The organism is Puia dinghuensis (genome assembly GCF_014642875.1).
GTDB classification, from domain to species: domain Bacteria; phylum Bacteroidota; class Bacteroidia; order Chitinophagales; family Chitinophagaceae; genus Puia; species Puia dinghuensis.
On record NZ_BMJC01000007.1, the window covers coordinates 1 to 57,671 of the forward strand.

Here is a 57,671-nt window from a genome sequence, read left to right on the forward strand (position 1 = left end):
GAGATCATGAACATTGCCATGGGGGTCGCGATCTTTATCTCCTGTATGGGGTTGTTCGGGCTGGCGGCCTTTGTTGCCGAGCAACGGAGAAAAGAGATCGGCATCCGCAAAGTGATGGGGGCAACGGTGGCGGATATTGTAACGATGTTGTCAAAGGACTTTGTGCGGCTTGTCGTGATGGCCATTCTGATCGCCTCGCCGATCGCGTGGTATTTTATGCATCGATGGCTGCAGGATTTTGCCTATCGCATCCCAATATCGTGGTCGATTTATGCGATAGCAGGTGCTTGCGCGATTGGTGTTGCACTGCTGACTGTGAGCTACCAGGCTTTTCAAGCAGCGACCACCAATCCGGTGGAAAGTCTGCGGGCAGAATGATTTTGAACTTGTTGGGCCAAGTCGTGACTAATACAACTTATTTGTCAAACCAATAAGCATCAAATAAATCATTGCCTGTTTCATTCATTTCCGCAATGTCTGCTATATCACTGATTGTAAGAAATTTGTATTGATTATCTCGGCACCATCTTTTTTCTTGCTCGTAGTTTTTCCTACAATCATCACACGTAATAAATAAATTTACAACTTGATAATCGGGAAAAGTACTCTCAACATGTGTCTTTCCCTTTTCAAGTTGGTGTTCCTTTAATGGAGAATACCATTTATTTTCAATATTCAGTGCGAATTTTTTGGGTTGCAGATTATTATCATCAATTGTAATCAGTGCGATTAAGTCAACACCTCCGTTTTGTCGTTTTGTTTCTACTCTGGTTACTTTAAAGTTTTCTGAAATTTTCTTGTCAAGAGCAAAACTGTCTTTTCTGTTATGTCCGTATAGAAGCAGGAATACCGCCTTCTTCGCATATTCATGTACGCGTACATTTGCATTACGGTATTTATCTTCTGCGCATCGCAATGTCCAACTTAAAAAGAAATCTTGCATGGCTTCGTAGCCATTGTCAGTTGGACCTTCTTCATCATAGTTGAAAAAAATGGGTAATTTATTCATATAGTTAAAGTATTCTGTTATTTAAATGTTTCTCTAAAAATTGAGAATTTATTTTGATTCTCCATTTGAATGGGGATGAAATTTGTGGGGCAGCGGATGAATCAACAAGCGGTCGAATTTGCCGGAATGCGTTAGGGATCGCAGCGGCAGCCCGGAGGCCGAGTCGTTAGGCGAGGGCGAGGACTAGAGTGGAGAGCCCGACCCGCCGCTTCGCATTGGTTTGCGGCGGCGGGGAACGCCCGGATGAAACCAGGTTGGACCCTGCCTAAAAAAATATCCGGCGTTAGACAACGCCGGACCGCTTGATCCCAGAGGCCATGGTAGGTGCCCGCAGCGGGGCTACCATAGTTAGTTTTTAAGAAGTTTGAAGGTGACCCCATCGATGGTTAAATAATAGAGCCCCTGGGGCAGACCCGAGACCGGGATCTGCGTGTTGGTTATACCGCCCGGATATTCCTTCGCCCACAGAGCCACGCCCTGCTCGCTCGTCAGGATGAGATGAGTGAAGGTCTCCGCGGCGGATACACTGATCGTATTATAAAAGGGATTCGGATAAACAGTCACCACAGGGCGTACGATCGACTTTGCCGAAAGGACCTGGACGTCAGACCAGCTGTCGGCTTGCCCATCGCTATGTAACCGCAACAGGTAGTAGGTGGGCCCATTAGCAAAGGGTCAGGGCCGATTGGAATGAGGCCGGCCGAAGGCCAATCATTAGCGCCATCGGTGTCGGTGCCGAAGGCGACGGTTTGAAGAAGAGGGATATTGGCAGGCATCAGCCGGAGGTGGGGGGGATGGTGTTTTTAGAAAAATTTTCCTTACTTACAAGTAAGTAAGTACCGTGGTGGATGCGTTAGGGATCGCAGCGGCAGCCCGGAGGCCGAGTCGTTAGGCGAGGGCGAGGACTATAGTGAAGAGCCCGACCCGCCGCCCCGGCCATTGGCCCGACGTTGTGAGCGGGGCGGCGGGGAACGCCCGGATGAAACCAGGTTGGACCCTGTATAAAAAAATATCCGGCGTTAGACAACGCCGGACCGCTTGATCCCAGAGGCCATGGTAGGTGCCCACAGAGGGGCTACCATAGTTAGTTTTTAAGAAGTTTGAAGGTGACCCCATCGATGGTTAAATAATAGAGCCCCTGGGGCAGACCCGAGACCGGGATCTGCGTGTTGGTTATACCGCCCGGATATTCCTTCGCCCACAGAGCCACGCCCTGCTCGCTCGTCAGGATGAGATGAGTGAAGGTCTCCGCAGCGGATACACTGATCGTGTTATAAAAGGGATTCGGATAAACAGTCACCACAGGGCGTACTATCGACTTTGCCGAAAGGACCTGAACCACAGACCATGTGTCGGCTTGCCCATCGCTATGTAACCTCAACCGGTAGTAGGTGGGCCCGCTAGCAAAGGGTTTTTCATCGGTGTAATTATATATCCATCGGCCGGAAACTGATATCGATGCGCCGGAACCGGAAATTGCTGCGCCTGAACCGGCAGGAACCCCTGAACCGGCGAGTACCGCCGCCAGATCTGACCAATCCTTACCATTGTGCGATCGCTCGACAACAAATTCCCCGGGCAGCCCGCCCTCAGCCGTTTCCCAGGTGAGTTGGTTAGCTCCCCCCTGCCGAACCACGGACCACTGCTCCAACCGGACGGGCAGCACGGCGGGAAGGCTATAGGTGATATTGAGGGTAACGAGATCGATGGATGCGCCAGGAACGAGATCGGTACCAAACAACACTCCACCATTTATGTTAGCCGACACTTCAACCCCAAAGCTGGCTGAGTTGACGATGACGGTTGACCATGTTGTGCCTCCCCAGAGATCAGCAGCCGAACCATAAGTGGCGGTCGCATAGCTGGTTGGCCACGCGAGGCCGCCTGCAGCACGGTTGACGCTGGTGACACCGGGACCGACAAGTTGGACGATGTTGTCTGTCACCGATCCGTCCAGGGTTACACCGGCGAGGGTAAGGCTAAGGTTCGACGACTCTTTTGTGACGCCGGCCTGGATGCCTAGTATGGTCGAGCCGGCGGGTATGCTGAATCCAAAATTGGTTAGCCGCAGGTAGTCGGTGTATCCGGTATAGGCCGAAAGAAGGGCAGAGCTGGTGGCGGCGGAGCCGCCGGCTGTCAAGGCTCCGTTGGGGTTATTCCAAATGAACGATGAGCCACCCAGCGAAACATCGGCGGCTGTCCCCGGATTAGTAGGCCCGGTGCTGCTGGACTGCGCCAGGCACGGGCTGACCTGTAGTATCCATAGGGTAAGGAAGAGAACAGGGTGTAGGAGACGGTTTTTTTTCATGAATGGCGGATTATAAGGGTAACTTCAGGCATATGCTGCCCGTTGTTATTAATGGTTGAATAACTTCAGGACGATAAGCAATCAGGCCGGTGTGTGCCGGTTGTTGTTAAGGGAGTGACGTTGCCCGGTCGATTCGGGACACCAAGAAAGTTGAGCCTTTGGGATGGTGCGATCTGGGATTAGCTGCTCTGGGGTATGCGGGCTACTAATGAAATGCTACTAATAAAGAATAGTGTACGAGAGGCTAAGTGATGCTTTGGAGGAAGGTCTAAAGGGATGCTTGCGAATTGTACTGCAAGGAAACGCTGATTTTTGCTGGAATCAAAACGGATGGTAATAGTAGAAATACGATTTAGGGGTTTGCACTTAGTTCGAACTAACTACATATAATTAAAATAAGGACTACATTTTATTAGAATAAAAACTACAAATCAATCTAAACTGCCTGAGTATGATACGAAACTGGTGGCGCACTGCGCTGCGTAATATGGCGCGAAATAAGACGGCTGCCGCGATCAATATTTTTGGACTGACGGTAGGTTTGTCGAGTTGCTTGCTGATCGCGCTGTTTATCCGGCACGAGCTGAGTTATGACGATTTTGAGGTGAAGGGTCCACGCATCGTTCGGGTGATAATGGAGTACCGCTTCGGCGGCGGCGGGGACATGACGCGGGGTAATTTCACGAGCACGAAGGTGGCGACGACGTTTAAGCGCGTTTTCCCCGAGGTGGAGTCGGCGGTGCGGATGACCAACCGGCCGAGGATCGTGAGTTATCGCGACAGGTTGTTCTCGGAAGAGAGGTTTATGTTCGCGGACTCGAGTTTTTTTGGCGTGTTCAGCATGCCGTTGTTGAAAGGGGATGCCCGATGGGCGTTGTCGGGGCCAAAGAAAGTGGTGGTGACGCAGTCGACGGCGCGGCGGTATTTTGGCGATGAGGAGCCGGTGGGGCAGTTGCTGCGGATCGGGACAGATAGTGCGATGTATGCGGTGACGGGGGTGATGGCGGACTGCCCTTCGAATTCACAATTCAAGTTCGATTTCCTGGCGTCCTTTTCTTCGCTGTATGCCAACCAGGATGATACGTATTGGGATGCTAATTACGGGACGTTTTTGTTGTTGCACTCCGGCGCTTCGCTGCCGGGGCTGCAGTCGAAGGTGACGGCCTTTATGAAGAAGGAGATGGCAGGCCAGGGGGCGGAGGTGAATTTCCTGCTGGAGCGGTTTATGCGGATCCACCTGTACTCGGAGTTTGTGGGCTTTGAACCGGGGACGAGTATCGTGTATATCTATATATTGGCGGGGGTGGCGCTGTTGATCCTGGTGATCGCTTGTTCGACGTATATCAATCTGAGCACGGCGCGTTCGGTTGACCGGGCCCGGGAGGTGGGCGTTCGTAAGGTGATCGGTGCGGGACGGGGACAGCTGTTCTGGCAGTTTATCGGCGAGTCGTTGCTGCTTTGCCTGATCGCAGTGGCGCTGAGCCTGGGGGTGGTGCTGCTGGTGTTGCCTGCTTTTAATCGCCTTGCCGACCGGCAGCTGCCCGTGGCGTCGCTCGGCTCGCTGCCCTTCCTGGGGGTGGCGCTGGGGACGGGGATAGTGGTGAGTGTGCTGGCGGGGAGCTATCCGGCGCTGGTGTTGTCGCGGTTTCATCCGGTGAAGGTGTTGAAAGGGGCGTTTAGGAATACGCGGAGCGGGCAGGGATTGCGGCAGTCGTTGATCGTGTTTCAGTTTGTGATCTCGGTATTTCTTATCGTTTCGACTTTTGTGATGGGGCGGCAGCTGAGTTATATCCGGCATAAGGCGTTGGGTTACGATCGGGATCATGTGTTGGAGCTGCCGATGAACCGGAGCCTGCTTTCGAGCATCGATTATCTCAAGACGGAGATGAAGCGGAATGCGGATGTGGTGAGTGTGAGCACCTGCGCGTCGTCGCCGGTGACTATTTATGGGGGGTATAATATGCGCAACAGTCAGATGCCGGCCGATCAGCAGTTGTCGGTGTATGGGGATCCGGTGGATGCGGATTTTATCCGGACGACGGGGTTGACGCTGGTGGCGGGGGAGGGGATAACGGAGCAGGATATAAGGGATGCGCATCCGGGGGAGGGGCCAGGGGCTGATACGATGAAACAGCCGGTGTTCCATTTTGTGTTGAATGAGACGGCGGCGCGGGAGTTGGGGTGGACGCCGCAGGAGGCGGTGGGGAAGCGGATGTTTATGGACGAGAGCCGGCCGGGTTTTGTAAAGGGGGTAGTGAAGGATTTTAATTTTCAGTCTTTGCATACGCCTATAAAGGGACTGGTGCTGTTTCCGCAGTTTCGGGCCGACCGCCTGTTGGTGCGTATCACCGGCGAGCATTTGCCGCAGACGCTGGATTTTTTGCAGGCGACCTGGAAGCGGGTGGCGCCGGGTGTACCTTATGAGATGCATTTCCTCGACGATAGTTATAACCGCATCTATGCTTCCGAGCAACGGCTGGGGACGGTGATGAATTTGTTCTCGGCGATAGCGATCGTGCTGGCCTGCCTGGGGCTTTTTGGGCTGTCGTCGTATGCGGCCCGGCAGCGGGTGAAGGAGATCGGGATACGCAAGGTGCTTGGTGCGTCGTTGGGCAGCCTGGCCTTTTTGCTGTCGGCGGGTTTTGTCAGGCTGGCGCTGGTGGCGATAGTGATCGCCTTTCCGCTGGCCTGGTGGGCGATGTCGCGCTGGCTGCAGGATTTCGTGTATAGGACGACGATAGATCCATGGGTGTTTGCGCTGGCGGGGGTGCTGGTGATGGCGGTGACGCTGGCGACGGTGAGTATCGAGGCGGTGAAGACGGCATTACTCAATCCGGTGAAGAATCTGAAGGTGGAGTGATTGATCATCAGTGTTTTGCGGTGGCATGATAATCGCATTGGTATATGGGTAATCCGATTGTTCATTAAACTTGTAATCATGAAAAAGCTGATTTTTTTAATGCTGTGTGCGGGCATCGGTTTTGTTGCCCGGGCACAGACGACCCAAGACGTGAAGGACGATCAGGCGAGGAAAAAAGAGATGAAAGACCTTCGGAGCGATGTGCGCGAGCGCAAGGCTGCCAAGGACAAGGAGAATAAAGACCTCGCCCATGTTAAGATCAGGAAGGCGATGAATGATCACAAGGTTGTCGCCAAGGAGAATAAGGACGAGCATGCCGACGCCAGGAAGTTAAAGGACCGGGGCGTGGATCATGCGATCGCGAAGGCGAAGAGACAGAATAAGGTCCAGGATGATAACCGTAAGGATCATACGCAATAGTGGAATAGCGTAACGCGGCCAGCGGAGGTTCGGATGCTGTGAGCGCCGGGCCGGGGTTTGGCGGCGGATCATGGTTTAGCACGGAGGCGCCAGGTGGCCTGCATTTTGGGCACCTGGCGCATTTTCTTTTGGAGATCGGGGCCGGCGGCAGCCATGAGGTGAGGAAGGGTGCTGAGTTGGGTGTAGTCGGGCCGGGCCTCTTCGTCGACGATGAAGCCCATGCGGGTGAAGAAGTCGGCTGCGGCTTCGAAGTCGCGGAATTTCTTTTCCTCTACTTTATGTTGTTGGAGAAACTGTGCCAGTTGGTCGCTGGTGTCGATGAGCGCGGGGTCGAGATCCTGTTGGATGTAAATATCGGCGGTGATCCAGTAGCCGCCGCGGCGTTGGAGGGCGCCCAGGATGTTACCGCAGAGTTGCACTTTTTCGGCGTCGTCGAGATAGACGAGGAGGCCTTCGTTGAGGATGAGCAGCGGGCCGGGTGGGAGCCGGTCGACGATGGTGTTGAAGGCGGCGGTGTCGAGGGCGTTGAGGGGTTGGATCTCGTAGTGGCCGGTGCGCTCGGGAGTGTTAGCGACCGCGGGTGATGCCTCGAAGGCGTCGACGAATTGTTGTTTGGTGGCGATGAGATCGGGGAGATCGGTATCGATGTAATAGACCGGTTGCTCGTGGCTGAGGGCCAGGCCGCGGAAGGAGAAGCCTGAGGACAGTTCGAGCATATTGGTGATGGGCAGACCGGTCATGAGCCGGTTGATGCTCCAGTAGCGGTGTTCGAAGTGGATGACGCGCGCCCAGAACATAGGCTGGCGATTTTCGATCTCGGGACTGAAGGGTTTTGGGGCAATGAGCAGTTCGGCCGCCTGCCGGGCGAAGGGGATGGAGGTGAGGCCCTTCAACAGCAGGAGGGAGTAGGCCGAGGGGCTGATGGTGGCGAAGTTGCGCTGCAGTTCGATAGGTAGTTATTTTTCTAAAATTACGCAATTGAGTGGAAGGGTCTGTGAACGGAGAATTAACTATTCCTTAAATGCGGGATCGACCTTATCGCCTTTACGCCCAGCTCGAATCCCAACGACCGCTATTGGCTCACAGACACCGGTAAAGAAGGTGTCTTTTATCTATCTCGGGGGCAACGGTGAGTATAAAGACGATTGTGAAGGGGGTGTAGGGGGGCGGGATGGGGTGGCCCTCACCGTTGAGGCCGTGGTGTAGAGGTCAGACGGCTTTCAGGAGCTGCAGTTCTCTTTCGACTTCAGCGGTTAGCTCTTCGGGGGTGGGCAGAACCAGGGTGTATTTTACCAGGGTCTGATCTTTTTCGGTGCATAGCACAATGCCGATGGTGGGATTATCGCCTCCTGATGCATGCAGGTGCTCCAGTTGTTATCGGCTGCTTCCCTGATATAGTATTGCCGGGCATCTGCATTTGCTACTGCCTGAAATTCCTCACATTCGCTTCTGTAAAGCCTTTACCGAATTCCTTGTGTCTGGCTTCAACTAATATTTTGCGGATATCTTCGTATAAGTGGGGAGTCGCGTCGACGAGTAAGATGGCCTTGAGCGGCGTCATCGACATTGTAGTTAACCTTTCTCCATGAGGCAGGATCGAGTAGGTGGCGCTCAACTTGACGGTATCCTCCAGCCAATCCTGGGGACGCACTTACCAAGCAAGTATTCATGTAAGAGAGATGAGGAAAAGTGTTCTTACCACGGCAGGGAGGGGTTGATTTTTTGAGTTTGGAAGTTTTGTATATACAAACCATAATTTTTGGGCATTAGGCATTGAAGGCTTGGCAGAAAAGGTTGAAAATGAAAAATTTCGAGAGAAGACCTCTGACTGGGGTATTGAATTTCTTGATTTGTATATACAAAACTTGAAATTTGCGCTTTGCAACCCCTATAAAAGAGAGGGTGAGGCCGAACGTCCGCCTCTGGCCTGACCGGGATGAGCCGCATTTCATTTTCCTGATGGATGAGATGAAGTGTAAGGGGAAGGACCAGTTTCTGCCTTACGCACCCGCCGCACTGCGGCCCAGCCGGATCGTCCATATTTCGAACATCCGAGCGCAAGCGATGGGGTCCGAGCGGTAGAGAAGGCATCCGAGTGAAGCGAAGGGGTCCGAGCGGTAGAGAAGGACCCGAACGAGACGGACCGTGACGAAGCAGGTCCGGCGAAGTTCTAAGCGAGAGGCCGCAACGGTGTTGCGGGCCGAAGCTCTAACGAGAAGGGCCGTGTCGAAGCAGTTCCGACGAAGGTCTAAGCGAGGGCTCGGAGCTTCGACGAAGTTCTCGTCCGGCCTGCGGAGAAGCCCGAACAAGGCTAAGGCAGAGCAATTCAAATTGCAATGAGCCAGGAAAGAAGCAAGGAACTGCCGCCCACAGGTCTTGCCGGAGCGCGTTAGGGATCGCAGCGGCAGCCCGGAGGTCGACGAGACAACCGAGCGGTAGCGAAGGTTGCGACCGAGGAGAACCGTGGCGAAGCAGGTTCGACGAAGGTCTGGGAGACCGAGGACTATAGCGAAGAGCCCGACCCGCCGCTTCGCTTTGGTTTGCGGCGGCGGGGAAAGCCCAATGAAAAATGGCATTTGCCGCAGCTTTTTTTAGTTTTGCAGGCAAACCATAAACCTTCCCATGGCAATTACTAACCTTTCCCCACGAGACAGGATCGAGCAGGTGGCCCTCACTTTTTCCGGCGGCGGTTTTCGGGCCGCAGGCTTTGCCTTGGGCTGCCTTTCCTATATGGAGGTGCTGCCGCTGGAGAATGGAGAAGTGGCGCCGGGAGGAGCAGCGGCGTCATCTATGGCGGAGGCGGGCGGGAGTGCGGGAGCGTCTGTGGGGGCACCGCGAGGGAAGGAGCAGCCTTTTGCGGCTTCGGTGGGGTTTATCGCGTCGGCCTCGGGCGGGACGATCACCAACCTGGTGTATACGGTGGCGCAGCGCAAGGGGCAGCCTTTTCTTACCGTGTACAAGATGATGCACGAAGAGATGCTGATGGGGACGAAGATCGTGGATGAAGTGTTCCGCATCATCGGCGAAAAAGACTGTTGGACCAACCGCGAGCAAAAGAGCCGTAACCTGATCAATGCTTTTTCGCTGGCGTATGACCGGTTGTTGTTCGATCATGAGACGTTTGGGGTTTTGATGCGGCCGGCGCCGGAGGACAGGAAGGTGGTGGAGGGGGTTTGTGTGAATACGACGGAGTTCAGGAATGGGATGCTCTTCCGGTTTCAGAATGAGGGAGTGGCGGGGAACGCTTTTCTGCGATTTCGGAAGAAGGCCGGGGCGCTGGATCATATCCGGCTGGGGGATATCCTGGCGGCATCTTCGTGCTTTCCGGTGGGCTTCGAGCCAATGATGTTTCCGCGGGATTTTACGCATGCCGGACTCAGCGCGGAGGTGCTGCAGGAGGCGATGCTGGTGCGGAACAGGCGGGGGCGCGGGAAGGCGGAGGATGGAGAGGCGGGGGATGCGGTGGCGGGCGCGGGCGTGAGGGGTGCGGCGGACGCGGCTCCTGGCGTGGCGGGCGCAGAAGATGATGCGGTTGGGGCGGGTGATGGAGATGGAGCGGATTCGGGGAAGGTGGGAGCGACTGCAGCGACGGATTCGGGGGCTGGGGCGGAGGCGGCAGATGCTGCGGGGGGCCTCTGCTTTGCCTTTATGGACGGGGGCATCGACGACAACCAGGGCATCGATTCGCTGATGCGGGCGGAAGAACGGATGCAGCGCCGCAACGGGTTTGGCTACGATCTCTTCCTCTGCTGCGACGTCAGCAGCAACTATACTGACGGATATGACTTCCCCCAGGAGAACATGAAGAGTTGGTGGCAGAAGGGTTCGATGGGCGGCTATGCGGCGGCGATGGTGTTGCTGCTTGTCTTGTCGCTGTTGGGCATCTTCTACCGCATCGTGCCGGGGTTGGCGTATGCGCTGCTGGGGATCAGCGGTCTGCTGACGGCGGCAATGGTCGCGGTGGTTGTAACGGCGCTGAGGGCACATGGCAAGGCGAAGGCACGGAGCAATACGTTTGGGATCATTTTGTTTCAGCATATCACGATCTTTTTGCGGCTGCGGCTGAGCGTGATCTTGCAGATGATCAATTCTCGGGCTTCTTCGGCCGGATACCTGGCGGCGGTGGTGTTTCTCAAAAAAATTCGCCGGATATCCTACGACCGGCTTTTCAATAACATCTCGGAGTTGAAGTTGGCGGGCGGCGACACGGGACTGAAGCATTGGTCGGACTTCGCGTTGCAGAATGCGATCTACCTGCTCAGCACGCGCAACGATAGCCAGCGACATACCGATCTGCGGAATGAACCCTGGTTTGCGGCAGACCCTACCATTATCCTTGGCGACAAGGCCATTGCACTGGACGATCTGATGGAGCCCGGCGCCGCGGTGCAGGAGGTGGCCGATATTGCGACGGAGATGGAGACGACGCTTTGGTTCGACAAGGATCAGATCGCGGCCGGCCGGCCGGCCGCACTTATTGCGACGGGACAGTTGACGACGTGTTATAACCTGCTGCGATGGGCTTTCCGCTTCGACAGGAAGGACGCTTATTGGCAGGCCTTACAGGACAGGCTGGTGGCGGACTGGATGAAATTCAAGGCGGATCCTTATTGGTTGTATGATCAGTATGGGGCGACGGCGTGCATCGAGGGTTTCAGGGAGATGCATGTGTGAGAGGGAGGGGATTTTTTTTGCTCAATATAACTAATATAATTAGTGTATTTAAACTAAAAATATTGGTTTTTTGTCTTGCTTGTGCTATGTAGTACGAACAGCAACTATTACAAATTACGAAAACCTTAAAAACCGATCTTATGACAAAGGCAATAGGACTCGCAGAAGAGACGATTATCAGTAAGATTTATCTGATCAGGGGACAGAAGGTGATGTTGGATAGAGACCTGGCAGAGCTATACGGAGTAGAGACGAAGGCATTAAAACAGGCCGTTCGAAGGAATATGAACCGCTTCCCTCCTGACTTCATGTTCGACATGACTGTCAAAGAGTTAGAAAATTGGAGGTCACAAAATGTGACCTCCAAAGAAGATAGGCAAGGCCTTCGATATGTCCCCTTTTGTTTTACAGAACAAGGAGTTACAATGTTATCCTGCATTTTGAACAGTGATAGAGCTATAGCGGTAAATATCCTGGTCATACGAGTGTTCACCAGGATGCGGGAGATGTTGATGACCCACAAGGATATCTTTGTAAAATTGGAGCAGATAGAGAAAACACTGCTAAAGCAGGACATCCGGATGAATAAGCACGAGGAAGATATCCAGATGATCTTCGAGGCAATAAAAGAGCTGTTCGATCCTCCGGTCGAACCACGGCCCCGCATTGGCTTCCGCCGGGCAGGGGAAGAAGATTAAATCCCAGGAAGGTTATAACCAGGAAAATAGGAGATAGCTTTGGCCGGCCACGGGACAAGGCCTGCGGTATACGCCGGGCCACGGTGCGTTTGGAGGGTTCAGAGAGATGCATGTGTGAGAGCACTGTAGAGTTGGCCACGGCCGAAGGTGGAGGGACGGGTGTTGCCTTTCTGGATCGGGGTCCAGCGGGGCGGGGAGAAGAGGCGGGGGGCGGCGGTGAAGCTGAGGGGGTAGGGAACCCAGAGAGGGACCGGGGTGTCGGAATCGTATTCGACGAGGAGGAAGATACCGCCGGGTCGTAAGGCGGAGTGGAGTGTTTGCAGGAGTGCAGGTTTGTCGCGGACAAAGTGCAGGGCATTGGCCATGAGGATGCCGTCGAGGTGTTGCAGGTGGAGATGGCCGGTGACGAAGTCGGCTTCGCGGGGATGGATGTGGACGCCATTGCTTGTTGTTTGGCGTTTGATGTCGGGATGGAGGTCGATGGCTTCGATGGCGCTGTCTTTGGGCAGGAAATGAGCGAGTGCGAGAGTGAAGGTGCCGGAGCCACAGCCGAGGTCGGCCCAGCGGGTGGGGCCCGGCTGTGGGGCTTGCGGGAGATTGCCCGGGCCGGTGGACGGTGGGTACGCCGTAAGGTTGCGTAGCCAGGCATTGTCGATGAGGGAGATTGCTTCGCGGTGCGTCATAGCAGCGAAGGTACGACCTTATATATAGTCAGGAAGCTTGATAAGGCCGGCATAACGCCGGCCTTATTGTGTTGCTGGGCTTAGCGGAAATAGATATCCACCTCACCGCCGGGGCTGGCATTGCTGACGACGACGGCTCTTTGGGCCGAACCGCTGACCTGTTGGACGGGTGTCCAGCTGATGCTGGCGTTGGTAGAGCCTTGCAGGATCTGGATGCTCTTCATGGCAATGTCGGTGTTGGGGGGGTACATGGTGCCGGGGCTGGTGACGCCATACGACTCGAGGGTCTCGGCGGCCCAAAACGCCTGGGGAACGTTGTTGACCTGGAGGGCCGACGCCGACGAATAACCGGTGAAGGAGGAGTTGTAGCTATAGTTACTGCCCGACACGGCGGTCTCTTTCATCACCCCGGTGAGGGAGGCGCCGGCACTGACTCTGACGAGGCTGCCGAAGAAGGCCTGGCTGCTCGATACATACCAGTTGGTGATGGCCCAATATTTACCGCCACCGGCCGCGGAGGGACCCCATTGCAGCACGGGTTGAATGATATACGATGACGCGGTAGTGCCATCCTGCATGCCATTGAACAGGAAAAGGGTCTGGCTGCCCCTGTTGGCCGGAAAGCTGGGAACTACCCAGTTGGTGGTGAAGCTGGTGATGGCGGCGCCGGTGTTGTTCCAGAAGGCATAGGCTATCCAACCCTGGGCTTCAGGTACGCGGCGGGTGGGTGTGATGGTGACGGGGCCGAAGTCCTCGATCGTGCGGCCGGTGCTGGTTTCCATTTTTTGCAGGCGGCCATTCTCGACGCTGAGGTGGTAGCCCGGGGCAATGTAGTGAACGCTGCTGCGGGGCATATAGCCGGCAGGAGTGATGACGAGGTCGCTGGTGGCGGATGAGGGTGGGGGTGCGGGCGTTGCGGTTTCTTTCCGGCAGGCGGCGAAGACGATAAGGGCGAGGCAGACCGGCGCCCATCGACGGAGAAGTAATGAGGCGAGTACCCATTGGCGGAGGGGCAGGGACAGGGATGCCTGTGGCCGCCCGCGGCGGTGCATGAGCTTTTTCATGTGATGTGGTTTGTATGAAGAAATAGAATTGTCTCTCGGGCTGCAAATGGTGACAGTGATGAGACCTTGGGTGTGTGGAAACAAATGTAATGGATAGACGAAGGGAGCGCAAGTTTGGGCGGAGGAATTTGACCGCGGTAAGTATTTATGGGGAGGCGGCTGCGCCGTATGGGCGGGGGCGGGCGCCGGAGGCGCTTGCAGAAAGGGGCCGGCGCGCGGTAGCGCGCCGGCCGGGCCGCGGCCGGGGTGGATGTGCCGGCCGAGGTGGATGTGCAGGTGATGGAGGTTCAGTATATCACCGGAAATAAATATCTACTTCCCCACCGGGGCTTGCATCACTGACGACGACGGCTCTTTGGGCCGAGCCGCTCACTGCCTGAACAGGCGTCCAGGAAATACTGGCATTGGCGGCGCCTTGCAGTATCTGGATACTATTCATAGCGATGTCGGCGTCGGGGGGATACATCGTGCCGGGACTGGTGACACCATAGGACTCGAGCGTCTCGGCGGCCCAGAAGGCCTGGGGAACATTGTTCACCTGCAGAGCTGACGCCGATGGATAACCGGTGAAGGACGAGTTGTAGCTATAGTTGCTACCCGAGACGGCGGTCTCCTTCATCACGCCCTGGAGGGAGGCGCCGGGGCTGACGGTGACGAGGCTGCCGAAGAAGGCCTGGCTGCTCGAGACATACCAGTTGGTGACGGCCCAGAATTTTCCGCCACCGGCGGCAGAGGGACCCCATTGCAGCACGGGTTGAATGATATAGGAGGTACGGGTGGTGCCATCCTGCATTCCGTTGAAGAGGAAAAGGGTCTGACTGCCCTGGTTGGCCGGAGTGCTGGGGACGACCCAGTCGGTGGTGAAACTGGTAATGGCCGTGCCGGTGTTGTTCCAGAAAGCATAGGCTATCCATCCCTGAACTTCCCGTGAATGATGAGCAGGGGTGATGGTTACCGGGCCGAAGTCTTCGATCATCCGGCCGGTGCGGCTTTCCATTTTCTGCAGCCGGCCCTTCTCGACGCTGAGGTGGTAGCCGGGGCCGATGTAGTGAACGCTGCTGCGGGGCATATAGCCGGCAGGGGTGAGGACGAGATCGGTGGACGGAGGAGCGGTGGGTGTCGACGTTTCTTTGCGGCAGGCGGCCAAAAGGAGAAGTGCAAGAGAGGCGAGGGCCCATTGACGGAGGCGCGAAAGCGTAAATGTGTTCATGAAGGTTGGTTTTGATGAAGAGATACAATGGTGATTGCGGAGGGTGCGGAAGTGGATGGGATCTACAGGAGGGTCTATTTAAAAATAATAGGAAAATGGAAGAGATGCAAGAGGCGACGCGGAAAAGAGTGAGAAAGCGTCGCGGGGGGCGATGCAGGTATGACTGGCCTGCATCGCGGACCATGCTGCAACCGATTGCATTTTTTGATATAAATGTTTTATATTTGGTAGCCCAATACATTAATTCTACTCAAAAGTCATTGTATGCTAACGATTTATGCTAAGCAGACCTTATTTGTTCTTCTCCTTGCCGTGGTTGCGGCGGCACCGGCGCAGGCCTCCATCAAATCGTGGACGAAGGACGGCGACGCCGTAAATTTTACGCTTGACATCGGATCGATGATCATCCGCGTTTGCCAGTCCGATCTCATCGAGGTGAAGTATACCATGCTTCCAAGAATGATGCAGAAGCAGTCGCTCGTCGTGAACAACCGGTGGGGGGCGGAGACCGGCTTCACGGTGACGGAGGACGGGAATACGGTGGTGATCACGACAAAGAAGCTGAAGATCATGGTCGACAAGGGGAACAACGCCATTACTTACAACGACCTCAACGGGAATACGATCCTCGCCGAGTCCGGCTCGGATAACAAGACAATGACGGGCACTGTAGTTGCCAATATCCGCACCTATTCCTGCTCCACCACTTTCTGGTCGCCGAGGGATGAGGGACTCTTCGGCCTCGGCTGCCATCCGCTGGATTCGCTCTCGATCAATTATAAAGGTCGTAACCAGGATCTGCTGATAAAGTATTTGACAGGCGCCATTCCGGTGCTGCTGTCAACGAAGGGTTATGGCCTGCTATGGGACAACTACTCGGCGTCGAAATTTATCGGCGAAGACCCGGCGAAATACAAATATGTGTCGGAGAGCGGAAACATGGTCGATTATTATTTCTTTTACGGTCCGGATTTCGATCATATCGTTACGCTGTACCGCGACGCAACGGGCCGCGCGCCGATGTTTGGCAAGTGGGCCTATGGGCTGTTTCAGAGTGAGGATCGCTATAAGTCACAACAAGAAGTACTGGCCGCAGGCGCCGGCTATCGGAAAGCCCATATCCCGGTAGATGTGGTGGTGCAGGACTGGTATTATTGGGAGCCGCAGCCGATAGGCTGCCATATCATGAACCCGACACGTTATCCCGACCCGAAAGCGATGGTCGACTCGCTGCATAACGAACATCTGCATGCGATGATCTCCATCTGGCCGGTATTCGGCTCGGGGACGAACGACTACAACGCGCTGAAGGCGATGGGCGGGCTCACCCCCATCACCTGGGACAATGTCGTGACACATACCTTCGACACCTATTATGATGCACACAATCCCTCCGCGCGGCAGCTGTATTGGGAGCAGGCGCGGGACAGCCTGATCAAACGTTATGGCTGGGATGCCTGGTGGATCGACCAATGTGAACCGGATAACGGGTCGCTGCTCGATGCACGTCGCGACGCGCAGTTCTTTACGGGCAAGGGTATCGACTTCTTCAATACCTATGCGCTGATGCATACGGATGGTATTTATAAAGGCTGGCGCAGGGACATCCCGGGCAAACGGGCTTTCTTCCTCGCCCGGCAGTCTTTTGCAGGGGAACAGCGCAATGCGACGACGCTGTGGTCATCGGATATCGAGTGCACCTGGCATTCCTTCCAGGACCAGGTTCCGCAGGGAATCAGCGCCTGTGCATCGGGCATCCCGTATTGGACGTCCGACATCGGTGGTTATCACTACCACTGGCAGGCGCCGGATTGGTCGCGGCCGGAGATGCGGGAGCTGTTCACCAGGTGGTTTCAGTTTGGGGCGTTCTGTCCGATCTTCCGCATCCACGGAAAGGGCGAACGGGCGTTGTATTCCCGCAACTGGGATGAGGCGACGCGGAGCATTCTATTGAACTATGACAATCTCAGATACCGATTGCTGCCTTATATCTACTCCCTCGCCGGCAAGGTGACGCAGGATCAGTATACGATGATGCGGGCGCTGGCCTTCGATTTCAGGGAGGATACGGCGGTGTATGGGATAAAAGATCAGTATATGTTCGGGCCGGCGCTGCTGGTGAACCCTGTGACGGCGCCCGGGGCTACGAGCCGGAGTGTCTATCTGCCTCACGGCGGCTGGTATGATTTCTGGACGGGGAAGCGATTGGAAGGCGGCGTTCGGATGGATGCCGATGCGCCGATCGGTACGATGCCGTTGTATGTTCGGGCCGGGTCGATCGTGCCGATGGGCCCCGAGGAAGAGTATGCGACGCAGCGGCAGGCAGATACGCTGGAACTGCGGATATATCCGGGGGCGGATGGGAAGTTTGTGCTGTATGAAGATCAGGATGAGGGGTATGAGTATGAGCAGGGAGCGTTTGCGACGACGACTATCACCTGGAAGGATAAGACGCGTACGCTGACGATCGGGGCGCCGAAGGGCAGCTTTCCGGGGATGCTGAAGAAGCGGGTGTTTAATGTGGTTGTGGTGGGGGATGGTGTTGGTGCGGGTGAGGCGGCGGCGAAGGGGAAAATAGTTAAGTATGCGGGGTTGCCGGTTAGTGTGGTCTTCGCGGGTAAATAGGTGTGCGAAGATGGCCTGGGCTTGCTCCGTTGGCCCGCAGGTGCCGCGGAGACCGGGTTGGGGTCGACGGATTGTGTCAGGGTCAGGAGATAAAAGGACAAATCATTTTGTCCAATCCTCAATCCTGATACTTTTCATCCTTTCCAAATGACCGACATTGTTGGTTATCAGCGTTAGGCCATTGGAGATAGCGGTGGCGCCAATTAACAGGTCAAAATCATCTACTGGTTGCCCTGCTTTTCTTAACCTGGCTTTCTCCTTGGCGTAAATGTCGAGAGATGGAAATATGGGGATGATGATGACACCGGTCAAGAAATGTGATAGGGTGATGCCATTTTTTTCTTTAGCTTGGCTATTCTCTACTCCGAACTTTAATTCCGCCAATGTGATCTCTGAAATGAAACAATTTTCGGGTCCGGCCTTGTGAATTTTGTTCTTTAGATCGAAAAGGCCCTTCATGAAGAAGATACAAATGTTTGTATCCAGCAGGTATTGCTTCAAAGTCCTTCGATTTGTCTGTTGAACGTCCTGCTATCTCGTATGCCTTTTGCAATTTCTTCCGCAGACTCGCTCCCGATCCATGCACCAAAGGAAGTGTCAAAGAGATTTTCCCTGGGCTTAATCTCTGATTTCAAGCTTTGAGTAAGCTTAGAAATTATGTCCAGTTTCGCTCCCGGGCTTAATGTTTCCAGAAACGCTAAATAGTTGTCGAGGATATGGTTATTGATAGATGCCATTGCCTTATTTCATCAAATTTACTGTTTCTTTTTGGAAATTCGAAGGATTATGCCAGGCAATGCTGTACGAATACCATGGCCAAGTTTAAGGTAAGCCGCGCATTTTGCTCAATTGCATATTCTTTCCTTGGATGAGGGCTTGCGTTAGGGACAGAAGCGGCAGCCCGGAGGCCGAGTCGTTAGGCGAGGCCGAGGACTTTAGCACAACCGAGCGTCAGCGGTTGCGACCGAGGAGAAGTGGGTCCGAGCATTAGCGAAGGACCCGAACGAGGAGAAGCGAGGGCTCGGAGCTTCGACGAAGTTCTAAGCAGCTTCGACGAAGGTCTGCCCGACCCGAAGTGGAACGCGTTAGGGACAGAAGCGGCAGCCCGGAGCCGAAGGCGAGGACTATAGCGGATGGCCCGACCCGCCGCCCCGGCCGTTGGCCCGACGTTGTGGGCGGGGCGGTGGGGAACGCCCGGATCATCGGGCCAATTCGAAGGTTGAATATCCTTTTATCGAACTATAGGCGAAGAGGCCGAGACCCAGAACGGCGGCGATCGCCAGCAGCAGGCCATAGGGGGGCGCGGGGGCAGCAAACGCCAGCGTTCCGCACACTGATCCGGCGACAAAGAACCCCGTTGACAAGAGCTCGCTGCGATAGAATCGGCTGTGGACGTTCTTGTAGGGTGCGAGCACCGCCATCAGCTTCTGACAGATGCCCGTAAGCTTCACCGTTGCGCCGGCATCCTGCAGCGCCATATACAAATAATTATCCTCGATCTCCTTGCTGAAGGAAAGCTGGAGGACAAAGGCCTTCTCATACGATCGGGTTTTGACGACTTTGGCCAGTTCGATGATCAGCCCATCCATCTTGTTGTGGAAAGTGAAGTCGCGGCACTTGCTGATGTTGCCATAATTGATGCGATCGTCGCCGTGGATGATCGTAATAGCGGTATTCTCTTCGATCTTGAAACCGGCCAGATCGGGTGAAAGCGTATGCGAGAGCGTTTGACAGAAAAATGCGCTGAGGTCGCGGGTCAGCTCTTTTGTAATGGTGTAGCTACCCAGCCGTCGTTTGATGTCGTGTCTTTCCATGGTTGTGAGGTTTTAGAGGAAGAGACAGGCGGGCTTTAAGAGGGAGTGACAAGTGGGTCTTAAGGGCGTGGACAGGCGGGCAAAGGCAAAAATAGAAAGGATACCCGGCAGGTCCTAATTGATGGACGAACCGGCTTTTTTGGCGTTCAAACCGGCATTTTGCATGCACGAGCGCTCCTTTGGGGCGGTAGCGGGCGCAGGGGCGGGGCGGGGAGCCCGAAAAGCAGGAAAATAGCAGCGAGAATACGTGTTTTTAGGTATTTTACGCAAAGCCGGTTTTCGGTAACTTACTAACCATGACCCCTACATCCTTGACCGCAATCCTAGCCTGTGTTATTTCCGTCAGCGCGGCGGCACAATCCGTCAAGCCTGTGCTGTATCTCCGGGAGCACAACATCGAGCACCTGTCCGAATACTATACCTATTGGCTTCAGCCCTTCGATGAGCCGGGGCAGCCAGAGCTGGCCGACGCACAATATCGCCGCGGCGCTTTTGTCTACGGCGATTGGCATAAACCGCTGAAAGTGAGCGGCGCCCGTCAACGGCTTTGGGTACGCATGACCGTCGTCAATACCGATAGCGGCAACAGCCATTTCGTGTGGAGCTGCCCTGATTTTGTGGATGCAGCTACTCTTTTCCGCAGCACTCCCATCGGATTTGTCAAAGTATCCACCGGCACTTGCTGGGATATTGCAAGCCGCAGGGGCTTTCCCACGCGGCCACTATGCCTTCCCTTTTCGCTGGCTTACGGGGAGATGACGGCGCTTTATCTTGCCATAGATGAGCACAGCGACACGCGCAGTTTTTTCCTGGATATTCAACCCACGGCCGATCTTATGCAGGCCGAACAGCGGTTCGTCTTCGACCGGCATTGGTTCTGGTTGTTTGGGCTCTATGTGTTCGGCTGCGTTTTCAGCCTGATCCTCTTCGCGGCGCTGCGCGACCGCTTCTATTTATGGTCGTTCGGGTTTGTGCTGTTGAGCACTGTTTTCCTGTTGATGGAGGATAACCTCGACGGGCTTATCCTGCCTCAATGGTTGTATACGGCGATCCGGCATGTGGGGCAGTACAATTTCCTGCTGCTGGGTTCGGCCACGGGTATCCGGATGATGCAGGCGTTTGTCCGGCAACGCGTGAGATCTCCCCGCATCTATTCCATCGGAACAGGGTTGATAGGGCTTTCGTTGCTGTATGTATTGTTCACGATCGTGCTGCAGAACAGGTTTCCCCTTGCCCGGCTAACGGCCAGCCCGCTTATCAACTGGGGACGGGCCGGTGTCATCGGCGTCAATCTTACCTTTACCATGGGGTCCTTGCTCCTCGCGGCGGTTCAACGGAACCGGGCCGCGATATACTATGGGATCACCTTTTGTTTCTTTTTCTTTTCGGGTGCGCTGTTCTTGTGCGATCAGCTGGGGATCAGGAGCTTCAACCTGATGCAACCCAATGTGCTGGCCTGGGGTCTATTCTTCCAATTGCTGACGCTGAGTGTGCTGCTCACTGGCCGCTTCCGGTACCGGACGGCCCGCGCGGCTGTTCGGGCGGTTCGGGCTGCGGCCTAAGGTGTGGGTTGGCGTGATGGCCGAAAGCAAATTTGGGTTGCGGGTGTCGCTGGCGCGATGCCGCGGAGCCGGGGATGGGGCCTAAGGTGGGGGTTGGCGTGATGCCGCGATACCGGGGACGGGGGCCACATGCCCACCACGGTGAGGCCTACGCTCACATACAAAATCCCGTAGTTGACATACATCGAGCCCTGGCTCGCCGGAAGGCGGGCTATTTTTATGCCCGAACGGTCTGAAAACCGTTGACACATACTATGGCAGACGATATTATTTACATCGGCGAGATAAGGATGTACGGCGGCAGCCAGGCGCCTGCGGGCTGGGCCTTCTGCAACGGTGCGCAAATAGCGACCTCGGACAACCCGGAATTATACAGCCTCATCGGCGATACCTATGGCGGGGACCAGACGTATTTCAACCTTCCCGATCTGCAGGGCCGGGTGCCTTACGGCCTTGGCGGTACCTACAACCTTGGGGATTCGGGTGGTCTCGAGACGGTGACGCTGACACCGGACAACATGCCGGCGCATACCCACCCGGTGATAGCTGCCTCCTCCGGCGGCAGCGATGATCCCGAAGGCAATTCCTGGGGTACCAGCACCGGAGTGAATGTCTACGCCGATGTGAGCACCGCTGATCTTACCATGAACCCTGATTCCATCACCACCGCAGGCGGCGGCCTCGCGCATGACAATATGATCCCCTTTCAGGTGGTGTCCTACATCATCGCGCTACAAGGAGTATACCCGTCAAAAGGATAGGCCTTCGGCGAAATCCAAAATCAACCCTGTTATGGCATATCTATCGGAACTACGGATCTTCAGTTTTGGCTTCGCGCCCAAAGGGTGGGCGGTTTGTGATGGCAGCCTGTTACTTATCAGCAAGAACCAGGCGTTGTGGACGCTGTTGGGAACGACCTACGGAGGTGATGGTGTGACGACGTTCGGGCTACCCAATCTCCAGGCGAGGGTGCCGATGCATGCCGGCGGCGGCATCGCGCTCGGGATGACGGGCGGGGAAGAGTTGCATCAATTGCAGCTGACGGAAATTCCGAACCACACGCATTTTGCGGCCGCCAGTTCCTTCCCGCCGGATGCTAACACCCCCGATGACAACTACTGGGCTTCCGACACGGGTGCTACGCCCTATGGACCGCTGGGGAACCAGGCCATGTCGGTGAGCGCCTTGCTGCCGGCGGGCAATAATCTGCCGCACGAGAACCGGTCGCCCTACCTGGTGCTGACGATCTGTATTGCGCTGCAGGGAATATTTCCGACACACGGATTTTCGCGCGGATAGCGGCCTCCTGTGAGGCGGCTATCGCCGAGGGATGCTGTCGCCGGAAGCGGCTGCCGCCGGAAGCGGCCTCCTGTGAGGCTGCTGTGAAGCACACTATTTAAAAATAGCTATATGGCATACATAGGAGAGATTAGAATGTTCGCCTGCAATTTCGCGCCGAATGGATGGAGTACTTGCAACGGTCAGGTGATACAGGTAAGACAAAACCCCGGTCTTTATTCCGTGTTGGGGAAGAATTTTGGCGGCAGCGGCAACGTCTTCATGCTCCCTAACCTGGCCGGGGCTGCCGCCATGAATTGGGGTACTGGTAAAGGTTTGTCCCCGCGGACTATCGGTCAGACGGGTGGCGAGCCGTTCGTGACCTTGATCATGAGCGAACTGCCTGCGCATACTCATCCGGCGCAGGCGGCGGATACAGGCACCGCCAGCAACCCGGCGGGTGAAGTATGGGCTGCTGCGGGACAGGAGCGGCCGATACCGAATTTCTATTCCGACAATGGTTCCACTACGTTGGCGATGGCTAATGTCATCCAGCCGGTGGGTGGGAATATGTATCACAATAACCTGATGCCTTTTCAGGGCGTCAATTTTTGTATTGCGATGCAGGACAATTTGCCCGATGAGAGTAATACTTAATCTATGGTACGTCTGATTTGCCTCTGCTTGCTCTTTCCCATGCTGGCAAGCGCCAACGTGTACAACGTCACCTCCACCACGGACGGCACCGCCACGAACCAGCTGCGTGGCGCCATTGCTGCCGCGGATGCCGCGGGAGGCATCAACACGATCAACCTGGCGGCGGGAACATATGTTCTCACCCTGGGGGAGATCAAGTTCGGGAGCCAGGCCGGGACCCTCACCATCGCCGGGGCCGGACCGGCATCGACGACGATACAGATGAGCACCACCAAACAAGACCGCATCTTCCTCATCAACACGACGGGAAAGGTGTTCAACGTGAGCGTGTCCATCCAGGGGATCACTTTTACCGGCGGGGTGCTGACGTCTGATGCGTTTGGGGGCGGGGCGATCCTTTGTGGCGGTCCATTGAATACGATGAGCCTGGTCAACTGTGTCTTTACATCCAATTCTTCCAACAAGGCTTCCCTTGGCGGGGCGGTGGCGATGGAGGGCGGAGGCGATCTGACGGTGAGCGGCTGCACCTTTAGCAACAATACCAACCCCAAAGGTAACGGGGGCGCGTTGCATTATTTTATGCCCAATAGCGTCACCGTCGGGACCACGGTCACCAACCTGTCAGGTAGCCTTTCCATCAGCAATTGTACGTTTAGCGGTAATACCTGTGGTAATACAACCTCCGGGGGGCCTTATGCGGGAGGCGCGATCGACATCGAGATCCAGGGGACACTGGGTGGGACTACGTCTACGGTGTCGATGACGCAAAATACGTTTGTGAATAATAAGGCGTTGGGGAGTACCTCGGAGGCCGGCGCTATTGTCATCGCCAATGGTTTTGCGGCGGGGAATACGGCCTTTATCAATTACAACCGGTTTTATGCAAATACGGCGCACAGCATTCCCGACGTGGTGATGAACAGCGCCAGCGGGAATGTGGATGTCACGAATAACTGGTGGGGCATCAATGGAGGACCGGTGGCCGCCGGCGATCCGCATGTGGCCGTGGTTGGCAGTGGTGGCTCGGGGGTTCTGACGTCCAGTCCATGGCTGCGCCTCACCAGTAATGTCAGTGCTACAACGGTCTGTGGCGGGAGTGGTACAGGCGTGACGGTGACGGCGGGTTTTCTGACGAACAGCGCATCCGCCCTTGTTTCCGCTTCCAACCTGGGGGCGCTGGCGGGAGTGCCGGTGAGCTTTAGCGCCACGCTGGGGTCGATCTCCGGCGCGCAGGCTACGATGCAGAGCAGCGGTGTGGCTACGGCGACGTTTTACGGGAATGGAACGGCGGGCACCGCCACGGTGCAGCCCATTGTAGACAGCGTGACTTCGACAGACGTGGTTGCGCGGGTGCAAGTCACGGAGACCGCCCCGACACCGGGGACCACATCGACATCCGGATCGGTGACAGTGGGCACGAATGACCCGGTGATCACGGACGCGAGCTGCAACCGCATCTGCTACGTCGCCCCGTCGGGCGCCCAGCCGGTGAGCGGCACGGTGAATGCCAGCGTGACGATGGATGCGTCGGTACGAACGTATAACGGTAATCAATACCTGACCAGGCATTACGATATCCAGCCGGTTGCGGGGGCCTCTACCGCGACGGCCATGGTGACGCTGTACTATCTGCAAAGCGAGTTCAATGCGTACAATGCGTTGGTCAGCGGCGCCGCCAATATGCTGCCTACAGGGCCTGCCGATGCCGTGGGAAAGGCGAATCTTACGATCACGCAGTTTCATGGAACGGGTACGGCGCCGGGCGGCTACAGCGGCTGGGCAGGATCGGGACCGGCGACGGTACTGATCAATCCCGGGGCGACTAATGTAGTTTGGGACGCGACAAATAATTTCTGGGCGGTGAGCTTTCCCGTGACGGGCTTCAGCGGCTTCTATGCATCGGGGCCGGCGGGTGTCGGTATTCCGCTGCCGGTGGTGCTGGAAAGCTTCGGCGGGATGCCGCAGGCAGGCGGGGTCCTGCTGACGTGGAAGGTGGGCGTGGAGACAGGCCTGGCGAGCTACGAGGTGGAGACATCGGTCGATGGAGTGGGATATGCGAAGATCGGGTCGGTGGCGCCGCGAGATGTCGCGGCGTATCAGTTTTTTCAAGCTGATCCGGCGGCGGGTAACGACTACTACCGGCTGCGGATGGTGAATTTGGATGGGACTTTTGCTTATAGTACGATCGTGGTGGTGCATTTGGCGGCGGGTGAGGGTAGTGTGGTGCAGGTGTTGGGTAATCCTGTGCGCGGCGCCTGTACGATCCGGGTGGTGGCTGCGGCGGCGGGCATGGTGAGCTTGCGGCTGGCGGATATGTCGGGCAAGACTCTCTGGGTGGGCCGCCAGCTATTGGGTGCGGGGGAAAATACTTTTCTGTTGCCGGAGATGGCGCACCTTGTCGCCGGCATCTATCTCCTCACCGTGGACGGCGCGCAGCTTCGTGCGACCGTGAAGGTGGTGAAGGAGTAAAATTTTTTTTTGTCTTTGGGAATTTCATATCTTTGTTCGGCTATTTACCTACCACTTCTTATCTAATCCACTTGCTTTTTTCCAGCACTCGCTATTGATCGAACGGAATTCGTTCGATGCGATTGTCTTTTTCTTACGACTGACTTTTTTTTGCGACTGACTTTTTCTTCCGATCGTCTTTTTATGGATGCGGAAGGAATTTTCGATGGTTAATGAAGCCTTATGAGACCGAAGTATGATAAGCTGTGGAAGGGTATTCTCGAGGTAGTGATAAAGGACTTGCTGCTTTTCGTCGAACCGGATATTGAAAAGTACCTGGACCTGCAACGTGGATTCGAATTCCTGGATAAGGAGTTGGTAGAAATGGATCCGCAGCCAGACAAGCCTTCGAATACGCGGGTAGTGGATAAGTTGGTAAAGGCCTACCTGCGGGATGGGGCTGAAAGCTGGATGTTATTGCATGTGGAGGTTCAGGGGAATAAGGACGGGGATTTTGCGCGGCGGATGTTTGAGTATTTCATCAGGTTGCTTAGCAAATATGAGCAGCCGGTGGCGGCGATCGCCGTATTTTCGGGTAGGGACGGGAAGAAAATGCCGGCGGCGTATGAAGATCGATGTTTATGGATGCGGGCGCGATATGAGTATAAGACCTTGTGCATTACGGATTATCCGGATGAAGTGTTACAGACGAGCCTGAACCCTTTTGCGACGGTGCTGATGGTGGCAAAGGAGGTGCTGCTGCGGGTCAAAGACACGAAGGTGGAATGGGAAAATGCACTATATGAGCATAAGGTATTGGTGGCAAGACTGATCAAGGAGAGAATGGCGGTATACGGGAGGAGGAAAACAAGGGCGATGATGATCTTTTTACATAATTATGTGGTGTTTGAATCACCGGAGATGAATCATAAATTTATTCAACAAACGGATGAAATTTTTAAAAAAAAGAATACTATGGGGTACTTTGAATGTTGGGGGGAAATAAGGCACGAGGAAGGCGTCGAGGAAGGGCACGAGAAAGGCTTAAAGGAGGGCTTCGAAAAAGCCGTTCGGTCATTGCTGACCAACACGAAATTTTCGACGGTGAAGATCGCCGCAATGTTGGAGGTTCCTGTTTCCCGGGTCAGGAAAATAAAGCGAAAGATGAACGCGGAATTAATTACGCTGAAATAATTCCACTGAAATAATTTCGCTTTTGATAATACTGTAAGCCGTCGGTTCGCTCGGCGGCTTTTTTGTTTTTGGGCAGGCGGAGGCAGGGCGATCGGATGGGGGGCAGGTGAGGGAGACCGTGAAGGTGGTGAAGGAGTAAAACGGACGGCGGGTGTATCGAAAACGGACATCGGCGGGGCGGGGATGGGGTGTAAGGGGCTCAGCACCAAGGGTATGGGGATTGGCATTTTGTGTGTGCAGGATAGAGCATGATAACCAACTACCTGAGAACGGCCTGGCGGCGGCTGCGGAAAAATAAGGGATTCTTCGCGCTCAACTTCTTCGGGCTTTATATCAGCGTGACGGCTTGTGTGCTGATCGCGCTGCTTATTTTTTATGAGTCGGGGTTCGACCGTAGCACCGCGACTGGGGGCGCCCGGATCTACCGCGTGGTGAGCCAGGTCACCAATGAGAAGGGGACGACTTTCGAAGCGGTGACGCCTTATCCGCTGGCCGCAGCCTTACGTACGAGGTTGCCGGAAGGGGGCCGCGTAGCACAGATCAGCTGCGATCGGGAGACCTCAGTCCTCATCGGCGACCAGGTGTTGAAAGAGACGAAGGTGGTGTTTGCCGACTCCGTTTTTCCGAAGCTATGGCCTCTGGCGGTGAAGGCTGGCAGCCTGGCGCGCGCGTTTGCCGAGCCGGGGTTCTGTGTATTGCCCGAGTCGACGGCGCGTCGGTATTTTGGGAATCCCGGCCGTGGGGGACGCGAAGGGGGCGAAGGATTCGATGCCGTCATTGGCAAACGGATCAAGGTCGGCGGCAAGCTCGATCTCGAAGTGGCAGCCGTGGTGGGTGATGCGCCGGGTAACACGCATCTCCCTTATCATCTTCTGATCTCCTACCGGAGTTTTACTGCTGACTTCATCGGGGGCTTCAACATCGATCAATGGAGCCTCACTGCCAGCGGATATACCTATGTCGCATTGCTCTCGCCGCAGGACGTGGCGCCCACCGAAAGCATCCTGGCCGGGCTGATACAGGAGCATCTCGATAAGGAAGATCGCCGGAGTACGCACTACCTGTTGCAATCGATCAGGGCGATACACTACGATACCCGTTTTGCCTCGAGCAATCCGGGTTATACGATCTCGCCCAATTACCTGTATCTCGTGGGGGCGATCGGGCTGTTCCTGATGCTGGCCGCCTGTATCAACTATACCAACCTCTCCACCGCGCTGGCTATCCGCCAGTCGAAGGAAGTGGGCATCCGCAAGACCCTGGGCGCGACGCGGCGGCAGCTGATCCGTCAATTGCTGACTGAATCGTTGCTGCTGACGGGGATAGCGATCGTCGCGACGGCGCTGAGCGTACGGTTCTTCCTGCCGCTGATGAACGGTTTCCTCGAAAAGCAGATACCCCTGGACTGGCTCAACTGGACGAGCGGCGGCTTCCTGCTGGCGTTGTGGGTGGTGGTATCGCTGCTCGCGGGCGTGTATCCGGCGTTTGTGCTGTCGGGCTTCCGGCCGGTGACGGCGTTGAAGAGTAAAGTGTTCACGCCGGGAGCTTCCGTGTTGAACCTTCGGCGGGGGCTGGTGGTGTTCCAGTTTGTGACGGCCCAGATACTCATCATCGGCGCTATCGTCGTAGCCCGGCAGATGGCTTATATCCGCGAGGCGCCGATGGGCTTCAATAAAGACCTCGTGGTGGACATCGCGCTTCCCAACAACCATCCAAAGGAGATGAAGGCTTTCCGCAGCCGGCTGGGTGACGTTGCGGGGATAGCGGAGGTGAGCTTCTCGATATCGGCGCCCATCTCCAACAATCATGTGGGAACGGGTTTCAACCTGCGCGAACAATTCCCAACCAAAGAATACGATGTGGCGGTAAAGCCTGCGGACGAACGGTATCTTTCTACCTACGGTCTGCAGCTGGTAGCGGGCCGCTGGTTCGATGCGACGGATGAACGGGCAGTGGAGGGCGATGGGCCGGATTCGCTGAAGAAATATACATTGGTGTTGAATGAAACGGCAACGCGCAAGCTGGGATTCCGGCGGCCGGAGGATGCGATCGGCCGTTATGTGCGGATTGGGATCAACGAAATATCGGCTCCGGTGGTCGGGGTGGTGAAGGATTATCATGTGGCGTCGATGCATGACGCGATCATGCCGGTGGTGATGGTGCCGTTTCCTTACCTCTATTATACGGTGGGTATGCGGTTGCGGAATGGGTATTCCAGCGCGACGCTGGCGGAGGTGGGGAAGGCGTTCAAGGCCGTGTATCCGCATGAGCTGTTCGAGACGTCGTTTCTCGATGAGGCGGTGGCGGCGCAGTATGCCGAAGAGCGGCGGACGCAAGCGTTGTTCGAGCTGTTCATGGGGATGTCTATTGCCATAAATGTGCTGGGTCTCATCGGACTTTTGTCCTTTATGATCGAGTCGAAGACGAAGGAGGTGGGCATCCGTAAAGTGTTGGGCGCGTCCATTGGCGACATCTCGATGCTGTTGTCGAAGGACTTTCTGCGGCTTAGCGGCCTCGCCTTTTTGATCGCCGCTCCGGTGGCGGGACTGCTGATGCATCGGTGGTTGCAGGATTTTGCCTATCGCGCATCGCTGGCCTGGTGGGTGTTTGCAGGGGCGTTGCTGGCGACGCTGCTGGTGACCGCCGCGGCGATAAGTTTTCAGACTTTGCGGGCCGCGGTGCGCAATCCGGTTAAGGCGTTGCGTAGCGAGTGAGCCGCACTAGTTATTGGGAACCGGCCCAAAATACAGCGTGCAATATGCCGGATTATCTCCCACGATGGTCGAAGACTGGTTGGCGTCGTCGTCATAAGAAAATGCATATTGCAAGCCATGATATGACACACCCGGAGCGTGCCAGAATGCCGCATAATAATTGTAAGGATCTTTTTTGTAGAATTTCGACACGTCGTCCGGGTATTGGATCTGCCCTACCGCGGCATCGGTGACGATGCTGTGCCGGTTTAAGGCTGCTACAAATGCCACCCGCAGGGCATTATCCAGCTCGTGACCTGGTGTTCCATTCAAAGAAGAATTATTAAAGGCGCCGGTACCGGCGTTGCCTCCTAATACGTCTGATGTCGTAGGTTTGATGGGCAAGGTTCCTCCAGTCACCACGGCCTTTCCATTTACCGTTTGGGTTTGAGTGAAATTGAAAACGTTGTTGTTGTCTACCCTTCCCCGGATAACAAGATTCGAATCAGTACTGCCAACGTTGGCGCTGCCTAAGACGATCAGCAGATCTCTGCTTTTATAATTCTGCCAGATGCTATCGATATAGGTTTGAAAATGCTGGTAAGAAGCCGTTTGGGTAAATATTTGTTTACCCGATGCGTCCGTCATGCCGCCCGGATTTACGATGTCCTGGAAAAATGTCCTGTAGCACTGGTTGTAGTCGGCCGGCTTATTAAAATTCAGAAAAGCCTGGATGGTGTTTTTATAGTTCATGAGTTCTCCCGCCCTTTGTATGGTTCCCTTCGTTCCTTGAAGTGCGTTGAGTTCGAAGCCCATGGAAAGGGCGTATTCATCGACCCGGGATGTATTGGCAAAGACCCGCGCACCGCTGCCGGTGGAATAATAAGTGAATTCCATAAAATCAAAAACGGTTCCATAGTTCGCGTCGGTGGGGTTGGTGCTCTTGATCGGCGCACCCAGGCTGGCGCCTCCGGGATTAATATAGTAATAGAGGGGCTTGCCAATCGAAAGCAGGATCCGCCCACTCTGAATAAAGGGAAGCGGGATAGAATGATGACCTGTTGCGGGATCAACCGGCATATCGGAGATCTTTGTCGCGATGACGATGAATTTCCCGCCGTCCGATGGGTTGTTTGGATTAGCCACCTGGGGCAGGGCGCTGAGATTGTTCAGAAGCACCGTCTTTCCCGTCTTCATGTCGATGTAGGCACTTTGGGAGTTGGCGCCGGTGGTTGCTCCTATCACCCCAACATACAGCTGATCGTCGTTGTAGTCGGTCGGGTCGGAATTCACGATATCCAGGTGAACACCTCCGTTTGCGTAATCATTGTAATTTATCGGCCCGAGGGAGGGTGCTTTACTGTTACTTTTTTTACAACCGGCCAAAATGAGAAGGAGTGGCAGAGCAGCGAGAATTGTTTTAGTTTTCATAAGAAACGGATAGATCTAGAGTTGCGACATCATGGTCAAATATGATGCCATTCTTTAAGCTGTTGTTCTGCACAATAATATATGAGGTTGGCACGTTTTTTTCTTGTAAAAAGCGTATATTTGCGCATCTTCTTGCCCGTCTTCTTTTTCTTGCCTATTATTTATCGTCTCTCGTTTCTTGCTGCATGTAATGTTGCGAGCCATAGTATTGTTCATTCTTAAAAATCAGACAACTATGGAAAAGAAAGGCTTCCTCATCGACATGGATGGAGTTATTTACAAAGGCAGTGAGCCGATTCCCGGCGCCGTAGAGTTTATCAATCGCCTGCGGGACAAGGGGTATCCCTTCCTTTTTTTAACGAATAACAGCCAGCGCACCAACCGGGACGTGTGCTATAAGCTGCGCAAGATGGGCTTTAACGTCACCGACGAAGACATCTTCACCTGTGCGATGGCTACGGCGCGCTATTTGGCGTCGCGCAAGGAGAACGGTACGGCCTATGTCATCGGCGAAGGCGGTCTGCTCACCGAATTGCACAATATCGGGTATTCCATTGTCGACGATCATCCCGACTATGTGATCATCGGCGAAGGCCGGACGATCATGCTGGAATCGGTGGATAAGGCGATCAATATGATCCTGGGCGGAGCGAAGCTGATCGCGACGAACCTTGACCCCAACTGCCCGGTGGCTGGCGGTAAATACCGCGCCGGTTGCGGGGCCTTTGTAGCGATGCTGGAGTTTGCGACGGGCCGCCAGGCCTTTAGTGTGGGCAAGCCCAGTCCGGTGATGATGCGGATGGCGCGAAAGATACTGGGACTGTCGACCGACGAGACGATCATGATCGGTGATACGATGGGTACCGACATCCTCGGCGCGGGGTCCATGGGGTTCACGACGGTGCTGACGCTTTCGGGTGTGACGCAGGAGAGCGATCTGGCGCAGTTTGGATATGCGCCGGATTTCATCATTCATTCTGTCCGCGATTTACTCGACGAGAACCTGTTCTCGCGTGTGCTGGCGCAGCAGCATGGGCAATATGCGTATTTGGAGGCGTTGGTTGGAAAGTCGGAGGGCGTAGATAGGGCGTGATGTGGAGCAGTGGGTGTTGGGAGGTCAGTCCTTGCGCATCCTTTCCTCAATTTCTTTCGGCAGCCCATGGGCTTCGATAAACGCCTTGGCTCTTTCGGCCATTTTCACGAAGAAAGGATGATTCTGGTAGTTGCCGACGCGATCGCTGATAATGGCGTTTGTCTTGGCTATTGCCTCTTGTTTAAGTTGTTCTTCTTCGGGTGTCATAAGAGTAAATTTACTGAAAAAAAGATTCCTTACAAAGTTATTGAAAGGGATCGGCATCCGTAACATAATTGTCCCGACGCCGTCCCATGAAAGCTAAATAATTGACGCCTTTCTGAAAGGGCTCCCAACCATCGTTAGAGTATCCATAGATCTCGAACAAAATGGATATTTCCTGCCAATACGCATTTATATTCATTTGGTACCAACGTGTTCGGGAAGGAGTTGAGCCCACTATATATATGGTGGCCTCATGAAAAACCAGAGTGAATTCATGAACGATGCCTGCTACCGTATTCAACACTTTTGAACCATCGCCATTATTGCTGGTGACAGTATCGATGATATCTCCTGTATGCTCATCCAGGTCGCCAAAGCCAAAGGAGTATAGATTGGGACGGATGAAGGTGAAACCGGCTATTTTTCGAATGCTTCCTTTGGGGCCAACACTTTCAAATTCGAAATCAACGAAACGGAGGTCGGCATAATAGAGGTATTGGTCTGTTTTCATAGTAGCAAGGTTTTGGTTATGGCGGTCTGCAAAGTTGAGGGGAAAATCGGATATCTTGCAGCCCTATGGCAAAAAAAATTGTCGAAGTACCTCGGGGTGCAAAAATAAAGCAGTCGCCGGTGCGATATACGGGGAGGTTGCTGGTTAGGTTCGATGCGAAGGTGGATATTCCAGCCGTGATGAAGGAGGTGCATGGGTTTGTGTTGGAGCGGTTGCGCGTCGCTGTTGTCGAAGCCTCATCGGCGGATAGGGTGCGAAAAATGGCTGCGGGGCGCAATAGCCCTTTCCTGGTGATCGAGCAGGAGCGTGCCATTCATAAGCTGCCAGCCGGCGGGTCGGGCTCGTCAGGAGCGGGGAGACAGGGACCTTCGCGATCGGGCGGAGGACTTCCTTTCGCCGACAGCCGCGTCGCTACCTGGGGCATCCAGGCGGTGAATGTGCTGCAGAGCGGCTTCACGGGCAAGGGGGTACGAATCGCCGTTCTGGACACGGGTTTTGATTTTACCCATCCCGACTTTGCCGGCCGAACGATACATCGTAAATCATTTGTGGGCCGACAGGCGATCGATAAAGACGGTCATGGTACGCATTGCGCCGGGGTCGCGGGCGGCGGGCGTAAAGGGAAGGCGGGTGCGCGTTATGGGGTAGCGCCGGAGTCGCGATTATACATCGGGAAAATATTGGATGATGCGGGCGAAGGCTCGGACGGACTTGCGCTGGCGGGTATCGAGTGGGCGTTGGAGAAGGGCTGCCGGGTGATCTCAATGTCCTTTGGTGCGGAACCGGAAGCGGGGTATTCTGCTTTGTGGGAGCAGGTGGCGCAGACGGTGATGGCGCATCGTTGTCTGCTCATTGGCGCCACGGGGAATGAGAGCAAGCGTGGACGTATGGCGCCGGTGAATCATCCCGCCAACTGCCCATCGATCGTGGCGGTGGGGGCGCTTACGGTGGCGATGAAGGTGGCGGAGTTTTCGTGCGGGGGAACGGGTGCAGCGGGGCAGGTAGATATTGCCGCGCCGGGGGATGCTATTCTGAGTGCGCGTGCCGGAGGTGGATATGTTATCGAATCGGGCACGTCGATGGCGGCGCCTTTTGTTGCGGGGATGGCGGCGTTGTTGTGGGAGCAGTATCCGGAGGCGAGCGCGTGGGAGATCTGGGCGCGGCTTGTACAGCAGGCGCAGCGGTTGACGTTGCCGGCGTCGGCAGTGGGGGTGGGTTTGGTGTATTTGCGTTAGGGATCGCAGCGGCAGCCCGGAGGCCGCGCGTTAGCGCGGCCGAGGACTACAGCGAAGAGCCCGACCCGAAGGGGAACGCCCAGGTAACGGATTTGATGTAATTTTACCGTATGAATTTTATTGCCAAAGTCGAAGAAGGGCAAAAGCCGAATATCCGGGAGATCGCGCGATCGCTGGAGGGGATGGGGATTCGCGTCCGCCGCGTGATGCAGCTGACAGGGACGATCACGGGGGATAGCGGATCACTGACGCTTGGGCAGGTGAAGATAAAGGGTATCCAGTCCGTTGCGCCCGATCGCGCGGTGCGGAAGAAATAGATGGGGCGGCACGCAGGATTGCGCCGGAGGTGCGAGTGGTGGATTGCGCCGGTGACAAAAAAGATATTTAAAAGGGACTCGATGGAGTTCCTTTTTTATTTAGCAATATACTAATATAATTAGTTTATTTTGATATAATATTTAGTAATTTTAATATTCAAAAAGGCCATGAAGGCGATTTTATGAAGAATGGTTATAAGGAGTGGTTTGCCGAAATCAAACGGAAAGTTCAACAAGCACAGTTAAGGGCTGCGGCCAATTTCAATGCCGTTCTAATTGAACTTTACTGGGATCTGGGGAAAGAGATATTAGCCAGAGAAGCTGAGTTTAAATGGGGGGATAATTTTCTGGAACAGCTTTCTGCTGATTTAAAGGCGAATTTTCCCAAAATAAATGGCTTTTCGAGAAGAAACCTATATTCTATTAGGCAATGGTACCTGTTCTTTTCACAGCGATTTGAATTTGTGCCACAGCCTGTGGCACAATTGCCTTGGTCATATCAAAGGCTTCTTATCTCTAAAATAAAGGATATTGAATTAGCGATATTGTACGCGAAAGCTACCTATAAAAATGGATGGTCGCGAGATGCTCTTGAAGCCAATATTAAAAGCAGTTATCATCTGAGACTTGGGAAAGCTGACCATAATTTCGAATTAACGCTGCCTAAACCTCAATCCGATCTAGCCGCCGAGAGCATTAAGGATCCTTACCACTTTGATTTTCTTGGCTTGGAAGAAGATGCTCAGGAAAGGGAGATTGAGCAAGCTTTAACACAGAAAATAACTGATTTTATGCTGGAACTCGGAAAAGGGTTTGCATTTGTTGGTAGACAATATAAATTGGAAATAAGTTATAATGATTATTACCTTGATCTACTCTTTTATCATCTGCATTTACGATGCTATGTTGTCATCGAGTTGAAGGCCGGCAAATTTAGGCCGGAATACGCTGGTAAATTAAACTTTTATTTATCAGCTGTAGATACACAATTGAGGCACCCTACAGATTGCCCCTCCATTGGAATTTTGCTGTGTAGGACAAAAGATAAAATTGAAGTCGAATATGCTCTTCGAGACATGAATAAGCCTATTGGGGTGGGCGCTTTCGAATTATCTGAAATTATTCCTGATGAGTTGAAAACACAACTACCTACAATTGAAGAAATGGAACGAGGGTTGATCGATTAAGCCAATCGATACGGCGACGGGCCGGGGCGGCGGCTCATTCGCTACGCAAAGCGTCGACCGGATTGACGACAGCGGCTTTTAGCGATTGGAAGAGGGTGGTCAGCGCGGCGATGCTTATAACGATTCCCGCGGCGGCGGCGAAGAGCCAGGGGGACAGGGTCGTTCGATAGGCGAAGTTGTCAAGCCAGCGGTGCATGGACCACCAGGCGAGGGGAGTGGCTATGACGATGGCCAGGGCGATGAGCCGGGCAAAGTCCTTGGATAAGAGGGTGATGATGGAGGGGATGCCGGCGCCGAGGATCTTTCGGATGCCGATTTCCTTTGCACGTTGTTCGGCGCCGTAGGCGGCGAGGCCGAACAATCCGAGGCAGGCTATGAAAATGGCTAGCGTAGTGAGGACGATAACGACACTGCCCATACGCTGTTCGGCCCGGTAGAGACTGTCGAAGTCTTCGTCGAGGAACGAATAATGAAAGGGTTTTTGTGGCGCGAAGGCAGACCAGGTGGCTTTCACGCGGGCAAGAACGTCAGGGATATGATCGGCGGCCATGCGGATGTTGAGACCCGCCGAGTTGTCACCCGGGCGATCAACGAGGACGAGAGGCGTGATGGCGCTGCGGATAGAGGTGAAGTTGAAATCCCTGATGATGCCGATGACGGTAAAATCGGCTGGATGATGCCAATAGGACTCGTAGTGAATGATCTTGCCGAGCGGGTCTTTTTCGATGCCGAACTTCCGGGCGGCGGTTTCATTAATTATAATAGCGTTGGAGTCCGTTGACATCGCGTGCGAGAAATTACGCCCCCCGACGACATGCATCCCCATCGTGGGAATGTAGTCCTCATCGACTACCCAAAGTTCGGTCTGCATGCCTCGTGGGTTGCCTTTGACGTTGCCCCAGTTGTGCCAGCGGTTGCCGACGGCGGGGAGAAAATCAGTGAGGGTGGCAGCCGAGACGCCGGGCAGCCGGAGCATCTGCTGTTTGAGCACAGCAGGGTTGGCGATGCCATCGATGTCTTTGATGATGAGTACCTGGGAGCGATCGAAACCGGGGTCCCGGTGTTGGATGAAGTGGAGTTGCCGGTAGACAGCCAGCGTTCCGACGATGAGAAATATAGATACAGTGAACTGCCCGACGACGAGGGCGCTGCGCAGACCGCCACCTTTACCGCCAAGCGCGAGCCGGCCTTTCAGTACCTGAACGGGGCGGAAGGCAGAGAGAAAGAAAGCAGGATAGGCGCCGGAGAAGCCGCCAAGCGTCACGATGATGCCGGCCAGCGCGGGGAGGAGCCAACGGAGGGTTGCTGCGTCGAGGGCGATGTTCTTTCCCGTTAGATCATTGAACCAGGGCAGGACAAGCCAGACGAGGCTTATCGCGATGAGGGCGGCGGCAGCCGTGAGCAGGAGAGATTCAATTAGGAATTGCCCGATGAGCTGTCCACGGGCGGAGCCGAGCACCTTGCGGACGCCTACTTCGCGGGCGCGGTTGGCAGATCGGGCTGTAGAGAGGTTCATGAAATTGATGCCGGCGATGAGGAGTACGAAGACGGCGATGGCGGAGAAGATATAGACGTATTGGCTGTCGCTGCCCGTGGCGAGTTCATCGGTCCGGTGAGAGCGGAGATGGATATCCGTCAGCGGGATCTCGTTGATGTGGATATAGAAGTTGCCTTTGTTGTCGTCTTCTATGGCGGCATATTGATCGGCATAGTGACGCATGAGGGTCGACAGATGTTTGTCGAAGGCGGCCCGGTTGGCGCCGGGTTTTAGCAGTACAAAAGTGGCCATGGGGACAATGGCAAAGAAGCTGTTGTTATTTTCCATTCCGTTGCCGATGATGGACAGGAAGATGTCGTAGTGGAAGCTGGCCTGCGCGGGGAGATCGGCGATGACTGCGACTACTTTGTATCGGAGGGTGTCGTCGAGCCGGGTCAGCGTGCGGCCGACAGCATGGGTAGTGTTGAAATAGCGCTGCGCGGCGGTTGCGGTGAGGACGGCCGTTCGGGGTTGCTGCAGGCCTTTTGCGGCGTCGCCATCGAGGGCGGGGAGGGTGAAGATGGAGAAGAAGGCCGGGTCGACGGTGGCGACGTGGTTTTCGGTGACGTCCTGGCTGCCCAGCCGGAAACGAATCCCGTTTTCAGGGAGGCAGCGGGCTGCGGCTTCTACTTCGGGATAGTCGCGGATAAGGGTTGGCGCCACGGGTGGAGCGGCGTCGGCCATCTGCGAGAGCTTGCCATCGGAGTATATGTCGGTGTTGAGCCGGACAATGCGATCGGCGTTGGTGTTGAAGCGATCGAAGCCGAGTTCGTCGGTGACATAGAGGACGATGAGCAGGAAGGTGGCGAGCCCGAGCGTGAGGCCAAGGATATTAAGGAGGGTAAAGGTTCTGTTTTTTGTGAGTTGCCGGAAGGCGAGTTTGGTGTGGATGGTGGGCATACGGCCGGTCGGTTTTGTAAGGGGTAAGGTACGGAAAATGTGGGAGTGGAAGGGGGGAAGGAGGCGCGGGATGCGCGGGCTAAAAAAGAGCCCGGTTGATCGTGGGGATCGTCCGGGCCTTGCGGAGAAGAGAATCGGCTAATGGCGTCCATGCAGAGGACTGGTGCGATAATGGTTATATTATATATGCAGATAATATGTTTGGCTGCGGCTTTTGCAGCGCGTAGGGCATATCGTTAAAGACACTTCAACTATCGAAGTGGATACCTTTCTGTTGGAAAATTTATCGCCACCTTCGGTGTGGCATTACTGCGAGACTGCACTAATAATGCGTCCAGTTGTCTTGATCTGTCTCCCACTGCCTTGATAGTGATCCCTTGCAGGTGTAGAGGCGCCAGCCTTTGTCCTTGTTGCGGAGATATTCCTTATAAAGCAGGTAGCGAAGGCGGCGGGTGGTGAAGACATTGTACCAGAAGTCATGTTTGTATTCCGATACGATGCCGGCGGCTTCCAGCACTTCGTAGGAAGAGGAGGCGCAGCGCATGCCGAGGAAAGAGTAGTCGTACGGAGTTTGATGGACATAGACCCGGGCGATGCTGTCGAGGCGCTGTTTCTGCACGGCGGTGACGGGGATGACGAAGGTGGCGCGGCGGAGGCTGTCGATGTTGTTGTAATAATTGCCAAGGACGGTCCAGGCACGGTATTCGGTGTAGATGCGAAAGCAGGAATTGAAATTCTTCGGGTTGCTGCGATTGGTGAGGTGTCCCGCATGGGTGATGCTGGAATGCCGCTGGGGCTGGAAGCTCAGCGCCTTGTCCGGAGCGTATTCGACGCAGGCGTGGCCGCCGTGCAATTTGGTTATGCGGTTGATGAAGTTGTATCCTCCGTACATGGGTTCTTTTCCCTCAAAGCCTTTTGCGGGGATGGAGCCGTAGAGACAGAGGACGCGGATGGAGTCGACGATGGGGTCGGGGCTGGCCGGGCTTATGTCATGGGTGGTTTGCTGCAGGCCTTGGCCGCCGGTGCGGGGCTCGCGGGTTTGGGCGGCTTGCTGCAGGCCGGTTTGGTCAGGGACGGTTTGCGACGCCACGGACTGGCATGCGGGGGCGCCGAGGGATATAAGGATCAGTACGAGGAGGATGGCTGCTTTGCCGGGCATGGAGGCGGATTGTCTTTGTTTGCGGTAAGTTACGAAAAAAGCGGGCAGCAGGAAAACCCGTTTGTGTCATTTGCAGTAGCTGAACTAGGCGCATGCCGCAGGCCCCCATCGCAACACAGGTATCTTTTCCAATGAGATAAAGTCGCTGCAAAAGTTGAGGATGCCGACCGTACCTCCGTGCCTAACGCAGAAATTATGCTGGTCGACCATTTTCATACTATTGTCGCCTATATAGGCGATGATGATGGTCCTTGGTATGTTATCGTCCTTACCACAGGTGATGGTCAATTTTCCGGTGTTGTTCTCCGGATTGATGACAAAAGAGCCTCTTGGCCAGTGTTCATTCGTTCGCGGATTGAATTCTACGGCATAGATGCGGGATTCGGGGGGATGATTTTTAAATGAAAGCGTGATCGAAAAGGTCGATTGGACGAACCCGGGTTCAAGGTCCACGTTGATGGGTTTATATTTTCGTTTGATCTTTTTTGGGGAGACCTCAGCCGGTTTACTGCGAAATAAAACGATGATGATCGCAACCGCGAGCAGGATGAGTCCCGGAATAAACAGGCGCCAGCGCCATGTTGGGTCGTCAATGGATAGCCTGGCAACCGACAACCCGCCGGCAGCCGCGAGAATAACTACTATCAACCCTGATATCAGGTAGAGAGCCCATGGTTTCTTTAGGGCTTCCAATATCACTTCCGGCCAGGATGTCTTGTTCATACTAAGTGGGTTGATATTGTAACGCAGAAGGGACGAAATTTAACTATATAATAATGGTGTATTAATGTTTTGATAATATTGATTGCATAAGGGAAGGCAATAGAATGTTGGCGCCAAGGTAATGGAGGGTCACAACCATGGGTAAGCGAACCCAGGCGGTATAAATAATAACGAACACAGCAAGGACATTTGGAACACAGCGAGAACCTACAGTAAGAAGAGCCAAAACCGACCTGTTACGGCCAACAGCAGAATACACTTCATAGGCAACTATGAAGATAGTAATTGCGCGATTTTTTGTTGTGGCCCCTCTAGGCCGCAATATGGCTCAAAGCAGCGCGAACTTATCCCCATCGAACAGCCCCATATCCCCAAGTTTCAAGTGCGGGATCACCAGCAGCGCCATGAAGGAGAGGGTCATGAACGGGGCTCCGAGGGTGGAGCCTAGATTTTTTGCCATTTGGTCGATGGCGGTGTAGGCGGCGGCGACGCGGTAGCCGTCGTCGGTGCTCATGAGGCCCGCGACGGGAAGGGGGAGGATGAGTTCGGCGGGGACCCCGGGGCCGGAAGCAGGCGCGGAAGCAGGCGCGCCGGGATCGATACAGGCGAGGCCGCCTTTCTGCGCGATGATGAGGTTGACGGCGAGGCAGAGGCTTTCGTCATCGACGCCGATGGCTACGATGTTGTGACTGTCATGGGCAACCGAAGCGGCAATGGCGCCACGCTTGAGGCCGAAATTCTTTATAAAGGATTTGGCGACGGGCGCCGGCTGATAGCGATTGACGACGACGATCTTGAGGATGTCTTTGGCGGGATTGGCGTGGAGCCTGCCCTCCCGGGGAAGGGTGTCGGCGACAGGGATGACGAGCTTGTTGGTGATGAGCTGCCCGTCGAGGGCTTCGATGCAATAGACCTGCTCGACATTCTCCTGCTCCCCCCATTTGTCGAGCGGATAGGCGAAGTCGGCGGGGATGCGGGGTGTTGCTTTGAAGTTGTTGATGGGGGTGCTTCCCGCGGGGGCTCCGGGGGCGGGGCTGCCGGGGGTTGCTGCCGCAGTGGGGGCCGTGGGGGCCGGAGTCGCCGCGGGGGCCGGCTGGGTGGACGCGATTCGGGTTTGGCCGTCGCGCGCGACGAGCTGCCCCTTGATATACGTCTCGAGAACGCGGAAGTTTTGCAGGTCTTCGACGAGGATGAAGTCGGCGGCATCGCCGGGACGCAGCAGACCCGTGTCGAGACGGTAGTGCTCCACCGGGTTGAGACAGGCGGCGCGCAAGACGTTGAAGAGCGGAACGCCGGCGGCGACGGCCCGGGCACAGAGGCGATCGATATGGCCTGCTAATAAATTGTCGGGGTGCTTGTCGTCGCTGCAGAACATCATCTGCTGCGGCCAGTCGTTCAAGAGCCCGATAAGCGCGTCGAAGTTTCTGGCGGCACTGCCTTCGCGGATGAGGATCTTCATCCCGGCCTGCAATTTGTCCAGGGCTTCCTCCGCAGTAAAACATTCATGATCGGTGGAGATGCCCGCCGCTATATACTGTCTTGCCTGCTCCCCGCGCAGTCCTGGTGCATGACCGTCCACGGGCTTGCCTAGCCGGTGAGCGGCGGCGATCTTTTCCATCACCTCCGGGTCTTTGTTCAGGACACCGGGGAAGTTCATCATCTCACTGAGGTATTTGATCGCGGGGTCCTCGAGGAGCTTTGTAACGGCAGCGGCATCGAGGGTGGCGCCCGCTGTCTCGAAGCGGGTGGCCGGAACGCAGCTGGGGGCGCCGAAATAAAAATAAAAGGGAACGGTTTGTCCATTGGCGATCATGAATTCGACGCCGGGCAATCCGCAGACATTGGCTATCTCATGCGGATCGCTGACGGTGGCGATGGTGCCATGAACGACGGCGAGGCGCGCAAATTCCGCGGGGATGAGCAGCGAGGATTCGATGTGGACATGCGCGTCGATGAAGCCGGGGAGGATGTAGGGGCCGGCGCCTTCCGCGGGGGATTGGCCGGGGGCGCCCGCTTCCGCCAGGGGGGTGATCGCTTGCTCCAGGGGAGTGACCGCTTCCGCCAGGGGGGTGACCGAACGAATAATACCGGATTCGATCACGATTTCGACCGGATTGATCTTTTGCGCTTCAATATCTACTAATTGCCCGTGGATTTTCATCTATTTAACGAATATTTGGGTGCAAATAACGTTATATTTAGGATATTGAAGAGCTCTTAAACACGACCATATGTTTCGTATCCTTATCTCGATTGCATTTGCGCTGTTAATCTTATCCTCGGTTTGCCCCGCGGGAGCCCAACCCTCGAGCCCCGAACCGGCGACAATTGCCCTCCAACCCCGATCTCCCGAATCTGCGGAAGCCATCATCGCCCACCATGTCGAAGCCCTCGGCGGAAAAGAAAAGCTCCAGGGTCTCAACTCCATCTACATGGAAGGAGTAGCCATTCTACCCAGCGGCCTCGAAATTCATGCGAAAAGCTGGAAAGTATACGATCGCCTCTATCGTCAGGAACTGCAATTTGGCGAAGATCATATCGTCGTCATCGCTACCCCCGGAAAGGGCTGGTCTGCCGGCCCACGCACCGGCGGCGAATTCAAACCCATCCCCACCGAAGACCTGAAAGCCCTGAGGGTCGAAATCGATCCCGCCGGACCGCTGGCGGACTATAGTGCCAAGGGCTTCAAGCTCGAACGCCTGGGGACCGACACCATCTACGGGCAACCCTGTTATGTGGTGAAAGTTTATTGTCCTTCCAATCACTCCATCACCTACTCCATCGACCAGAATACCTGGTACGTCCTGCGCGAGACCCGTAAGGGTGGCGGATTTACGAGCTGCGGCGCCATGATCAAAGGCTGGAACGACAGTGGCGACGGCACCGTGACCTTCGACTACTCGGACTACAAAAAAGGGCCAGGTGGTTATATCCTGCCGTACTCCATCACCGTTCATGAATTGGGGGCCAAGGTGAGCATCGAGAAGGTGGAGATCAACAAGAACATGGACGTGGATACGCTCGGCCGGCCGGGCAGCAGGTAAGCGGCGTCTCAGCGGCGATGGCTCGCGGTGACTCGGAGGCGGCGGCAAGCGGAGGTGAGCGGCGACTCAGCGGCGGAGAAAATCATGCAGCAGCGCTCCAACAACAGCCACTACCATCTAGGGGTTATCCCTGTAATTCAAGCCAGTTGCAATATTCCTCGTAAGTTTCCGTTATCCACAGGAGAAATCCGGTCCAAAATTCCTATTCCAAAAACCAAGAACCGTTACTATGATCAAGAAGAGTACGTATTTCCTCTTATTGACCACCTTCTTCGGGCTGACTGCTTCTTCCCAATCCTTCATCGGGTATGGCTACGATAATTATGCGGGCGTCAATGCGTTGATCCTCAACCCCGGCACGCTTGCTGACAGCAGGTATAAGGTGAACGTCAACATATTCTCCATCAGCGCCCTCGGAGGCAACAACATGTACGAGATGGACCGCAGCCGCCTTCTCAGCCTGAAATTCTCCCATCTCGCCGCCGGCAGCGGATACTACAAGGCCAACAACACGGCTGACAAATATCTCTATACCAACCTCGATATCCTGGGACCCTCGGCAACGATCAACCTTACGCGAAAGGATGCCCTCGGGTTACTGACACGCGTCCGGGTCATCGGTAATGAATACAATCTTGGCAACCCGCTGTTTCAGCTGCTCGGTGACGCCAACCCCAACTTCTACAACACCAACATCGTCAACCGCAGCTTCCAGGTGAAGACCGCTGCCTTTGCAGAAGCGGGCATCTCCTACGGCCGCGTATTGTTCAAAGACGATCGCGCAGAGATAAAGCTCGGCATAACGGGTAAATATGTCATAGGCCTTGCCTATGGGAGTCTCTCATCCGGTCCGCTGGTGCTCAATCTCCAGCCGGGCAACTTCATCGCGAATATCCAGGCCGACGTCACCGCTCAATATTCCGGCAACCTCGACCAGGTGGGCAACGGCGCGAGTCTCTCCGATATCGTGAACAAACGAAGCGGTCATGGCCTTGGCCTCGATATAGGTTTTGTATACGAGCTGAAAAGCAGCAAAGACCCCAACACGGCCAAACTGCGGCTGGGTCTCTCCGTCACCGACATCGGTTCGGTCAACTTTGCCAACTCCCCCAACAGCCAGCAATATACGATAACGGCTACGGGACATAATGCCGCGGAGTTTCAGAAACAGAATGGCGAATCGCTCAGCGCGTATTTCACCCGGCTGAAAGCTGCCGGCCTCGTCGTCGTAAAAGCTGCGGCGCCATCGGCAAACGTAAGCCTGCCTACGGCCATCCACTTCAACGTAGACTACGAGATATTCAAACGCCTTTATATAAATGGTGATGTACTGCTGAACATGCTCTCTACCAGCAACCCCGTGACCCCGAACTATGTGACGACGTTTACGGCTACGCCGCGACTCGAAAAGAAATGGGTGAGCATCTATTCGCCGGTATCTTACAGCGTCAACGGCCAGCTCAACTGGGGTGCGGGTATCCGTCTAGGACCGGTATTTGCCGGTAGCGGCTCCATTTTGTCCAGTATGCTGAAGAACCGTATTCAGAGCGCCGACGCGCATGTGGGCCTGACGATACCCATCTTCCAACACCGTAAGACCAAAGATCAGCCGAAGCTGTCCGACACTGCCGCCAACGGCAAGAGCATGACCAACGATCGCGATGGTGACGGTGTCGTCGATGCCAAGGATGAATGCCCCGACAGCGCCGGACCGATAAAGCTCATCGGCTGCCCCGACGATGACGGCGACGGCGTACCCAACTACAAGGACAAATGCCCCCATGTGAAGGGTTCGCCCAATTTCCAGGGCTGTCCCGCACCGGATAGTGATAGCGATGGTGTCAACGACGACAGCGACAGATGTCCGCTGGTGAAAGGCGTGGCGAGCAATTATGGCTGTCCGGCGATAAAGGACGAATATGTCAAGACGGTGAAACATGCGGCAGACAGGATATTCTTTGTTCGGGCGAAGGCCACTATAGAAATGGTGTCGTATGGGGAGCTCGATCGCGTGGTGGATATCTTACAGGAAGACTCTACGCTGCGGCTGCGTATCGAAGGGTATACCGATAGTGAAGGTCCCGACGCGCGAGAGATGAGACTTTCCGAACGCCGGGCCCGGGCCGTGTATAATTACCTTGTGTTCAAAGGCATCTCGCCCGATCGCATGGAGTATAAAGGCTATGGTAAGACGAAGCCGCTGGTGCCAAACGATACGCCGGAAGGAATGGCGCTTAACCGGCGGACCGACATGATCCTGATGAATTATCCGAAGGAGAAGAAGTAGGAGAGCCGGCCGGCAGATTGCGCCGGTGAAAGAACCACTAACCCCGAAGTCCGAATATAGAAGGAGCCGCCCGCCAGGGTGGCTTCTCGTTTTAGACTGTCTCTTCCAACTCTTCAAGCAGCGGGATCTGCGCGGGAATGATCACCTCCCTGGCGTCGGGAATGGAGAACCAGCCGCCTTTGTCTACCTCGGGAAAAGTTTGGTTCTTGCCCGATTTGCGCGGCCATTCCAGCTCGAAAGTATTGCTGACGATCTTTGCGGGATCGAGGTCGCCGGGTGTCGCCCAGGCATAAACGCGCTTGCCCCCCTTTTGACGAATGGGGCTCAGCGGCTGAAAAGGGCCATTGAGCGTGAAGCCGGTCTCTTCGCGAAATTCCCTGACGGCCGCATCCAGCGCCGGCTCCTCGTTGGTAAATTCCCCTTTGGGGATGGTCCAGCAACCGGCGTCTTTGTTCTTCCAGAAAGGGCCCCCGGGGTGAACGAGGAACACTTCGAGTATCTGGGTGAGGCGACGATAAAGCAAAATGCCGGCACTTTGTTTAGTAGTCATAGTAAAGTGTGGCACAAATCTACGGCCTATCAGCGGGTGGTAAAAGCCGTTGGTGGATCGGATCTTGGGTTTTGTCGTTTTTGGGGTGTGCTTGACCGTATTCGGGGGGTGGCGGCGGCGGAACCAGGACAGTGCAGGACAGTTGGCCAGGACGCGTAATCCCCAGAGACTGTGGCGATAATGGGGCAAATTTGCGTATATTTAATCAGCAAATCTTATCATGCAAAAGCTAAGCGTCCTCTTTCTGTCGCTGGTCGTTCTCTTTCTTTTCTTTGCAGGGTTCTACCTGTACTATGTTCCGGCCAACAAGGCGAGTCTCAACAAGTATGGTTTTCTCGTTTTGCAACAGCTGGAGGCCTCGATGGAGTATAAGGTAAAGGCCAATGAGAACCTCTTTTCCAATTATGTAGAGAAAGCCTTTAATAAGGAGCCTGGCGATCGCCATATGGGGCGGGCGACCAAGTGGTTGAAGGCATTGGGGGTGGATAGTGTAATGCGGCCGGGGACGGCTTCTCCGGCGGCGGCACGAGCTTCGGCACCGGCGGGTGCAGCGGGTGCAGCGGGTGAAGCACCGGCCGCGACTGCCGGTTATCCCGACGGCGACTCCACCCGTATCCTGCCCGATCGGAAACCAACGACCACAGGAGAAGTGCAGGGCCACCTGGCAGATATCCGCAACGATCGGTTTTATTATTATTTCCAGCGCGGCCAGGATACGATCGCCCTGACGATACCGGTGGCGCAATTCATGAGCGATCTCCTGGGGAGTCATGCCAGTGACTTCTTTCAAAGTTTTTTGTTTTTGAAGATCACGGGCGATCGGGTGAACACTATTTATAAGAACCCTGGACTGCCCATCGGGACAGATATCCAGATCGACAGCCTCCTCCCGAACAGCAAGGAAGCTTTCTATCCCGGGGTGGTCGATATGCGCGCAAGTGATCTCGACTATAAATTGTTTTTCATCCCCGTCACCCTCGGCAACCAGCAATACGTCCTTTGCGGGGTAAAAGATGCGGATGAGTATGCGGATGCGACCCATACCATGCCGCCCGGCTTCATCTACCCCATCGTCATCGCGCTATTGTTGCTGCTGATCATCTCGCCGCTGATCAAGCTCTCTATTATGGGACCGGCAGAGAAGGTGCGGCTCAACGATTTTACGGGGTATTGCTTCTCGCTTGTCGCGGGGAGCATGGTGATCACGCTGATCGTTATCCAGGTATTGCTACTACAGGATGGGAGCACCCGGGAGGATCAACATCTGCACCAGTTGTCGGGCAAGATACACGAGGCTTTCCAGCAGGAGCTCGACCGGGCTTATCATCAGCTATCGGTGCTGGACAGCCTGCCATTGCGCCCCGACGAACATGGGAAAGTGCGTGACTGGCGGAAGGGCTATTTTGACGTGACAAAAGACCTCGTCGATTATATGCGGGCTAACGCCGGCAGCGCCTATTTTAATTTCGACCGGGTCGACTGGGTCAACGACAGCGGCCGGCAGGTTATCAACGCCAGCCTCGACCGGGGGCTCGACACCTTATATATCAACGTCTCGAAGCGGAAATATTTTACCGACTTCGTCAACAACAGTTGTACCACTTTGCCGGGGATGGATACTGCGCTGGTGAGCATTCAGCCGCTGATCACGGGAACAGAGGGCGCCCTGCGTATCGTTCTGGCCAGGCGCAGTGTTTGCCCGGATATTTTTATCACGACGCTTTCTACCGATCTGTATTCGGTGAACCGCACTATCCTTCCGTCGGGCTATGGGTTTTGTGTCATCGATGCGGATGGGCGGGTGCAGGTGCATTCCGATCCGCTGCATTCCCTGAACGAGAATTTCATCGACGAGGTGGAGGATGCGGCGCAGGTGCGCAGCGCGATGAAAGCCCGGCAGGAGCTCTATCTCCCCACAACAAAGTGTTACGGCCGGGAATTCGGTCTGGTGGTGAAGCCGGTGCAGAACCTGCCCTATTTTCTTGTCACCTATTATGATAAAGGCTATATCCAACCGGTGAACATGCGCATCCTCATCTTTTCCCTGGCGGGTTGTGGGATGGTGCTGCTTCTCTCGGGGGCGATGTGGTTCATCTTCTTCCGGCGGCGGTGGAACGAACGGCCGCTGCTGTTTGGGGTGATGGATCATCTTCCATGGATCGTGCCGCGGCGAACTGCCGCCCGCATCTATCGCAGGGGCTGGATCGTTTTGATGATCTATGTAGTGGTGACGACGCTGGCCGTGCTCTTGTCCTTTTATTATGGGGCAGGTAGTAACCAGCGGGTGCTCATCCTGCTGCTGCTGACGCCGCTGCTGGTTTCCATCGGGATGAAGATGATCATCCGGATGCGGCGGGATGCCGTTGTCGGGTCAGTCGAGGTGTCGCATGGGGAAGGGGACGTGCTGGTGGTGCCGGAAGAGCCATTTCAGCCGGTGAAGCCCATCGACCATCTGTTGCATTATTGCCTGCTGGTCGAACTTTTGGTCATTGCGATGGGCGTATTGCCGGCGGGCCTCTTTACGTGGTATGCCAACAACCAGGAGCTGTTGCAATCTGTCAAGAAGGAGCAGCTGCTGATGGCCGAGGCGCTGGATAACCGCAAGCCCGTACTCTATAATAATCTGCATGCGTTGGACAGCGGGGTGGCGCCAAAGACCCTTTACAGCGATTGGCAGTATCATCGCGGTATTTATTCGATAAATGGCGAACGGCTTCGGATGACGGATACGGCGATGCCGCCCCTGACCGACGCCTTTGGGGTCGCCTCGACCTATTTCGCGGTGGCGGGATGGCTGGCGAATGATTATTATGATCCGGAGTATGTGCCGGTGCTGGTTGGCGGAAGTGATGACGGGCGTTGGCTGTGGACCGAGCCCGCGAAGCACCGAATGGATTTTTATTACCGGCTGCCGCCCGATCTGCATGCGGGGGGTGCTTCCGCGGCCCCGGCCGGTTCGGGTGCGGTGACGGGGCCGAATGCGGGTGCGACGACCGACGGCGTTCTCGAGATCGCATCCGTGATGCCGCAGCGGTATATCTATCTGTCGGACTGGCGCAAGGCGCTGCTGTTAATAGCGGTGGTGGCGGCCTTATTATATGGATTGTATCTGCTGATCCGGCGCGTGTCGGCGGGCATCTTCCTGCAGAAGTTTGTGGTCGGTGGTCAGGAAAGGGTGTTGCCTTTGTTTGATGACTATGCTTCCAAGGAGTCGTTGTCCGCAGAGCAAAAGGTCGAAAGCGAAAAGGCGATGCGTATCGACATCATCAAAGACCTGCATCCCGTGGGCGACGAAGCCGCGCTCGACGCGATGGAACTGGATACGGTGCATAGCATCCGGCGCTGGGGCCCCTACTTCGCGCTGGTGCTGGCGGGATGTAATGCGAAAGAGAAATACCTGCTGTTTCAGTTTGCGTGTAATGGATTTCTCAATTATAAGAATGTCGTGGAGATCGATGCGTTGATACAGCGGGGCGTACTGGTGGTGGAGAACGAAGAGGTGCGCCTGTTCAGCCATGCTTTCCGGGCCTATATCCTCTCGCATGTGGATGAAGACACACTCGAGCGGTCGTTTATCCGCCGGAGCCCCTGGCAGCGATTCCGCATCCCCTTCCTCATCCTGCTGATGATCGCCGCAGCCTTCCTCTTCTTCACACGGCAGGAAGCCTGGCAGCGCATCTCCGCGCTGATCGCAGCGGTGAGCAGTTCGCTCGGGTTGTTGACGGGACTATTCAAGGAGGGCTTAGGCGGTCCGCCCCCGCCCCCGGTGCAGGTAGAGGTGAAGGATGAATGATCGAGGTCTTTAATATCTCGAAGTTTTTCGTGCGTGCATTTGTGTTTTTTTGCGCGTGCAGTTGTGTTTACCATTATATCCTTTGATTCCGTTTTCAGTGATAGTAATATTGCAGTAGCAAACGATATCCATGGCAAACCTGTACCCCTTCTTTCGTCCCCTCGTCAAAGCATGCCTATGCTCCGGGGCCGTATTCCTCACGCTATCTACCCATGCACAAAGTTATTACCCTGCGGGGCTTGGCAACGGAACGCTGCAACTGTGGCTTACTGCGGCGGATCCCACCACCTTGCTGAATGCTGGGGGTACACCCGCTGCCAATGGGGATTTTATTGCGACATGGAAAGATAAGAGCGGAAGGGGAGCCGATGCCACTCAATCCACCGGCGGCATTCAGCCGGTGTATTGGACCAATCAGCTGAATGGATTTGGCGCGCTTATTTTTACGAGCAATACCCAGTACCTGACAGGCCCGAAAGGGGCCTACCAAACCATCGTCAGTACCCGGGCCATCAACGGGTTCGGCTACAATTACCTCTTCTCTTCTCCGGCGCTTACGGATTTCAGCGTTCGGCTCAACCAGAATGGATCACCAACTGCTAACTCGTGGTATACGATGGGCCCTAATAGTCAGGACTGGTGCTGGAATAATTACGTCGGGGGCCTTGCCGCCATGTGGATAAATGGCAAGCAAACCACGTCCTTTAATACGACCACTCATATCCTGGTAGATGAAGCCCAGGGCCCCACCAACGCCACCTATTCCATCAGTAATACCTTTTCGAACCGGGGAATGCAATACAATGATCCGGTGTACGAGTTGATCGCCTACAATGGCACTCCCAACAACACGCAAAGAGTACTGCTGGAAAATTATCAGGCTTCAGAATGGGGATTGACCGGATATCTCCCCTCTAGCGGGTATACGATATTTACCCCACCGACAAGCAGTACCTACAATAGAAACCTGGTAGGGATCGGTGACAGCGGCAGCGATAATTTTCTGGCTGATGTGGCCGGCTCCACGGACGGGCTTGGGTTTAGCAGTGGTTCGACGGCATCGGATTTTCTGGGGTGGGCCGGCTACGCCATGGCAGCACACAATGCCCAGACCAATAAGGTCAACTACAACCCAATCCTGAATAAGGTGCCCGCCGGCTCATATGTGTGGAACAGATCGTGGTACGTGCAGCTGTCCGGTGGTAACAGCGCTGGAAATATCACCCTGAATTTCAATTTTAGTGATTACAATGGCACCTCTCCAAATCCTGTCAATAATTTCGCGCTCCTGTATAACCCATCGGACGGAACATTCGCGTCCGGAACGAATACACTGGTGTCCACTGTTACCACTACCGTCTCCGGCAGTTCGGTCTCCTTTGTAGTAAACGCCGCCAACCTGGCCAATGGGTACTATACCATTGTCTATAATCCGATCAGCGTGCTTGCCGTCACGCTGGATAACTTTTCGGTGACGAAGCTGTCGCCTGACGCCGCCCTGGCGAAGTGGACAGTTGGCCCGGGATTCGATCGGGGCTATTTCACCCTTCAGCGCTCCACCGACGGGTTGCAATTTACTTCGATAGGCACTGTGGATGCCGCTGCTGCCGCCAAGACCGCCGGTGAGGCCGCCGCTGACAACGCTGCCGCCGGGAACTATAGTTATACGGATAATTCCCCTTCGCCGGGCATCAATTATTACAGGCTTGCGATGGTCAATGCTGCGGGTGTCCTCTCTTACTCACCGACCGGCATCCTGACATTCGGCGAACCTTCCCATATGGTGACCCTTTATCCTATCCCAACGAAGGATATCTTGCATATCAGCGCACCCGGCATCAGTGGAGCCCGGAATATCGATCTTGTTTCTGTCATTGGACAGGTGCTGGAAAGCTACTCCGTTTCTACCCTCGACGGGACAAACCTATCGGTCAGCAGGCTTCCCGCCGGATCGTATTTTGTTCGTATCCGCGGCGGGGGGCAGTCTTTCGTGCTGCCATTTTTGAAGCGATAGTTGCCAATCCCAATGATCGTTTGTTAAATGTGAAAATGCCGGGATGTTAATTGTTGAAAATGCAATGGTGTTTTTAAGTAATTGATAGTCATAGTATTGTAATATAATTTGTTAAATGTTGATTTCTTTGTTGTAAATTGTGTGAGAGACTGGTATCAAATAAGTGACGAAGTATGGCAGAAGCACGGTTTATGACATTTCCATTAAAGTTGGTCGAACCTTCTTTTACCTCAGGGTTGACCGACCTCATTATCGAACTTGACTATTTGCGGAAAAAACCGCTGGAAGGGTCCACTCATCCACATGTCTTTTTTCAGTTGAAGCATATCTTTCACACTCTGGAAAGTATCGGTTCGGCCAGGATAGAGGGCAATAATACCACGGTTGCGGAATACATCGAAACCAAGTTGGAAGATCGAACATTGGTGCTACCAGGCATCAGGGAGATCCAGAATATCGAGGCGGCGTTGGATTTTGTTGATGCCAATATAAAAGACTATCCGATCAACAGGACTTTTTTGAGTGAGCTGCATAAAATGGTGGTCAAAGATTTGGAACCACCGCCTGCGGGGGAAGGCGATGCATCGCCTGGCGAATACCGGCGGCATCAGGTGAAGATCAACAAGTCGAATCATGTCCCGCCAGAAGGAATACTGATCCCGGAGTATATGGACGAACTTACCGAATTTATCAATCGACCGGATAGCCCTAAATACGATTTGCTGAAGGCGGCCATTGCACACCACCGGTTTGTTTGGATACATCCCTTCGGTAATGGTAATGGAAGAACGGTGAGGTTATTCACCTACGCCATGTTGGTCAAGCTTGGGTTTAACGTTGATATTGGTGGCAGGATACTAAACCCTACGGCTATCTTTTGCAGCGACCGTAATGATTATTATAAATACTTATCTCAGGCCGACAAGGGGACAAATGAAGGTATACTGGAATGGTGCAACTATGTACTGAAAGGATTGAAGGAGGAGATCGAGAAGATCGACCGCCTCTTGGATTATAATTTCTTAAAGGGTAATATACTCTTACCTGCCATCAATTACTCTCTCGATCGTCAACAGATAACCGGGACGGAGGCCAAAGTACTGCGGCGGGTGACTGAGAAACAATTGATCCAGGCGGGCGATGTGAAGAGCTTCTACCCCGGTAAGGCGGATGCAGAAGTTTCAAGACAGTTGCGGAAACTCGTTGACAAGAAGATGCTTGTACCCGAAAAACAAGGTTCACGGAAGTATCTTCTCAGATTTGACAACAACTATTTATTACGGGGAGTGATCCGGGCGCTGGGTGAAAAGAGTTTCCTGCCAACAAAAGAGTGAGTTGAATAAAATACAAAAGCCCCTCTAGGGGCTTTTGATTATGTATGTAGCGACATACGACTACGCTTTCTTTGCAGCCTTCTTTGCGGCTTTCTTTGCAGCTTTTTTCGGAGCGGCTTTTTTAGCGGCCTTCTTGGGGGCGGCTTTCTTTACTGCTTTCTTAACAACTTTCTTCGCTGATTTCTTGGGGGCGGCTTTTTTTGCTGTTGCCATTGTTTTTGAATTTAATTGGTTAGTAAATCTGCGCGCAAAGATATATTATTCCGATGTCTCGCGCAAACAAATGCAACAAATAGTATGCCTGATGATAGGATAAGAACCGTTTGTGGTGAAGAATAGAACAAACCGCATAGCGCCGTACCCGTCAGCATCCCGAGATTGCGGCCAAGCGCGATCATCGCGGCTGCGGCGCCCCGATAGCCAGGCGCGGCAAAGACCACAGTACGGTGCGTGAGTAAACCTGTTACCTGGATGGGCGAGCGGGGTGGTGTGGGGTCATCACCCGGCAGCATCCGGGCCGCGGAAAAAAACGCCCATATCGCCAGCGGCAGATGCGCCACAAAGATCGCGCGCCAGCCAAAGACACTCGCCACCGAAGCCGAAAACGCGGGTGTCACCGCCAGACCGATATAAGCCATCGTGCTCAACCAGCTCAACAGAATGCCGCGGCGCCGAAAGGCGCAATACCGCGTGATGATCGCCGCCCCGCCGGAAAGAATGCAGGCCGTGCCCGCACCTTCGATGATGCGGAAGAAAGCCAGCCAACTAAGCGCGGGCGCATAGGCGCAAAGGAAAGCGCCGAGGAAGGACAGGCCTACTCCGTAAAGATAGAGCCGGCGGTGACCGATGCTGTCACCCACGCGCCCTGCCGCAGGCAGCAGGGCGCAAAGGGCAAACAGATAGAGGGTGACCACCCCTTTCGCTTTAGCGGTAGGGTAGCCAAAATCGTGGGCGATCAGCGGTAGTACGGAAGTAACAGCACTGCTGCCATATGCGGTGAGCAGCGTGCCCAAACCGATGCTCCATACTAATCGCCACTGGTTATTTGTTGTCATGTGAGAGGAATAAGGGGGTGCGGGCGCTCGGGTGCCGGGGTGTTCGTTCGGGGGTGCGGGTGTTCGGGGGTGCGGGTGTTCGGGGGTGCGGGTGTTCGGGGGTGCAGGAATGGTGAATGAAGGTACGTTGCCGGAGGCCGGTGGACAATACCCTTTTGGTGGTAATTATTTCATCGACCCCTATTTCATCGACCCCGTCAGGATATTCAACGTCGTAGAGATGCCTGCACGAAACGATCGTTTGGCAAACGTGTACGTACTGCCATATGCATTGCCCACATCATCGAGCTCGAAGAAGAGGGCGGCAAGCGGAGTGGAAGGGCTGCCGGTCTTAAGCAAGGCGATGGAAGCACCGGCATTGTAGACGGGCGTGTAGGGTTGCGAGAGATCGATGGAGGGATAGACGATAAAAGCAAGATTGTGTTCCAGTACGGCGGGCACCCAGGTGAAGTTGAAGCGGATGCTGACATCGGTATATTGAACGTAGGGTCCCACGCCATAGGTGTCGCCGTTGCTGTTGATATACGTGACGGTGCGGGTAGTGCCGCTCGATCCGTTGCTGCCGCTGGTGGTATAAGCGGTGTCGTTGTGGATGGTCACTTTAGTCAAAAAAGGATAATTGCTTTGCCGCCGAACCGAGACAGAAGCGCCCGCATAGATATCGTCGTTGCCTTTGTAGATGCAATCGACAAAGGAAAGCGAAACGCCGAATCCGTTGAAGAACGTGTCGACCAGTTGGCGGCGAAAAGTGGCCCGCGGATAATAGATATTGTAGTAGCAGGTGGTATAGGTGCTGGAAAGGATCAGCGCCCAGTTGCCGTATACCGTTCCGTCACCGGATGGCTTCCAGGTCTTGCGCGAGTACGCAAGATAGGCGCCCGAGGTGAAGGTGGGGCTGAAGTCGCCATAGCTGAAGAGCGTGCCAAGGCCGTTGACGGTGCCCGCCTTGCCCGAGAGGCCCCAGCCGAGATAGTTCTTGCCGCGCGGCAGCCGTTCGGGTTTGTAGGTGGCGGCGTTGAGCCAGTACTGCTTGAAGAAGTTAGCCTTTATGCTGTTGTCGCCGATGCTGCCGCTGCACGCGAACAGGGCGGTGTGCGTGTCCTTGCCAAAGAGGATCGGCGTGCCCGTGGAGTTGCGGTCGGCGAAATAATCCTGGGCAGGGACGACCATGGGGAGGAGCAGGCTGAGGACGAGGGCCAGGATCACGGCGAGGGCAAGTAGCAGGCCCGGGCCACCGGCGGCGGAATAGCTATGGAACATCGTTGCGACGCTCCGTTCAACGGCAGTGCGGCGGGGAGCAAGGGCGGCGGGCAGACATTTTCGCGGCGGTGGTGCTATTGAGCATGTGCGCTGCATAGGTTACTGGTTTAAACGTCGATGGATAACGTCAATTCGAGGTACCCGTTTCTTGCGATGGTACCTTTTATGGGGGAGGGCTGATTGGGATCGCTGGCATCTTTGCCGGCGGTGCTGCACGAGTAGGCGATGTTGAAATCGGCGCCGTTGTCGCCCGAGATCTGGAATTTGACAGAAAGTTCGCCGTGATCGCTGTAGTCTTCGGTGAGGTTCACCTTGTATCCCGGCGAGGGTACGAGCACTCCCTGGATGAGCACGTCCAAGTCGGAGATGGCGCCGGTGAGGGTCGAGGTGAATTTAACGGGGAAGGACATAGAGATAGGTTTATGCAGTAAAAGTAAATAAAAAACCTATCGGCCGTTATGGAAAAACTACGAGATTGCATCACCACCCAAAACACTGACACTATGAAGAAGGCTTTTTTGTGCCTGTTTGTCGCCGCCAGCTGTGGCTATGCAGCATTTGCGCAGCCCGGGGCGGCCACGGGCCGACCGGCCGAAGGCCCGTCATTAGCGGTATCGGCGACGCGGGCTATTTTGCCTCAAAGCCCGCAGGAGCCCGATACGTCCCCACTGAAAGTAAAGAAGTACTCGGAGGCGGCCAACTTCGCCGGCGGCGTCGACAAGAGCAAAGTAATGGATTACTTCCAGGACCAGCAGTTCGATGAGGCGCTGCGCTATCTCTCCCCCGTGTTACAGGCCGATTCGGACGATGTCCCCGTCCTCAACTATGCCGGGTATGCCTATTATATGAACGACAACCTGGCTGCCGCCGAAGCCTGTTATCAACGGATGCTGCGCCTCGATCCCAATTCGCTGACGGCCTTGCACTACCTCGTACTGCTGCAGGAAAATGGGGATCATACCGCTGCGCTCGACCATGCCCTGCGGCTTATCCAGCTGCAACCCAACAAGGCCGCATGGTGGCGGGTCGCCGGTGAGCTGTGGGCCCGGAAGCAGGAGCCGGATTCGGCCCTCGTCTACCTCAGCCGCGCCTATGATATCGCCCCGGGTGATGTAAAGACGGTGGTGGCGCTTGGTAACCTGTTCTGCGACGGAAAAGCCTATGCGAAGGCCGACACGCTGGTGGACATCGCGCTGCGGGATGATTCGCTCAACGTCTCCCTGCTAAAGCTGCGGGTGCGGAGTGCGTACTGGCAAAAACAATACGATGCGGTGCTCGTGCCCGGCGAACGGCTGCTGCGGCTCAACGAGCCCTCGACAAATTCCCTGGAATGGCTGGCGCTGGCGTATTTTAATCTTAAGCGATATGAGGAATGTGTGCGCGTCTGCGAGGGGATGTTCGACATGGGGCTGGATATCGAGGCCGTGTATTACTACGAGGCGCGGGCGCAGGCGAAGCTGCACCATTACGCTGTCAGTGATTCGCTGCTGCGGAAGGCACTAGGAAAGGCTATTGGGAAGACGGCAGAATGGTATTATGATGATCTGGGGGATAATGCCGAGACGACGCATCGATACCGGCAGGCGCTGGCGAATTATGATACGGCCTACTATCTCTTCCGCGATCCGCTGACGTTGTATACCTGCGGGCGGATAGCCGAGACCGAACTGCATAATACGGCCATGGCCAGGCAGTATTACCGGAGGTATCTTGCGCTGGCCAGGCCGGAAACGGACGAAGAGAAGAGGGTTTATGGGTATGTGAAGAAGCGGTGGGGGCACTAGCCGCAATTGGCCTCGCATTCTTCCTGGGTATCGTAGGCGGGGGGAATGCGTTTCCGTCCGCCGGCTAACGGGACCCAGCGGTACCAACTGCCATCCTGACCCTGGGAGCATTGGCATCCGGATGCGGGGATGGCGCGGGACATGGCGATGGGAGACGGCGGGGCGGTCGCGACCGGCGGGGCGGCCTTCGGCGGAGCGGCTTTCTTCTTCACGGGTGACTTCTTCGCGGGTGACTTCTTCTTTGGAGCGACCTTCTTCGCAGGTGCTTTCTTCCTGGCTAGCGTCTTCTTTTTCGCAGGCGGCTTTTTCTTGGGCGAACTCTTTTTCTTTTTCATCGGTTTATTATTTTACTGAGTTGAACTGCAGGAATTGCTCGCCGGGCAGGGTACCACGGATATTGAAGACCAACGGCTGCACCCCGCCGATCTTATTGGCGTCGTAGTCCACGATCTTCGTCACCCGGATGGAGGGGGCGGCATTCGGCTGCCACCATGTTTCCTGCGGATCGTGAATGGCGAGTTCTTTTGCGAGGAAGAGCAGGTGGGTGTCCGATCGATATTGACAGGCGAGGGACCGGAGCCGCGAAAGTTTTGCCACAGGCGCCAGGCAGGTGTCCCTTCCATCGATGGTGACCTTCATCTGGTAGAGGAAGTCGATATGCCCCTCTCCTTTATCGACTGTACCCAGGTAGGCTGGACCCAGGCCGATACATTTCCCATTGGCATTATAATGGACGGCGAGGTAGGCTACGACGTCGATGGCTTGTGGTGTCGTGCGCAGGTGATAAAGAAAGAGGGCCTGGCTATAGCGCTGCATGTCGTCATAGGTGACCCGCGGATAGCCGCTGGCGTCACTCAAATTCGAATAGGTCAACAGATCGTCCTTCTCGATGTAGCGTTCGCTGAACCGGGCGACATAGGTCTCCACCGTATCGTTGATGCCGGTGATCTTTAGGCCGCGTTGGTTGATGAGGACAACAGCAGGGATGTTCTTAAAGAAGTTGGGCGGCAGCGCGCCATTCGGCCGGTCGGGATCAATCAGGGCCGGTCGCGGCAC

General features: G+C 55.1%; 48 protein-coding genes (1 of these 48 running past the window's edge). 25 read left to right on the top strand and 23 right to left on the bottom strand.

Annotation, left to right across the window (positions count from 1 at the left end):
- The coding region (locus tag IEY39_RS27145) for an ABC transporter permease (RefSeq protein WP_188937585.1) at positions 1 to 378 on the top strand (378 nt) is incomplete at its 5' end.
- 37 nt (positions 379 to 415) lie between these two features.
- On the opposite strand, the gene IEY39_RS27150 is transcribed toward IEY39_RS27145, so the two are convergent.
- The 3 genes from IEY39_RS27150 to IEY39_RS27160 form a co-directional block, all read right to left on the bottom strand.
- A complete protein-coding gene (locus tag IEY39_RS27150; protein WP_188937587.1) occupies positions 416 to 1,009 on the bottom strand; it encodes a PD-(D/E)XK nuclease family protein in 594 nt (197 codons plus the stop codon).
- Between the two features lie 348 nt (positions 1,010 to 1,357).
- Positions 1,358 to 1,654 carry a T9SS type A sorting domain-containing protein gene (locus IEY39_RS27155; protein ID WP_188937588.1) on the bottom strand — a complete coding sequence of 99 codons (297 nt, stop codon included), beginning with the start codon at positions 1,652 to 1,654 and terminating at the stop codon, positions 1,358 to 1,360.
- Positions 1,655 to 2,093: 439 nt separating this feature from the next.
- Positions 2,094 to 3,317 (bottom strand): T9SS type A sorting domain-containing protein, encoded by a 1,224-nt coding sequence (locus IEY39_RS27160; protein WP_188937589.1) that lies wholly within the window; start codon positions 3,315 to 3,317, stop codon positions 2,094 to 2,096.
- Positions 3,318 to 3,768: 451 nt separating this feature from the next.
- Here IEY39_RS27160 and IEY39_RS27165 point away from each other — a divergent pair, with 451 nt between their 5' ends.
- On the top strand, positions 3,769 to 6,177 hold the full coding sequence (locus IEY39_RS27165; RefSeq protein WP_188937590.1) for an ABC transporter permease: 2,409 nt from the start codon (positions 3,769 to 3,771) through the stop codon (positions 6,175 to 6,177).
- Between the two features lie 78 nt (positions 6,178 to 6,255).
- Positions 6,256 to 6,597: a hypothetical protein gene (locus IEY39_RS27170; protein WP_188937591.1), complete on the top strand. Its 342-nt coding sequence runs from the start codon at positions 6,256 to 6,258 to the stop codon at positions 6,595 to 6,597.
- A gap of 68 nt (positions 6,598 to 6,665) precedes the next feature.
- Here IEY39_RS27170 and IEY39_RS27175 read toward each other — a convergent pair whose 3' ends face one another.
- Together IEY39_RS27175 and IEY39_RS27185 are read right to left on the bottom strand one after the other, a co-directional pair.
- Positions 6,666 to 7,490, bottom strand: coding sequence for a hypothetical protein (locus IEY39_RS27175; protein ID WP_188937592.1), 825 nt, complete (start codon positions 7,488 to 7,490; stop codon positions 6,666 to 6,668).
- A gap of 527 nt (positions 7,491 to 8,017) precedes the next feature.
- Positions 8,018 to 8,248: a hypothetical protein gene (locus tag IEY39_RS27185; RefSeq protein ID WP_188937593.1), complete on the bottom strand. Its 231-nt coding sequence runs from the start codon at positions 8,246 to 8,248 to the stop codon at positions 8,018 to 8,020.
- Between the two features lie 221 nt (positions 8,249 to 8,469).
- Here IEY39_RS27185 and IEY39_RS27190 point away from each other — a divergent pair, with 221 nt between their 5' ends.
- From IEY39_RS27190 to IEY39_RS27200, 3 genes are all read left to right on the top strand, one after another.
- Complete coding sequence (locus IEY39_RS27190) at positions 8,470 to 8,679, top strand: hypothetical protein (protein WP_188937595.1); 210 nt, start codon at positions 8,470 to 8,472, stop codon at positions 8,677 to 8,679.
- Positions 8,680 to 9,219: 540 nt separating this feature from the next.
- Complete coding sequence (locus IEY39_RS27195; protein ID WP_188937596.1) at positions 9,220 to 11,271, top strand: hypothetical protein; 2,052 nt, start codon at positions 9,220 to 9,222, stop codon at positions 11,269 to 11,271.
- Between the two features lie 140 nt (positions 11,272 to 11,411).
- On the top strand, positions 11,412 to 11,969 hold the full coding sequence (locus IEY39_RS27200; protein WP_188937597.1) for an ORF6N domain-containing protein: 558 nt from the start codon (positions 11,412 to 11,414) through the stop codon (positions 11,967 to 11,969).
- Positions 11,970 to 12,067: 98 nt separating this feature from the next.
- Here IEY39_RS27200 and IEY39_RS27205 read toward each other — a convergent pair whose 3' ends face one another.
- The 3 genes from IEY39_RS27205 to IEY39_RS27215 all read right to left on the bottom strand — a co-directional run bounded on the left by IEY39_RS27205 (position 12,068) and on the right by IEY39_RS27215 (position 14,926).
- Positions 12,068 to 12,652 (bottom strand): class I SAM-dependent methyltransferase, encoded by a 585-nt coding sequence (locus IEY39_RS27205; protein WP_188937599.1) that lies wholly within the window; start codon positions 12,650 to 12,652, stop codon positions 12,068 to 12,070.
- Positions 12,653 to 12,732: 80 nt separating this feature from the next.
- The gene (locus tag IEY39_RS27210) at positions 12,733 to 13,716 is read right to left on the bottom strand and encodes a hypothetical protein (protein ID WP_188937601.1); all 984 of its coding nucleotides are present in this window, start codon (positions 13,714 to 13,716) and stop codon (positions 12,733 to 12,735) included.
- Between the two features lie 295 nt (positions 13,717 to 14,011).
- Complete coding sequence (locus IEY39_RS27215) at positions 14,012 to 14,926, bottom strand: hypothetical protein (RefSeq protein ID WP_188937603.1); 915 nt, start codon at positions 14,924 to 14,926, stop codon at positions 14,012 to 14,014.
- Between the two features lie 264 nt (positions 14,927 to 15,190).
- Between IEY39_RS27215 and IEY39_RS27220 the strand changes: the two genes are divergently transcribed.
- Positions 15,191 to 17,551, top strand: coding sequence for a glycoside hydrolase family 31 protein (locus IEY39_RS27220; RefSeq protein WP_188937604.1), 2,361 nt, complete (start codon positions 15,191 to 15,193; stop codon positions 17,549 to 17,551).
- Between the two features lie 102 nt (positions 17,552 to 17,653).
- Here the strand turns inward: IEY39_RS27220 and IEY39_RS27225 are convergent, their stop codons facing one another.
- Both IEY39_RS27225 and IEY39_RS27230 read right to left on the bottom strand, forming a co-directional pair.
- The gene (locus IEY39_RS27225) at positions 17,654 to 18,052 is read right to left on the bottom strand and encodes a type II toxin-antitoxin system VapC family toxin (RefSeq protein ID WP_188937606.1); all 399 of its coding nucleotides are present in this window, start codon (positions 18,050 to 18,052) and stop codon (positions 17,654 to 17,656) included.
- Between the two features lie 698 nt (positions 18,053 to 18,750).
- Positions 18,751 to 19,365 (bottom strand): hypothetical protein, encoded by a 615-nt coding sequence (locus IEY39_RS27230; RefSeq protein WP_188937608.1) that lies wholly within the window; start codon positions 19,363 to 19,365, stop codon positions 18,751 to 18,753.
- Positions 19,366 to 19,661: 296 nt separating this feature from the next.
- Between IEY39_RS27230 and IEY39_RS27235 the strand changes: the two genes are divergently transcribed.
- The 7 genes from IEY39_RS27235 (at position 19,662) to IEY39_RS27265 (ending at position 29,218) form a co-directional block, all read left to right on the top strand.
- Positions 19,662 to 20,927, top strand: coding sequence for a 7TM-DISM domain-containing protein (locus IEY39_RS27235; protein WP_188937610.1), 1,266 nt, complete (start codon positions 19,662 to 19,664; stop codon positions 20,925 to 20,927).
- A gap of 254 nt (positions 20,928 to 21,181) precedes the next feature.
- Positions 21,182 to 21,688: a phage tail protein gene (locus IEY39_RS27240; protein WP_188937612.1), complete on the top strand. Its 507-nt coding sequence runs from the start codon at positions 21,182 to 21,184 to the stop codon at positions 21,686 to 21,688.
- Between the two features lie 31 nt (positions 21,689 to 21,719).
- Positions 21,720 to 22,226 carry a phage tail protein gene (locus IEY39_RS27245; protein ID WP_188937614.1) on the top strand — a complete coding sequence of 169 codons (507 nt, stop codon included), beginning with the start codon at positions 21,720 to 21,722 and terminating at the stop codon, positions 22,224 to 22,226.
- A gap of 111 nt (positions 22,227 to 22,337) precedes the next feature.
- Positions 22,338 to 22,862, top strand: a complete 525-nt coding sequence (locus IEY39_RS27250; protein WP_188937619.1) for a phage tail protein — start codon at positions 22,338 to 22,340, stop codon at positions 22,860 to 22,862.
- 3 nt (positions 22,863 to 22,865) lie between these two features.
- Entirely contained in the window at positions 22,866 to 25,331 is a 2,466-nt protein-coding gene (locus IEY39_RS27255) for a T9SS type A sorting domain-containing protein (RefSeq protein WP_188937623.1), read from the top strand.
- Between the two features lie 222 nt (positions 25,332 to 25,553).
- Positions 25,554 to 26,504, top strand: a complete 951-nt coding sequence (locus IEY39_RS27260; RefSeq protein WP_188937625.1) for an RpnC/YadD family protein — start codon at positions 25,554 to 25,556, stop codon at positions 26,502 to 26,504.
- A 248-nt stretch (positions 26,505 to 26,752) separates the two neighbouring features.
- Positions 26,753 to 29,218, top strand: coding sequence for an ABC transporter permease (locus IEY39_RS27265; protein ID WP_188937629.1), 2,466 nt, complete (start codon positions 26,753 to 26,755; stop codon positions 29,216 to 29,218).
- 6 nt (positions 29,219 to 29,224) lie between these two features.
- On the opposite strand, the gene IEY39_RS27270 is transcribed toward IEY39_RS27265, so the two are convergent.
- Positions 29,225 to 30,628 (bottom strand): beta-1,3-glucanase family protein, encoded by a 1,404-nt coding sequence (locus tag IEY39_RS27270; protein WP_188937631.1) that lies wholly within the window; start codon positions 30,626 to 30,628, stop codon positions 29,225 to 29,227.
- Between the two features lie 235 nt (positions 30,629 to 30,863).
- On the opposite strand from IEY39_RS27270, the gene IEY39_RS27275 reads away from it, so the two are divergent.
- Complete coding sequence (locus tag IEY39_RS27275; RefSeq protein WP_188937633.1) at positions 30,864 to 31,721, top strand: HAD-IIA family hydrolase; 858 nt, start codon at positions 30,864 to 30,866, stop codon at positions 31,719 to 31,721.
- Between the two features lie 24 nt (positions 31,722 to 31,745).
- Here IEY39_RS27275 and IEY39_RS27280 read toward each other — a convergent pair whose 3' ends face one another.
- Together IEY39_RS27280 and IEY39_RS27285 are read right to left on the bottom strand one after the other, a co-directional pair.
- Positions 31,746 to 31,928, bottom strand: a complete 183-nt coding sequence (locus tag IEY39_RS27280; protein ID WP_188937634.1) for a hypothetical protein — start codon at positions 31,926 to 31,928, stop codon at positions 31,746 to 31,748.
- Positions 31,929 to 31,965: 37 nt separating this feature from the next.
- Positions 31,966 to 32,436, bottom strand: a complete 471-nt coding sequence (locus IEY39_RS27285) for a DUF6934 family protein (RefSeq protein ID WP_188937636.1) — start codon at positions 32,434 to 32,436, stop codon at positions 31,966 to 31,968.
- A 65-nt stretch (positions 32,437 to 32,501) separates the two neighbouring features.
- Here IEY39_RS27285 and IEY39_RS27290 point away from each other — a divergent pair, with 65 nt between their 5' ends.
- The 3 genes from IEY39_RS27290 to IEY39_RS27300 all read left to right on the top strand — a co-directional run bounded on the left by IEY39_RS27290 (position 32,502) and on the right by IEY39_RS27300 (position 35,175).
- Entirely contained in the window at positions 32,502 to 33,671 is a 1,170-nt protein-coding gene (locus IEY39_RS27290) for a S8 family peptidase (protein ID WP_188937637.1), read from the top strand.
- 110 nt (positions 33,672 to 33,781) lie between these two features.
- Positions 33,782 to 33,988 carry a hypothetical protein gene (locus tag IEY39_RS27295; protein WP_188937639.1) on the top strand — a complete coding sequence of 69 codons (207 nt, stop codon included), beginning with the start codon at positions 33,782 to 33,784 and terminating at the stop codon, positions 33,986 to 33,988.
- Between the two features lie 182 nt (positions 33,989 to 34,170).
- Positions 34,171 to 35,175, top strand: coding sequence for a PDDEXK nuclease domain-containing protein (locus IEY39_RS27300; RefSeq protein ID WP_188937643.1), 1,005 nt, complete (start codon positions 34,171 to 34,173; stop codon positions 35,173 to 35,175).
- A gap of 34 nt (positions 35,176 to 35,209) precedes the next feature.
- On the opposite strand, the gene IEY39_RS27305 is transcribed toward IEY39_RS27300, so the two are convergent.
- From IEY39_RS27305 to IEY39_RS27320, 4 genes are all read right to left on the bottom strand, one after another.
- Positions 35,210 to 37,612 carry an ABC transporter permease gene (locus tag IEY39_RS27305; RefSeq protein WP_188937646.1) on the bottom strand — a complete coding sequence of 801 codons (2,403 nt, stop codon included), beginning with the start codon at positions 37,610 to 37,612 and terminating at the stop codon, positions 35,210 to 35,212.
- Between the two features lie 322 nt (positions 37,613 to 37,934).
- A complete protein-coding gene (locus IEY39_RS27310; RefSeq protein ID WP_188937647.1) occupies positions 37,935 to 38,771 on the bottom strand; it encodes a hypothetical protein in 837 nt (278 codons plus the stop codon).
- 84 nt (positions 38,772 to 38,855) lie between these two features.
- Complete coding sequence (locus IEY39_RS27315) at positions 38,856 to 39,494, bottom strand: hypothetical protein (RefSeq protein WP_188937649.1); 639 nt, start codon at positions 39,492 to 39,494, stop codon at positions 38,856 to 38,858.
- A 328-nt stretch (positions 39,495 to 39,822) separates the two neighbouring features.
- Positions 39,823 to 41,655, bottom strand: a complete 1,833-nt coding sequence (locus tag IEY39_RS27320) for an adenine deaminase (protein ID WP_188937650.1) — start codon at positions 41,653 to 41,655, stop codon at positions 39,823 to 39,825.
- A gap of 70 nt (positions 41,656 to 41,725) precedes the next feature.
- Here IEY39_RS27320 and IEY39_RS27325 point away from each other — a divergent pair, with 70 nt between their 5' ends.
- Positions 41,726 to 42,538 carry a LolA-like protein gene (locus IEY39_RS27325; protein WP_188937652.1) on the top strand — a complete coding sequence of 271 codons (813 nt, stop codon included), beginning with the start codon at positions 41,726 to 41,728 and terminating at the stop codon, positions 42,536 to 42,538.
- 229 nt (positions 42,539 to 42,767) lie between these two features.
- A complete protein-coding gene (locus tag IEY39_RS27330; protein WP_188937654.1) occupies positions 42,768 to 44,825 on the top strand; it encodes a DUF5723 family protein in 2,058 nt (685 codons plus the stop codon).
- 91 nt (positions 44,826 to 44,916) lie between these two features.
- Here IEY39_RS27330 and IEY39_RS27335 read toward each other — a convergent pair whose 3' ends face one another.
- On the bottom strand, positions 44,917 to 45,375 hold the full coding sequence (locus IEY39_RS27335) for an NUDIX hydrolase (protein WP_188937656.1): 459 nt from the start codon (positions 45,373 to 45,375) through the stop codon (positions 44,917 to 44,919).
- A gap of 220 nt (positions 45,376 to 45,595) precedes the next feature.
- Between IEY39_RS27335 and IEY39_RS27340 the strand changes: the two genes are divergently transcribed.
- The 3 genes from IEY39_RS27340 (at position 45,596) to IEY39_RS27350 (ending at position 52,516) form a co-directional block, all read left to right on the top strand.
- The gene (locus IEY39_RS27340) at positions 45,596 to 49,168 is read left to right on the top strand and encodes a cache domain-containing protein (RefSeq protein ID WP_188937657.1); all 3,573 of its coding nucleotides are present in this window, start codon (positions 45,596 to 45,598) and stop codon (positions 49,166 to 49,168) included.
- A gap of 130 nt (positions 49,169 to 49,298) precedes the next feature.
- Complete coding sequence (locus IEY39_RS27345) at positions 49,299 to 51,182, top strand: T9SS type A sorting domain-containing protein (protein WP_188937659.1); 1,884 nt, start codon at positions 49,299 to 49,301, stop codon at positions 51,180 to 51,182.
- Positions 51,183 to 51,373: 191 nt separating this feature from the next.
- Positions 51,374 to 52,516: a Fic family protein gene (locus IEY39_RS27350; protein WP_229689115.1), complete on the top strand. Its 1,143-nt coding sequence runs from the start codon at positions 51,374 to 51,376 to the stop codon at positions 52,514 to 52,516.
- A 60-nt stretch (positions 52,517 to 52,576) separates the two neighbouring features.
- On the opposite strand, the gene IEY39_RS27355 is transcribed toward IEY39_RS27350, so the two are convergent.
- The 4 genes from IEY39_RS27355 to IEY39_RS27370 all read right to left on the bottom strand — a co-directional run bounded on the left by IEY39_RS27355 (position 52,577) and on the right by IEY39_RS27370 (position 55,241).
- Complete coding sequence (locus tag IEY39_RS27355; RefSeq protein ID WP_188937663.1) at positions 52,577 to 52,729, bottom strand: hypothetical protein; 153 nt, start codon at positions 52,727 to 52,729, stop codon at positions 52,577 to 52,579.
- 11 nt (positions 52,730 to 52,740) lie between these two features.
- Complete coding sequence (locus IEY39_RS27360) at positions 52,741 to 53,571, bottom strand: MFS transporter (RefSeq protein ID WP_188937665.1); 831 nt, start codon at positions 53,569 to 53,571, stop codon at positions 52,741 to 52,743.
- Positions 53,572 to 53,751: 180 nt separating this feature from the next.
- A complete protein-coding gene (locus IEY39_RS27365) occupies positions 53,752 to 54,927 on the bottom strand; it encodes a hypothetical protein (RefSeq protein ID WP_188937667.1) in 1,176 nt (391 codons plus the stop codon).
- An 11-nt stretch (positions 54,928 to 54,938) separates the two neighbouring features.
- Complete coding sequence (locus tag IEY39_RS27370) at positions 54,939 to 55,241, bottom strand: hypothetical protein (protein ID WP_188937669.1); 303 nt, start codon at positions 55,239 to 55,241, stop codon at positions 54,939 to 54,941.
- Positions 55,242 to 55,289: 48 nt separating this feature from the next.
- Here IEY39_RS27370 and IEY39_RS27375 point away from each other — a divergent pair, with 48 nt between their 5' ends.
- Together IEY39_RS27375 and IEY39_RS27380 are read left to right on the top strand one after the other, a co-directional pair.
- Positions 55,290 to 56,615 carry a tetratricopeptide repeat protein gene (locus IEY39_RS27375; protein WP_188937675.1) on the top strand — a complete coding sequence of 442 codons (1,326 nt, stop codon included), beginning with the start codon at positions 55,290 to 55,292 and terminating at the stop codon, positions 56,613 to 56,615.
- Between the two features lie 129 nt (positions 56,616 to 56,744).
- Positions 56,745 to 56,969 carry a hypothetical protein gene (locus IEY39_RS27380; RefSeq protein ID WP_188937677.1) on the top strand — a complete coding sequence of 75 codons (225 nt, stop codon included), beginning with the start codon at positions 56,745 to 56,747 and terminating at the stop codon, positions 56,967 to 56,969.
- Here the strand turns inward: IEY39_RS27380 and IEY39_RS27385 are convergent.
- On the bottom strand, positions 56,958 to 57,671 hold the 3' portion of the coding sequence (locus tag IEY39_RS27385) for a hypothetical protein (RefSeq protein ID WP_188937679.1). The gene runs 63 nt beyond the window's last position; only the last 714 of its 777 coding nucleotides appear in the window; the start codon falls outside the window, past its right edge; the stop codon is at positions 56,958 to 56,960. The two genes, IEY39_RS27380 and IEY39_RS27385, sit on opposite strands and share 12 nt — an antisense overlap.

Coding starts and splice junctions, on each gene's coding strand:
- IEY39_RS27300 (WP_188937643.1), top strand. CDS start 34,171: ATGAAGAATGGTTATAAGGAGTGGTTTGCCGAAATCAAACGGAAAGTT.
- IEY39_RS27170 (WP_188937591.1), top strand. CDS start 6,256: ATGAAAAAGCTGATTTTTTTAATGCTGTGTGCGGGCATCGGTTTTGTT.
- IEY39_RS27290 (WP_188937637.1), top strand. CDS start 32,502: ATGGCAAAAAAAATTGTCGAAGTACCTCGGGGTGCAAAAATAAAGCAG.
- IEY39_RS27160 (WP_188937589.1), bottom strand. CDS start 3,317: ATGAAAAAAAACCGTCTCCTACACCCTGTTCTCTTCCTTACCCTATGG.
- IEY39_RS27325 (WP_188937652.1), top strand. CDS start 41,726: ATGTTTCGTATCCTTATCTCGATTGCATTTGCGCTGTTAATCTTATCC.
- IEY39_RS27235 (WP_188937610.1), top strand. CDS start 19,662: ATGACCCCTACATCCTTGACCGCAATCCTAGCCTGTGTTATTTCCGTC.
- IEY39_RS27295 (WP_188937639.1), top strand. CDS start 33,782: ATGAATTTTATTGCCAAAGTCGAAGAAGGGCAAAAGCCGAATATCCGG.
- IEY39_RS27245 (WP_188937614.1), top strand. CDS start 21,720: ATGGCATATCTATCGGAACTACGGATCTTCAGTTTTGGCTTCGCGCCC.
- IEY39_RS27205 (WP_188937599.1), bottom strand. CDS start 12,652: ATGACGCACCGCGAAGCAATCTCCCTCATCGACAATGCCTGGCTACGC.
- IEY39_RS27330 (WP_188937654.1), top strand. CDS start 42,768: ATGATCAAGAAGAGTACGTATTTCCTCTTATTGACCACCTTCTTCGGG.
- IEY39_RS27380 (WP_188937677.1), top strand. CDS start 56,745: ATGGCGCGGGACATGGCGATGGGAGACGGCGGGGCGGTCGCGACCGGC.
- IEY39_RS27270 (WP_188937631.1), bottom strand. CDS start 30,628: ATGAAAACTAAAACAATTCTCGCTGCTCTGCCACTCCTTCTCATTTTG.
- IEY39_RS27260 (WP_188937625.1), top strand. CDS start 25,554: ATGAGACCGAAGTATGATAAGCTGTGGAAGGGTATTCTCGAGGTAGTG.
- IEY39_RS27310 (WP_188937647.1), bottom strand. CDS start 38,771: ATGCCCGGCAAAGCAGCCATCCTCCTCGTACTGATCCTTATATCCCTC.
- IEY39_RS27195 (WP_188937596.1), top strand. CDS start 9,220: ATGGCAATTACTAACCTTTCCCCACGAGACAGGATCGAGCAGGTGGCC.
- IEY39_RS27350 (WP_229689115.1), top strand. CDS start 51,374: ATGACATTTCCATTAAAGTTGGTCGAACCTTCTTTTACCTCAGGGTTG.
- IEY39_RS27365 (WP_188937667.1), bottom strand. CDS start 54,927: ATGCAGCGCACATGCTCAATAGCACCACCGCCGCGAAAATGTCTGCCC.
- IEY39_RS27335 (WP_188937656.1), bottom strand. CDS start 45,375: ATGACTACTAAACAAAGTGCCGGCATTTTGCTTTATCGTCGCCTCACC.
- IEY39_RS27275 (WP_188937633.1), top strand. CDS start 30,864: ATGGAAAAGAAAGGCTTCCTCATCGACATGGATGGAGTTATTTACAAA.
- IEY39_RS27345 (WP_188937659.1), top strand. CDS start 49,299: ATGGCAAACCTGTACCCCTTCTTTCGTCCCCTCGTCAAAGCATGCCTA.
- IEY39_RS27265 (WP_188937629.1), top strand. CDS start 26,753: ATGATAACCAACTACCTGAGAACGGCCTGGCGGCGGCTGCGGAAAAAT.
- IEY39_RS27355 (WP_188937663.1), bottom strand. CDS start 52,729: ATGGCAACAGCAAAAAAAGCCGCCCCCAAGAAATCAGCGAAGAAAGTT.
- IEY39_RS27315 (WP_188937649.1), bottom strand. CDS start 39,494: ATGAACAAGACATCCTGGCCGGAAGTGATATTGGAAGCCCTAAAGAAA.
- IEY39_RS27230 (WP_188937608.1), bottom strand. CDS start 19,365: ATGGAAAGACACGACATCAAACGACGGCTGGGTAGCTACACCATTACA.
- IEY39_RS27375 (WP_188937675.1), top strand. CDS start 55,290: ATGGAAAAACTACGAGATTGCATCACCACCCAAAACACTGACACTATG.
- IEY39_RS27220 (WP_188937604.1), top strand. CDS start 15,191: ATGCTAACGATTTATGCTAAGCAGACCTTATTTGTTCTTCTCCTTGCC.
- IEY39_RS27215 (WP_188937603.1), bottom strand. CDS start 14,926: ATGAACACATTTACGCTTTCGCGCCTCCGTCAATGGGCCCTCGCCTCT.
- IEY39_RS27200 (WP_188937597.1), top strand. CDS start 11,412: ATGACAAAGGCAATAGGACTCGCAGAAGAGACGATTATCAGTAAGATT.
- IEY39_RS27210 (WP_188937601.1), bottom strand. CDS start 13,716: ATGAAAAAGCTCATGCACCGCCGCGGGCGGCCACAGGCATCCCTGTCC.
- IEY39_RS27280 (WP_188937634.1), bottom strand. CDS start 31,928: ATGACACCCGAAGAAGAACAACTTAAACAAGAGGCAATAGCCAAGACA.
- IEY39_RS27305 (WP_188937646.1), bottom strand. CDS start 37,612: ATGCCCACCATCCACACCAAACTCGCCTTCCGGCAACTCACAAAAAAC.
- IEY39_RS27340 (WP_188937657.1), top strand. CDS start 45,596: ATGCAAAAGCTAAGCGTCCTCTTTCTGTCGCTGGTCGTTCTCTTTCTT.
- IEY39_RS27360 (WP_188937665.1), bottom strand. CDS start 53,571: ATGACAACAAATAACCAGTGGCGATTAGTATGGAGCATCGGTTTGGGC.
- IEY39_RS27255 (WP_188937623.1), top strand. CDS start 22,866: ATGGTACGTCTGATTTGCCTCTGCTTGCTCTTTCCCATGCTGGCAAGC.
- IEY39_RS27240 (WP_188937612.1), top strand. CDS start 21,182: ATGGCAGACGATATTATTTACATCGGCGAGATAAGGATGTACGGCGGC.
- IEY39_RS27370 (WP_188937669.1), bottom strand. CDS start 55,241: ATGTCCTTCCCCGTTAAATTCACCTCGACCCTCACCGGCGCCATCTCC.
- IEY39_RS27320 (WP_188937650.1), bottom strand. CDS start 41,655: ATGAAAATCCACGGGCAATTAGTAGATATTGAAGCGCAAAAGATCAAT.
- IEY39_RS27150 (WP_188937587.1), bottom strand. CDS start 1,009: ATGAATAAATTACCCATTTTTTTCAACTATGATGAAGAAGGTCCAACT.
- IEY39_RS27165 (WP_188937590.1), top strand. CDS start 3,769: ATGATACGAAACTGGTGGCGCACTGCGCTGCGTAATATGGCGCGAAAT.
- IEY39_RS27285 (WP_188937636.1), bottom strand. CDS start 32,436: ATGAAAACAGACCAATACCTCTATTATGCCGACCTCCGTTTCGTTGAT.
- IEY39_RS27250 (WP_188937619.1), top strand. CDS start 22,338: ATGGCATACATAGGAGAGATTAGAATGTTCGCCTGCAATTTCGCGCCG.